Annotated in this window: 53 protein-coding genes, 1 tRNA gene and 1 pseudogene (2 of these 55 cut by a window edge); 31 read left to right on the top strand and 24 right to left on the bottom strand. The window is 37.0% G+C overall.

The annotated features are described in order from the left end of the window. Nucleotides 1-352: the end of a homogentisate 1,2-dioxygenase gene (locus MM213_RS05295; RefSeq protein WP_241410429.1), read on the top strand. It extends 812 nt beyond the left edge of the window; 352 of the gene's 1164 nt are visible here — the last part of the coding sequence; the start codon falls outside the window, past its left edge; its stop codon occupies nt 350-352. Nucleotides 353-789: 437 nt separating this feature from the next. Here MM213_RS05295 and pafA read toward each other — a convergent pair whose 3' ends face one another. Then, nucleotides 790-2415 (bottom strand): alkaline phosphatase PafA, encoded by a 1626-nt coding sequence (gene pafA, locus MM213_RS05290; RefSeq protein ID WP_241410428.1) that lies wholly within the window; start codon nt 2413-2415, stop codon nt 790-792. Between the two features lie 189 nt (nt 2416-2604). On the opposite strand from pafA, the gene MM213_RS05285 reads away from it, so the two are divergent. The 3 genes from MM213_RS05285 (at nt 2605) to MM213_RS05275 (ending at nt 6167) form a co-directional block, all read left to right on the top strand. Next, nucleotides 2605-2976, top strand: a complete 372-nt coding sequence (locus MM213_RS05285; protein ID WP_241410427.1) for a BlaI/MecI/CopY family transcriptional regulator — start codon at nt 2605-2607, stop codon at nt 2974-2976. Continuing rightward, nucleotides 2973-4691 carry a M56 family metallopeptidase gene (locus tag MM213_RS05280; RefSeq protein ID WP_241410426.1) on the top strand — a complete coding sequence of 573 codons (1719 nt, stop codon included), beginning with the start codon at nt 2973-2975 and terminating at the stop codon, nt 4689-4691. The genes MM213_RS05285 and MM213_RS05280 overlap by 4 nt, the downstream gene beginning before the upstream one ends. A 66-nt stretch (nt 4692-4757) precedes the next feature. Then, nucleotides 4758-6167, top strand: coding sequence for an aminopeptidase P N-terminal domain-containing protein (locus tag MM213_RS05275; protein WP_241410425.1), 1410 nt, complete (start codon nt 4758-4760; stop codon nt 6165-6167). Between the two features lie 381 nt (nt 6168-6548). Here the strand turns inward: MM213_RS05275 and MM213_RS05270 are convergent, their stop codons facing one another. Continuing rightward, nucleotides 6549-7154 (bottom strand): carboxypeptidase-like regulatory domain-containing protein, encoded by a 606-nt coding sequence (locus tag MM213_RS05270; protein WP_255806918.1) that lies wholly within the window; start codon nt 7152-7154, stop codon nt 6549-6551. A gap of 173 nt (nt 7155-7327) precedes the next feature. Here MM213_RS05270 and MM213_RS05265 point away from each other — a divergent pair, with 173 nt between their 5' ends. From MM213_RS05265 to MM213_RS05230, 8 genes and pseudogenes are all read left to right on the top strand, one after another. Then, nucleotides 7328-7711, top strand: a complete 384-nt coding sequence (locus MM213_RS05265) for an ArsR/SmtB family transcription factor (protein ID WP_241410424.1) — start codon at nt 7328-7330, stop codon at nt 7709-7711. 6 nt (nt 7712-7717) lie between these two features. After that, nucleotides 7718-8413 (top strand): YjjG family noncanonical pyrimidine nucleotidase, encoded by a 696-nt coding sequence (locus MM213_RS05260; protein ID WP_241410423.1) that lies wholly within the window; start codon nt 7718-7720, stop codon nt 8411-8413. An 84-nt stretch (nt 8414-8497) separates the two neighbouring features. Further along, a complete protein-coding gene (pruA, locus tag MM213_RS05255) occupies nt 8498-10132 on the top strand; it encodes an L-glutamate gamma-semialdehyde dehydrogenase (RefSeq protein WP_241410422.1) in 1635 nt (544 codons plus the stop codon). A gap of 357 nt (nt 10133-10489) precedes the next feature. After that, a complete protein-coding gene (locus tag MM213_RS05250; protein ID WP_241410421.1) occupies nt 10490-11674 on the top strand; it encodes a 6-bladed beta-propeller in 1185 nt (394 codons plus the stop codon). Next, a complete protein-coding gene (locus tag MM213_RS05245; RefSeq protein WP_241410420.1) occupies nt 11671-11841 on the top strand; it encodes a hypothetical protein in 171 nt (56 codons plus the stop codon). Before MM213_RS05250 ends, MM213_RS05245 begins: the two co-directional genes overlap by 4 nt. Nucleotides 11842-11868: 27 nt before the next feature. Further along, a pseudogene (locus MM213_RS05240) lies at nt 11869-12786 on the top strand (DUF4221 family protein); the annotation flags it as partial. A 116-nt stretch (nt 12787-12902) separates the two neighbouring features. Continuing rightward, the gene (locus tag MM213_RS05235; RefSeq protein ID WP_241410418.1) at nt 12903-13949 is read left to right on the top strand and encodes a proline iminopeptidase-family hydrolase; all 1047 of its coding nucleotides are present in this window, start codon (nt 12903-12905) and stop codon (nt 13947-13949) included. A gap of 7 nt (nt 13950-13956) precedes the next feature. Beyond that, nucleotides 13957-14703, top strand: a complete 747-nt coding sequence (locus tag MM213_RS05230) for an NIPSNAP family protein (protein WP_241410417.1) — start codon at nt 13957-13959, stop codon at nt 14701-14703. A 307-nt stretch (nt 14704-15010) separates the two neighbouring features. On the opposite strand, the gene MM213_RS05225 is transcribed toward MM213_RS05230, so the two are convergent. From MM213_RS05225 to MM213_RS05155, 15 genes are all read right to left on the bottom strand, one after another. After that, the gene (locus MM213_RS05225; protein ID WP_241410416.1) at nt 15011-15889 is read right to left on the bottom strand and encodes an alpha/beta hydrolase; all 879 of its coding nucleotides are present in this window, start codon (nt 15887-15889) and stop codon (nt 15011-15013) included. Next, nucleotides 15886-16248 carry a hypothetical protein gene (locus MM213_RS05220; RefSeq protein ID WP_241410415.1) on the bottom strand — a complete coding sequence of 121 codons (363 nt, stop codon included), beginning with the start codon at nt 16246-16248 and terminating at the stop codon, nt 15886-15888. The genes MM213_RS05225 and MM213_RS05220 overlap by 4 nt, the downstream gene beginning before the upstream one ends. A gap of 316 nt (nt 16249-16564) precedes the next feature. Further along, nucleotides 16565-17764: a phosphoglycerate kinase gene (locus MM213_RS05215; RefSeq protein WP_241410414.1), complete on the bottom strand. Its 1200-nt coding sequence runs from the start codon at nt 17762-17764 to the stop codon at nt 16565-16567. 50 nt (nt 17765-17814) lie between these two features. Beyond that, nucleotides 17815-18777: an L-threonylcarbamoyladenylate synthase gene (locus MM213_RS05210; RefSeq protein WP_241410413.1), complete on the bottom strand. Its 963-nt coding sequence runs from the start codon at nt 18775-18777 to the stop codon at nt 17815-17817. Continuing rightward, entirely contained in the window at nt 18777-19487 is a 711-nt protein-coding gene (locus MM213_RS05205) for a tetratricopeptide repeat protein (protein WP_241410412.1), read from the bottom strand. The genes MM213_RS05210 and MM213_RS05205 overlap by 1 nt, the downstream gene beginning before the upstream one ends. A gap of 32 nt (nt 19488-19519) precedes the next feature. Beyond that, nucleotides 19520-19969, bottom strand: coding sequence for an acyl-CoA thioesterase (locus tag MM213_RS05200; protein ID WP_241410411.1), 450 nt, complete (start codon nt 19967-19969; stop codon nt 19520-19522). Nucleotides 19970-19971: 2 nt separating this feature from the next. Further along, nucleotides 19972-20523 (bottom strand): NUDIX hydrolase, encoded by a 552-nt coding sequence (locus MM213_RS05195; RefSeq protein WP_241410410.1) that lies wholly within the window; start codon nt 20521-20523, stop codon nt 19972-19974. Between the two features lie 6 nt (nt 20524-20529). Beyond that, nucleotides 20530-21117 (bottom strand): hypothetical protein, encoded by a 588-nt coding sequence (locus tag MM213_RS05190; RefSeq protein WP_241410409.1) that lies wholly within the window; start codon nt 21115-21117, stop codon nt 20530-20532. Next, nucleotides 21117-23027 carry a RecQ family ATP-dependent DNA helicase gene (locus MM213_RS05185; RefSeq protein ID WP_241410408.1) on the bottom strand — a complete coding sequence of 637 codons (1911 nt, stop codon included), beginning with the start codon at nt 23025-23027 and terminating at the stop codon, nt 21117-21119. The genes MM213_RS05190 and MM213_RS05185 overlap by 1 nt, the downstream gene beginning before the upstream one ends. Before the next feature lie 1263 nt (nt 23028-24290). Continuing rightward, a complete protein-coding gene (locus MM213_RS05180) occupies nt 24291-24668 on the bottom strand; it encodes a GxxExxY protein (protein WP_241410407.1) in 378 nt (125 codons plus the stop codon). A gap of 96 nt (nt 24669-24764) precedes the next feature. Further along, complete coding sequence (locus tag MM213_RS05175; protein ID WP_241410406.1) at nt 24765-25544, bottom strand: enoyl-CoA hydratase/isomerase family protein; 780 nt, start codon at nt 25542-25544, stop codon at nt 24765-24767. 79 nt (nt 25545-25623) lie between these two features. Continuing rightward, nucleotides 25624-27579, bottom strand: a complete 1956-nt coding sequence (locus MM213_RS05170) for a ComEC/Rec2 family competence protein (protein WP_241410405.1) — start codon at nt 27577-27579, stop codon at nt 25624-25626. A 93-nt stretch (nt 27580-27672) separates the two neighbouring features. Continuing rightward, the gene (locus tag MM213_RS05165; protein ID WP_241410404.1) at nt 27673-28221 is read right to left on the bottom strand and encodes a DUF3575 domain-containing protein; all 549 of its coding nucleotides are present in this window, start codon (nt 28219-28221) and stop codon (nt 27673-27675) included. A gap of 41 nt (nt 28222-28262) precedes the next feature. Next, the gene (locus MM213_RS05160) at nt 28263-28700 is read right to left on the bottom strand and encodes a GNAT family N-acetyltransferase (RefSeq protein WP_241410403.1); all 438 of its coding nucleotides are present in this window, start codon (nt 28698-28700) and stop codon (nt 28263-28265) included. Continuing rightward, on the bottom strand, nt 28657-29658 hold the full coding sequence (locus MM213_RS05155) for a PhoH family protein (RefSeq protein WP_241410402.1): 1002 nt from the start codon (nt 29656-29658) through the stop codon (nt 28657-28659). The genes MM213_RS05160 and MM213_RS05155 overlap by 44 nt, the downstream gene beginning before the upstream one ends. Before the next feature lie 102 nt (nt 29659-29760). Here MM213_RS05155 and MM213_RS05150 point away from each other — a divergent pair, with 102 nt between their 5' ends. From MM213_RS05150 to MM213_RS05115, 8 genes are all read left to right on the top strand, one after another. Continuing rightward, on the top strand, nt 29761-30537 hold the full coding sequence (locus tag MM213_RS05150) for an SAM hydrolase/SAM-dependent halogenase family protein (RefSeq protein ID WP_241410401.1): 777 nt from the start codon (nt 29761-29763) through the stop codon (nt 30535-30537). Between the two features lies 1 nt (nt 30538). Further along, the gene (locus MM213_RS05145) at nt 30539-30835 is read left to right on the top strand and encodes a putative quinol monooxygenase (protein WP_241410400.1); all 297 of its coding nucleotides are present in this window, start codon (nt 30539-30541) and stop codon (nt 30833-30835) included. A 69-nt stretch (nt 30836-30904) separates the two neighbouring features. Continuing rightward, nucleotides 30905-30986: transfer RNA gene (locus tag MM213_RS05140), tRNA-Leu, on the top strand. A 361-nt stretch (nt 30987-31347) separates the two neighbouring features. Further along, nucleotides 31348-32544 (top strand): ATP-binding protein, encoded by a 1197-nt coding sequence (locus MM213_RS05135; RefSeq protein ID WP_241410399.1) that lies wholly within the window; start codon nt 31348-31350, stop codon nt 32542-32544. 376 nt (nt 32545-32920) lie between these two features. Beyond that, a complete protein-coding gene (locus tag MM213_RS05130) occupies nt 32921-34342 on the top strand; it encodes a site-specific DNA-methyltransferase (protein ID WP_241410398.1) in 1422 nt (473 codons plus the stop codon). A gap of 36 nt (nt 34343-34378) precedes the next feature. Then, nucleotides 34379-34930, top strand: a complete 552-nt coding sequence (locus MM213_RS05125; protein WP_241410397.1) for a hypothetical protein — start codon at nt 34379-34381, stop codon at nt 34928-34930. Between the two features lie 76 nt (nt 34931-35006). Further along, nucleotides 35007-36095 (top strand): PAS domain-containing sensor histidine kinase, encoded by a 1089-nt coding sequence (locus MM213_RS05120; protein WP_241410396.1) that lies wholly within the window; start codon nt 35007-35009, stop codon nt 36093-36095. A 157-nt stretch (nt 36096-36252) separates the two neighbouring features. Continuing rightward, nucleotides 36253-37680 carry an SLC13 family permease gene (locus MM213_RS05115; protein ID WP_241410395.1) on the top strand — a complete coding sequence of 476 codons (1428 nt, stop codon included), beginning with the start codon at nt 36253-36255 and terminating at the stop codon, nt 37678-37680. Between the two features lie 34 nt (nt 37681-37714). On the opposite strand, the gene MM213_RS05110 is transcribed toward MM213_RS05115, so the two are convergent. The 5 genes from MM213_RS05110 to tilS all read right to left on the bottom strand — a co-directional run bounded on the left by MM213_RS05110 (nt 37715) and on the right by tilS (nt 45266). After that, complete coding sequence (locus MM213_RS05110) at nt 37715-39370, bottom strand: mechanosensitive ion channel family protein (protein ID WP_241410394.1); 1656 nt, start codon at nt 39368-39370, stop codon at nt 37715-37717. A 44-nt stretch (nt 39371-39414) separates the two neighbouring features. Beyond that, on the bottom strand, nt 39415-42138 hold the full coding sequence (locus MM213_RS05105) for a hypothetical protein (protein ID WP_241410393.1): 2724 nt from the start codon (nt 42136-42138) through the stop codon (nt 39415-39417). Between the two features lie 250 nt (nt 42139-42388). Continuing rightward, on the bottom strand, nt 42389-43327 hold the full coding sequence (gene mdh, locus MM213_RS05100) for a malate dehydrogenase (RefSeq protein WP_241410392.1): 939 nt from the start codon (nt 43325-43327) through the stop codon (nt 42389-42391). 142 nt (nt 43328-43469) lie between these two features. Further along, complete coding sequence (locus MM213_RS05095) at nt 43470-43988, bottom strand: Crp/Fnr family transcriptional regulator (protein WP_241410391.1); 519 nt, start codon at nt 43986-43988, stop codon at nt 43470-43472. Between the two features lie 3 nt (nt 43989-43991). Continuing rightward, nucleotides 43992-45266 carry a tRNA lysidine(34) synthetase TilS gene (gene tilS / locus MM213_RS05090; RefSeq protein WP_241410390.1) on the bottom strand — a complete coding sequence of 425 codons (1275 nt, stop codon included), beginning with the start codon at nt 45264-45266 and terminating at the stop codon, nt 43992-43994. A 91-nt stretch (nt 45267-45357) separates the two neighbouring features. On the opposite strand from tilS, the gene MM213_RS05085 reads away from it, so the two are divergent. The 11 genes from MM213_RS05085 to MM213_RS05035 all read left to right on the top strand — a co-directional run bounded on the left by MM213_RS05085 (nt 45358) and on the right by MM213_RS05035 (nt 55870). Continuing rightward, nucleotides 45358-46983, top strand: a complete 1626-nt coding sequence (locus MM213_RS05085; protein ID WP_241410389.1) for an OstA-like protein — start codon at nt 45358-45360, stop codon at nt 46981-46983. A 181-nt stretch (nt 46984-47164) separates the two neighbouring features. Beyond that, the gene (locus MM213_RS05080; protein ID WP_241410388.1) at nt 47165-47875 is read left to right on the top strand and encodes a T9SS type A sorting domain-containing protein; all 711 of its coding nucleotides are present in this window, start codon (nt 47165-47167) and stop codon (nt 47873-47875) included. Between the two features lie 75 nt (nt 47876-47950). Continuing rightward, entirely contained in the window at nt 47951-48889 is a 939-nt protein-coding gene (locus tag MM213_RS05075) for an outer membrane protein assembly factor BamD (protein WP_241410387.1), read from the top strand. Nucleotides 48890-48898: 9 nt separating this feature from the next. Next, nucleotides 48899-49213 carry a DNA-directed RNA polymerase subunit omega gene (locus MM213_RS05070; protein WP_241410386.1) on the top strand — a complete coding sequence of 105 codons (315 nt, stop codon included), beginning with the start codon at nt 48899-48901 and terminating at the stop codon, nt 49211-49213. After that, nucleotides 49213-50421 (top strand): bifunctional phosphopantothenoylcysteine decarboxylase/phosphopantothenate--cysteine ligase CoaBC, encoded by a 1209-nt coding sequence (coaBC, locus tag MM213_RS05065; RefSeq protein WP_241410385.1) that lies wholly within the window; start codon nt 49213-49215, stop codon nt 50419-50421. Before MM213_RS05070 ends, coaBC begins: the two co-directional genes overlap by 1 nt. 180 nt (nt 50422-50601) lie before the next feature. Next, nucleotides 50602-51504 (top strand): type IX secretion system protein PorD, encoded by a 903-nt coding sequence (gene porD / locus MM213_RS05060; RefSeq protein WP_241410384.1) that lies wholly within the window; start codon nt 50602-50604, stop codon nt 51502-51504. A 42-nt stretch (nt 51505-51546) separates the two neighbouring features. Continuing rightward, nucleotides 51547-53199: a DNA repair protein RecN gene (gene recN, locus MM213_RS05055; protein WP_241410383.1), complete on the top strand. Its 1653-nt coding sequence runs from the start codon at nt 51547-51549 to the stop codon at nt 53197-53199. Between the two features lie 113 nt (nt 53200-53312). Further along, on the top strand, nt 53313-54128 hold the full coding sequence (locus MM213_RS05050) for an enoyl-ACP reductase FabI (protein ID WP_241410382.1): 816 nt from the start codon (nt 53313-53315) through the stop codon (nt 54126-54128). Between the two features lie 291 nt (nt 54129-54419). Next, on the top strand, nt 54420-55064 hold the full coding sequence (locus tag MM213_RS05045) for a DUF2911 domain-containing protein (RefSeq protein ID WP_241410381.1): 645 nt from the start codon (nt 54420-54422) through the stop codon (nt 55062-55064). Nucleotides 55065-55358: 294 nt separating this feature from the next. After that, the gene (locus tag MM213_RS05040; RefSeq protein ID WP_241410380.1) at nt 55359-55589 is read left to right on the top strand and encodes a hypothetical protein; all 231 of its coding nucleotides are present in this window, start codon (nt 55359-55361) and stop codon (nt 55587-55589) included. Then, nucleotides 55586-55870, top strand: coding sequence for a type II toxin-antitoxin system RelE/ParE family toxin (locus MM213_RS05035; protein WP_241410379.1), 285 nt, complete (start codon nt 55586-55588; stop codon nt 55868-55870). Before MM213_RS05040 ends, MM213_RS05035 begins: the two co-directional genes overlap by 4 nt. Here MM213_RS05035 and truA read toward each other — a convergent pair. Together truA and MM213_RS05025 are read right to left on the bottom strand one after the other, a co-directional pair. Further along, nucleotides 55867-56649, bottom strand: coding sequence for a tRNA pseudouridine(38-40) synthase TruA (gene truA / locus MM213_RS05030; RefSeq protein ID WP_241410378.1), 783 nt, complete (start codon nt 56647-56649; stop codon nt 55867-55869). The genes MM213_RS05035 and truA overlap by 4 nt on opposite strands. 62 nt (nt 56650-56711) lie before the next feature. Beyond that, nucleotides 56712-57671 carry the 3' portion of a TlpA family protein disulfide reductase gene (locus MM213_RS05025; RefSeq protein WP_241410377.1) on the bottom strand. The gene runs 441 nt beyond the window's last position, so the window shows 960 of its 1401 coding nt (coding positions 442-1401); its start codon lies off the right edge, out of view; the stop codon is at nt 56712-56714.

Genomic DNA, 57671 nt, shown 5'->3' with positions numbered 1-57671 from the left:
TCAGACTTTTCAAGCTTGGGGATTTGTGATTTGTTCATTTGTCCCTCGACTATTTGATTACCATCCGTTGTCAATCCCTGCACCATACAACCATAGTAATATTGATTCCGACGAGATCTTGTATTATGCAGAGGGTGAATTTATGAGTAGAAAAGGAATCGACAGAGGTTCATTTACTTTACACATGGGTGGTTTACCACATGGACCACATCCTGGGACAGTTGAAAAATCGATTGGAGCAAAAGCCACCGAAGAACTTGCTGTGATGCTAGATACATTCAACTCAATGTATGTCACTACCCAAGGCTTGGAATTTGTAGATCCGAATTACCCTATGAGTTGGACGGAGTAATTATTGGATTGGATTATAAAGTAGAGTTATATAAAAAGTAAATAACCTTTGAAAAAGCAGAAGCTCTTTCAAAGGTTTTTTTATTTGGTAAATATTGAAATCAGGTGACAGCATTTTGAATTGATAAAATTTAAAATTCAACCCCGCTCTGGGATGTTGCTGTCTCGTCCTGAAAATAGTTAACACTTTTTTGTTTTAATTAGAGGAGTTCAACCTCCCGAAATTTTCGGGACAGGCACTTCGGGATTGTTGTCTCCTGGATCATCTTTATTCCCCGGGTTACGACCCGGGGTTCCGCCACGGCGGACAAGTATTTAAAGTTCAACCCCATTCGGGGTTGACATATGTGTCTCACATCTATAATCTCTTGTCTCAAATCTCCTTTTTCTTCTCTCCCTTATTCCCCAATTAACTCAACCAACCAATAACTAACTTTCTTATTCCAAAATCTCCAAAATAGGCTGCCCAGTAGCGCCATTTGGAAGACGGGTGCCGAGCATGATGGACAATGTCGGAGCAATATCTGTGACTGTGGCATATCTTGAACTGCTTCCTGGCTTGATATTCCACCCCATAAAGACTATTGGAACATGGGTGTCATAAGTATAGCCAGTCCCATGGGTAGTTCCTTTGTACGAACTGCTCAACCAAGCTGGCTCCAAAATCAGCAACAAATCCCCTGATGCTTTGTGGTTGAAGCCCATCTGAAGAAGTGACTTCTTACCTTGGGTGTATTCCAGTTTCTTCATATCAGTGGCTGTATAAACTTCCTTGATGCCTTCAAACCCTAAAAGAAAATCAGCCAATGCTCTTTGGATTTCTTCAACATCTACTCCTTTTTCCTTAGCCAAGTCTTGATTGATAAAAACCTGCTCATTTGAGAAATTAGAGATCCAGTTTCCTTCACCGAATTTCTCTGAAGTGAATCCTCTCATTTGTGTCAATACAAACCTATTGTTGAAATTTCCAGCTGGTACATTTTCACTTTTCATGTAGTCAACAATGTCTGCTACAGCATGATCTGCTGTCAAAAAAACCAAGTACTCACCTTTTCCATATTCTTTGTCCAAGTACTCGAAAAACTTTTCCAACTCTCTATCCAACCTTAGATAATTATCCTCTAGCTCAACCGAGGTAGGCCCAAATCTATGTCCAATATAATCCGGAGAAGAAAAACTCATAGCCAGTAAGTCAGTTTCTCCATTTTTTCCTAACTTCTCCCCTTCCAAAGCAGCATAAGCCAAATCCAATGTTAGTGAATTGCCATAAGGTGTAGTAGAAATCAAACCATATTCTCCATTATCCTCCATCAATGATTTCAAATCATAAGGAAAGGCTGTATTTTCCTTACCGATAAATGGCCCTTCAAATTCATTGTCATCAGCGATACTTTGCTTGTATGTCTCTATCGGAAACAAAGTCTCCCATTTCCCAGAAAGATACTTTTCGGCCAACTTTTTATCATTGAATGACTTCACCCAAGCAGGCAATTCATTATAGTAATATGATGAAGTCATAAAATTGCCAGTTTTGCTATCAAACCAATAAGCATCCCCCAAATGTCCCGCAGGAAGTGAAGCTCCTCTATCCTTTATTGCTATACCAACTACTTTGGAGCGCTTATTTGTCGAAAATCTCAATTCATCAGAAATTGTCGTGGAAAGCATATTTCTCGGAGAAATCTGTCCGTTGCCCTCTGAGCCGCCAATGGCAGTGACAGTGCTGTCCTCTGCACAATAAATACTTCTCCCAAGACTTCTTACATACCAATTATTTGCAATTACGCCATGCGTAGCTGGTGTGGTTCCTGTGTAAACAGACGCATGTCCAGGTCCTGTGTAAGTAGGAATATAATTGTAATGGGCATTTTTCATCATAAAACCCTCATTCATCAATCTCTTGAATCCCCCTTCAGTATACCTATCTTGAAATTTATAGAAATATTCCTGCCTCATCTGATCAACCACAATCCCAACCACTAGTTTGGGTTTGGATTTTTCCTGTGCAAAAGATGAAAAACTGATCAGCAATGCAAAAAGAGGTAATATGAATATTTTCTTCATTATTTTTTTATTTTTAATTCCGTGCAAATATAAGGATTCCCATTGAAGCCAAAGTAACCATTTTGTTAAATCCACCTCCCTATTTTATCTATGGTAAGTTTCTAAGTTCAAGTACTTTTTTTCAACCTAAAGTTTTGTTTTGAAAAAATCTATTCTATATTTGTAGAACAACCTCTACAAAAACAGAACATGAACCTCTCCAACGCAGAAGAACATTTAATGAATATCATCTGGGAAAAGAAAAAGGCTTTTATGAAAGACATCCTTGAAGCCCATAGTGATCCAAAACCTGCTAGTACCACTGTGGCAACACTACTCAAAAGGTTGAGTGATAAAAAAGCAATCTCTTTTCAGGTTTATGGAAATTCTCGAGAGTACTATCCGCTGATTTCAAAAAGCGATTATTTCTCTGGAAAAGTTAATCTTCTGATCAAGACATTCTTCAATAACTCTCCCGCACAGTTTGCTTCCTTTTTTACCAAAGAAACCGATCTGTCCGAAAAACAACTGGAATCACTGAAATCCATAATCGATGATCAATTAAAATCCAAGAAATCATGATACTCTACTTCATCAAGGTAGCTTTATTAATGACTGTTTTGTTAATAATCTACAAAGTCTTTTTGTCGAAAATCAACACGTTCAAGTTCAACAGGTTTTATTTGTTGCTGAGTTTGATGCTTTCATTGGTAGCTCCATTGATAGTCCTACCTAATTTATTTCCGCAATTCCAAAATGTAAGTCATCAATTTGAAAGGATATTAGAATTTGATGAAAAGGAAAGTTTGCCGATTATGGCAGAAAAGGCTTCTGATCCAAGCAATACTGTACTTCCTGTAGAATCTGATTTTAATTTTGTTGAAAAATCCGAGAGCAAAAATCCACTTCCTTTCAAAAAATCTACTCTAATTTTTGTCTTATACTTAACTGGGATCGCTTTTTTTACTTTTGTTTTTATCACCAAGATTTTGGGGTTTTCGAAATTGATAAGATCCTGCCAACAAGAGAATCAAGGTGATTTCAAATTTGTATTGCTTGATGAAGACACTTTGCCTTTCATTTTTCTCAATTATTTTTTCATCAACAAAGAAATCTATCAAAACAATCAACTTGAAAAAGAAATACTTGAGCATGAATTGACTCATATAAGACAAAAGCACAGCTTGGATATTTTATTTGTAGAGATCCTGAAAATCTTCTTATGGTTTAACCCAGTCGTATGGTTTTATAAAAACGTCATTCAACTCAACCACGAATACCTTGCAGACCAAGCTGTAAATGAAGCTTTCGAAAGCAGAACTGATTATCAATTGCTCTTGATTTCTAAGATTACCCAAAAGTCCGAGTCATTTGCCTTAAGCAGTTCCGTGAATTACTCCATCACTAAGAAAAGATTGCAGATGATGGCTGAAAAAACCCATAACTCTAAATCTATTTTGCTCAAAGGATATGCTATTGCATGTAGTTTTTTGGCCTTAGCGGCATTTAGCTCATCTGTACAGGGTTTTCAAGTCAACCCGATTGTAACTTTTGCCCAATCGCTTGAAAAATATGAAAAACTGATAGAAAACGCATTGGAAGCTGATGATCGATACACTTTAGTGCTAAAAAATCTTGACTTAGAAAATTTGAGTGAGGCTTACAACACGTTGAGTGAGGAAGAAAAGGAAAAGGCAAGTGAATTCCCTTTTCTGGAAGAAGCAGCTTTTGTTAAATTGAAAGAACTTCAAGATAACTCAGAAAAAATCAAAATCACTTTCAAATTCTCAACACCACCTGCCAAAAAAACTATAAGAGAGGAGGTTTGGGAAAATTGGAAAAAAGAAAAGAATTTATCTATAGAAATAGACGACGAATTGGTTGAAGTGAATCTGGATGATTATGCAAAAGAGGATTTTGCACTTCACCAAGTGGTGGAAACTCGGCCAAAAGGAACCCTAAAAAAACCTGAATATCTCTTGAAACTCACTACGCACGATTACTACGAAATCAAACATATACAAGTCAAAAAAGTCCTGAACCATATTATAGCAGAGTATCAAAACGAGGACAAACTTGATATTATGTATTTCATGAAGGGTGTAAATAAGAATGTGAACAATACGAAAGAAAACTTAGAAGAAATCATCTTGGAAGGAATCTTAAGCCACGAGCAAAAAGAATATAAGCCTGGGCCTCACTATCATGAAGGAGTATTTATCCCTGCCTCTTTGACAACTAAAAATGAAAAATGGAAAAGTGTGAACATTTTCAAGGAACAAGAACCTAAATTTTGATCAATGGTTTCCTGATTTTCAGAAATGAAGCGTATATTTCCTTTTCATTTTAGCTACTATAAACAAATGAAAAGAAAACTTCTCAAACTATCATTCATTCTATTTCTCTGTTTTATTATCATTTCACCAAGCTTTGCACAGTCTTGGTTTGATGATGGATTGAGTCCTGATTTTCATCAGGGAAGAAGGGATTTATTAAGAGAAAAGCTGCCTGAGAATGCGGTTGCGGTGTTTTTCAACAATCCTGTCAAAAACAGATCAAACGATACAGATTTTGAATATAGGCCAAATTCGGACTTTTACTACCTCACAGGTTTTAGAGAACCCAATTCGGCTTTGATCGTATTCAAAACTCCCCAACAAATCGATGGACAGGAAGTCAAAGAAATTATTTTTGTCCAAAAAAGAGATCCAAGAACGGAACAGTGGGAAGGTGAGAGATTAGGAATAGAGGGTGTCAAAGAAAAGCTGGGCTTCAATACGGTCTATTTGAATTCTGATTTTCTGAAAAATCCAAGTATTGACTTTTCAGGATTTTCTCAAACCTTGTCTTTCAATCTACCAGAAATGGAAGGTGGCCGACACAATTCTGAACTCAAAAGCATGCTTGAAGCTTTCAAAGCTGTCAATAAAAGCCCCGCAAGACCTTCTGATCAGATCCTCAATCAGATTATGAATCAGATGCGAGCGATCAAGACACCTGAAGAAGTGGCAATTATCAAAAAAGCAGTAGAAATATCGGGGCATGGACATATAGAATCATTTAAATCCATCAAGCCAGGCGTATCTGAAAGAGCTATTCAGGGTGTTCATGAATTTGTCCACAAAGCTATGGGGGCTGAATATGTGGGATATGGTTCTATCGCCGGAGCAGGTAACAACAGTACGATTCTACATTATGTGTACAACAGCGTGAGAGACTTGCAAGAAGGTGTGATGTTGATGGATATTGGTGCAGAATACAGAGGTTATTCTGGAGATATTACACGGACAGTGCCCGTGAAAGGTAAATTCTCTGAGGAAGAAAAAGCTATATATGAAATTGTATTGAATGCATTGGAAGAAAGTACCAAAGCGAGCAAAACAGGTTCTAGCTTTCAGGAGATCGGAGCAATTTCCAAAAAAATCATAGACAAAGGTTTAGCCGATTTGGGTATCATCAAATCAGGTGAAAGACATCCTTATTTCCCACACGGAATAGGTCATCACCTTGGACTTGATGTTCATGATAGAGGTGGATATGGTGCTTTTGAACCTGGAATGGTCTTTACTATCGAGCCAGGAATCTACATTCCAAACGGAGCAGATTGTGATCCAAAGTGGTGGGGCATTGGTGTTCGTATAGAAGATAATATCCTTATCACTGAAAATGGTTATGAAAATTTAAGTGAATTCGTACCAAGGTCAATTTCAGATATCGAAAAAGTCATGCAGGAAGAAGGGATTTTGCAGAAGTTGATGAAGTCTATGGAGTGATTTTATTGTATTAAGTACGATGTACCAAGATGCCTACTTATTAAAACCATCTTGAGTTAGTCATAAAACAAAAACCGCTGAATCTAAATGAATCAGCGGTTTTTGTCATTTATTTTATCTTTGGTATTGTTCAGTAAGACCAATATAGGTTTTACCAAGCATTTCACCCTTCCTTCGACACCATCTTTTCAATCTAAAATCTACAATCTATAATTCCCTTTTCACCCTTCCTATTTGTTACGAAATGTAAATAGCTGACGATTTTCACTTTCAATTTTAAAAGCTCAACCTCCCGATTCTCGGGACAGGCTCTTCGGAGCTGATTGCACCATCTTTTCAATCTAAAATCTACATTTTACAATCTACAATTCCCTCCTTCACCTAGTCTTTCTTCTTCAAATCGCCTCTCTTGATAGATTGAATGAATTGTGACCATGCGAATGGATCAAGCAACCTGAATGGTCTTGGGCCATAGCGGTCTTGGATTTGCATGATTTGTCCTTGCTGGAAACCTCGGAAGTTTTCATTTCCTGAGGCTGGCATATTCTCCGCCCAGCGCAAAAGTGTCTCTGGACTCATATTCCCCCTTGAGTCTACAGACATCGGAGCTTCATAATTCATTGCCAATACGGCATTTTTGAATTCCTCCTCTGTAGGATATGGCATTACTTCTATCTCTGCCAAGGCAATTTCATCCTCTTGCATCGTTACGATCAAACTGATTTTGTCATCAACCATTTCAACCGGTATTGTAAAAGATTGTCTTTTTAGTCCTACGAAAGTAAAGACAACTGAATCCCCTTCCAGTACAGGCATTGAAAAGTACCCAAATCTTCCTGAACTTGTTCCTCTGCCTTTTTTTGGCACGTAGATATTGACACCAGGGACAGCATCTGTACTATCGGCATTTAAAATAATACCCGAGAGCTGAATCACTTTTCTTTCCTTCTGATCTTGCGCTTGTAAATTTTGAAATCCAAGGGCCAAAACAAAGAAAAATACAAAAACGGTTATATATTGGATTTTATGCTTCAATTTTTTTTTAATTTATCTTTTTAATACGGCTTAGAAAAGCCTATGTTTAAACCACGATATAATTATAGGTTATTTTCGGGTCATTTACTCAATATTAAACCCGATTTCTTCGTTAAAAGTTATTAATGAGACTGAAAAACATTAGTTTGAGCTATGGAATGCGCATCTTCAAAGCCCTCTCAGAAGAGCCCAGAGTACGAATAATCCATCTTTTGATCCAAAATAAAGAATTATCAATTTCTGATTTAGAACATATCCTTGATTTTACACAAACCAAGACAAGCAGACATTTGATTTATCTCAAAAATGCAGGCTTGGTGGGTAGTCGGCGAGTTGACCAATGGACTTTTTATTATATTTTGGAAGAAGCAATTGAAATCATTAATCAGATTTTTAAGTTTATACAAAAAGACATCAACTTGATCAAAGATCAAGAGGTCTATGAAATTCTACATTCTAACCGGGAGTTGGCGATCAACAAAATCCAAAACAATCCCTATCGTAAATAATTATTAGTGAAAAAATACCAACATTTATTCTTCGACCTAGACCACACGCTCTGGGACTATGACCGCAATGTGCAAGAGTCCCTAACAGAACTTCACGAAGTGCACAAGCTTACCGAACTTGGAATCATTGATGCGAGTGCATTTATAAAGGCATTTTACAATGTGAATTTCAAACTATGGGCATTATATGATGTAGGTAAGATTGACAGGGACAGCCTTCGTGCTACCCGGTTTAAATTAGTTTTTGAAAATGCTGGAGTAGATCCTATGAGTGTCCCCGAACTTTTAGAGCCAGATTTCATGCATAGAACCTCTTCCAAAAACTATCTCCTTCCATACACAATTGAGATTTTGGATTATCTCAAGCCAAAATACCCCATGCATATCATCACCAATGGGTTCAATGAAAGTCAGGCAAAAAAACTAAACGCGTCAGGACTTACTCCTTACTTTGACTTGATCATTACTTCGGAAACGACAGGACACAAAAAGCCTGATGCAAGGATTTTCCAATATGCCTTGGACAATCTTGGAATAAACAATGAAGGAGCGATAATGATTGGCGACAATCCTAATTCTGATATTTTAGGAGCGATTAATGCTAAAATCGATCAAGTCTATTTCGACCCACATAATAAAGGAATTGAGTTGAAACCGACACATACGATCAAGCACTTGAAGGAATTGGAGGGGTTGCTGTGATATAAAAAGTATCTTAAAAAAGGCATTCCAAGCCATATTGCTTATATTTGTGACATTCAGAAATCATATAAACTCCAAATAAATATGCTTAAAGGTTTTTTCAACGTACCGGCACCCAAAAACGAACCGGTAAAAGCTCACGCTCCGGGATCTCCGGAAAGAATCGAGCTTCAAAAAACACTCAAAGAATTTAGATCCCAAGAAGTAGATGTACCAATGTACATCGGTTCTGAGGAAGTGAGAACGGGCAACAAAAAGCCTATGTCTCCTCCACATGACCATCAACATATTCTTGGTTATTTCCATGAAGGAGATGCTTCTCATGTAGAACAAGCAATCAATGCTGCCCTTGGCGCAAAAGAAGCTTGGGAATCCATGCAATGGGAACAAAGAGCAGCTATTTTCCTCAAAGCTGCTGACCTACTTGCAGGGCCATACCGAGCTAAAATCAATGCTGCCACCATGCTTGGGCAATCCAAAAATGCAATGCAGGCAGAAATCGATGCCGCATGCGAGTTCATTGACTTTTTAAAATTCAATGTACAGTATATGACTGAAATCTATGCTCAACAACCACCTGTTTCGGGTGATGGGGTTTGGAATAGATTGGAACAAAGACCTTTGGAAGGATTTGTATTTGCATTGACACCTTTCAACTTCACTGCTATCGCAGGTAACCTACCTACTTCTGCTGCCATGATGGGCAACACGATTGTTTGGAAGCCCGCATACACACAGATCTATTCTGCCAAAGTATTGATGGATGTATTCAAAGAAGCCGGTGTTCCTGATGGGGTGATCAACTTGATCTATGTCGACGGCCCTACTGCTGGAGAAATCATCTTCAACCACCCTGATTTTGCGGGAATCCATTTTACCGGTTCTACAGGCGTATTCCAACATATCTGGAAAACAATCGGTAGCAATATCTACAAGTACAAATCTTATCCACGAATCGTAGGAGAAACTGGAGGAAAAGATTTTGTAATCGCCCACAAGTCCGCCAACCCTAAAGCTGTGGCAGTAGGACTTTCAAGAGGAGCATTCGAATTCCAAGGACAAAAATGTTCTGCAGCTTCCCGTGCTTACATTCCAAGCAATATTTGGGAAGATGTGAAAAAATATTTGCTTGAGGATCTTGCCGACATGAAAATGGGGCCTACAGAAGATTTTACCAACTTCATCAATGCGGTAATCGACGAGAAATCATTTGATAAAATCAGCAACTATATCACTGAAGCAAAGTCAGCCGAAGGAGTAGAAGTGATCGCAGGAGGTAGTTTTGACAAGTCAAAAGGCTACTTTATCGAACCTACGGTATTGGTAACCAAAGACCCTATGTACACGACTATGCAAGAAGAAATCTTCGGCCCTGTATTGACGATCTATGTATACAATGCTGAGCATTTTGAGACTGCTCTGGAATTGGTAGATCAAACTTCACCATACGCTTTGACTGGCGCTATATTTTCTACTGATAGATATGCGATCGAATTGGCTACCCAAAAATTGAGAAATGCTGCGGGTAACTTCTACATCAATGACAAGCCAACAGGTGCGGTAGTAGGTCAGCAGCCATTTGGAGGAGCGAGAGCTTCTGGAACAAATGACAAAGCCGGATCTATGATCAACTTACTTAGATGGGTTTCTCCAAGAACAATCAAAGAAACTTTCGTATCTCCTGTAGATTACAAATATCCATTCCTTGGGGAAGATTGATTGGAGAAGCGAGAAATTAGATTTGAGAAGCGAGATACAAGACACAAGACCTTACTTCAATTTGAAAAAAAGTAAAGATAAAACAATACCCTAGTATTGAATCCTAAAAATAATAACCCTGAAAGGGTTAAACCTTGAATAACTTGTCCGCCGTGGCGGAGCCCTGGGTCGCAAACCGGGGATTAATGATAATCTGGGAGACACCATCAATGAAAAAAGCACCCCAAGAAGCTCTTCTTGGGGTGCTTTTTTTGACTCAAAAACTTTTTAAATCTTTGATTTTCTTATGAATTGACTTTTAGTTTCTAAACAAAGCCATTATTTTTAGCTTTATCATCAACCATTATAAAAACTAGCATGAAGTACTTTTATCATTTTCTGACATTTTCTTTATTCGGTTTGTTATTTTCCTGTAACTCTTCCACTGAGAAGGATATGGGGTTTCGAGAAATAAAAATTACCGAAACCGATATCATTTCTTTTGATGAAGTAGTCAATGAAATCGAATTTATTCCATTTTTGATTCCAGAAGATTCCCCTTTGAAACTCTCAGCAAATGATCCACACTTGGAAATCGATGATAAAATCTATTTTTCGACAGGTGATTTCAGAGATGCTTCCATTCATGTTTTTGCTCTTAATGGGAAGTATGAACAAACTTTCAAAAAACAAGGTGATGGACCTGAGGAATATCCATATATCAATGGAATTGACTTGATTGACGACAAATTAGCAATTTGGGATCAAAGAGGAACGTTCAAACTTTATAACAAGACAAATTTTGATTTTGAGGGTGTCAAAAAACTAGCTGGCGTTGATATTAATTTCATTCCATTTTATCAATCCTTAGGGGATGGGAAATGGATTTTGGTAGATGATTACAGCGGAGAAGTCGATGAAAATGGTTATTATCCCGTTTTCCAACTTTTAAACGAAAAAACCGAAGAGATCAAACCTCTATCTCCAAAAACCAGAGAAGTCACTGCAAATCTCATCGAAGGACAAATCGCGGAAATGTCTGATAAATCCTATATCTTGAATTTTGGAGCGTCTGACACAGTTTATCATTTCAAAAGTGACAGCATCAAACCTTGGATCAAACTCAATCTTGCAGACAACAATGTGCCTGAAGACTCCAAACTAGATCCAGAATACTTTTTTGAAAACATCTTACTAAATCAAGCAAACAACATTAATGTTGGTACAGCCTTAGCAGCAAATAATGTTGTCCGAATTGCCGTATTCGGTATAAAAAAATCTCAAGAAATCATTCAAGATGATTTGGATTCATTTCCAATTCAACACCTCTATATTCAATACCCAAGTATGGAATTTAAAGTTACTAAGGCATTTGGAGCTTTTGGCGGAAAAGGATATGAAAAAGACGGATTCTTTTATGAAATTCTTTACGCTGATGATATTCAAAATTATATTGAGAGTAATTACTTTGGTAAATACACTGCGCAACTCGAAGCTGCTATAGAGAATCTTGTAGATGAAGAAGATCCCATTTTATTGAAATATAATATCAAGGTGAAATGAGAAAACTGAAGAATTTTACACTGATTTATTTTCTATCAAGTGTTATCCTCGCATGTTCTTCTGAAGAAAATCAAAAATCGGTAACTATTGAAGGTGACTTGTTTGATTATGCTACAGATACTATTTATTTTGAAAAAGATCTGAACACAAAATCTCTTCCGCTGTAATTCACTTACCAAAAAGAAGGCGATAAAGAGTTTCTCTATGGCATGTCAGGCTTCAATCTTTTAAAGTATGAATATCCATCAGGAAAACTGATATCAAATATTACCTTCGAGAAAGAAGGCCCTGATGGGATTGGTGGGTATGTGTCGGGGAATTTGATTACGAAGGATGTCGTGTTTTTTATTTCGAGCCAAAAGGAAATTACACAAGCAGGCCATGATGGCAAAGTCATCAATAGGTACCTTTTGCCAGAAAGCCCTGAAGAGAGGATTGCAACACAGTTTAGTACCAACAGAGGAAACAAAATGAATTGGAATACTGCGAAAGAAAAGTTGATTGTCCCAGACGTGCCAATACTTCTCAAAGAAAAGTCAATGAAATATAAAGATTGGCTTTGGGAGTTTAACCTTAAAGAAAACACAAAAGAAGTAGCTTTACAATTTACCTTCCCGAAGGAATACAATGATTATTTTGACGATCCAGAACTTGGTACTTATTATCATTTATTAATAGAAAAGACCAATAAACATCTAGTAGCCTTTCCTGCTACGGATTCCATTCTGGTTTTTAGTGAAGAAAATTCATCAAAGATTTTTGCCGGAAGCAATTCCCAGTTAGAATTTAAAAAAGGAAAGACAGAAGCCCAAGGTGAATACACAGTATTTTTGCCAAGTGTTGAAACCAGCAGATATCAGTCGATGATGCATGACCCTTATCAAGGTCTAATTTTAAGACATCTTATCATCGAACAAGGCAAAAATGAAAATGGTGTTTTTTCAAAAAATAGCTTTGTGATTTTGGATGAATCTCTTTCCAAAATTGGGGAAGTTAGTTTTTCCAGCAGAATAATCAGCAGTTTGGGATTTTGTACACCAAATGGACTTTATCTCAAAATGATGAATCAGAATTCAGATGATCAAGAAGCATATATAAGGTTTATTTTTTAAACTTCTTTGACCTATTTTACAACTCATTTTTTTCTCGTAGGTTAGAATAATGATTTTGGTTATATTCATTAGATTTTTTATGACATACTATAATTTCAAAACAAACGATTTAAAGCATGAAAAAAACTACCCTCTTCATTATTTTGACAGCTTTTTTATTATTTGGCTGTTCTACTTACCAATCTTCAGATAATAACACTGAGAACGATTACTTAGATTTTTCCAAAAGAGATGATCAATTTGAAGGAGGGATCAAAATGATACCTATCCAAACACCTAAAGGTGAATTTAAAGTTTGGACGAAACGTATTGGAAACAATCCAAAAATCAAGGTTCTTTTACTTCATGGAGGGCCTGGGATGACACATGAACTGTACTCATGTTTTGATGGATACTTTCCGGCTGAAGGCATAGAATACATCTACTATGATCAACTTGGATCCTATTATTCCGATCAGCCTGAAGATCAAGATTTGTGGGCAATAGACAGGTTTGTGGACGAGGTGGAGCAAGTGAGAATCGCTTTGGGGCTCAATGAGGACAACTTTTACCTTTTTGGCCAATCATGGGGCGGAATGCTTGCAATGGAATATGCATTGAAACATCAGGATAAGCTCAAAGGGCTGATTATCTCAAATATGATGTCGAGTTTGGACGAGTATGAAAAGTATGCCAAAGAAGTACTTGGGCCTCAAATGCCTGAAGAAGTATTTCAGGAAATAATGAAGATCGAAGACGAAGAAGATTTTCAAAATCCACGTTATGAAGAATTGTTGATGGAACACCACTACCAGTACCATGTGCTGCGTAAGCCTTTAGCAGAATGGCCTGAAGCCGTTCTTCGAACCCTCAAACATCTTAATCCAAATGTTTATGTTTATATGCAAGGATTTTCTGAGTTTGGCATAACTTCTGGAGCTACGCTAAAAGGTTGGGATAGGAGTGCTGATTTGAATGAGATTGAAGTACCTACTTTGGTGATAGGTGCAGGTCATGACACCATGGACCCAACCCAGATGGAATGGATGTCAAAAGAAGTTAAAAATGGCAAATACTTATTCTGCCCAGACGGCAGTCATCTTTCCCAATACGATGACCAGAAAGTTTTCTTTCAAGGGCTAATTAATTTTATAAAAGAAGTAGATAAAAAAACAACAAACTAAACTCACTATGAACATTTTGAAATCATTATTAATCTTATTTTTAGTATCATTTTCCATTGTAGTATCTGCTCAAGATTCTCGATATTATGAAATGCGAACTTATACAGCACATGAAGGCAAACGTTCTGACCTGATTAGCAGATTTGAAAACCACACACTTAAGCTTTTTGAGAAAAATGGGATTGAAAACATTGCATATTTTATACCATTAGACCCAACTGACTATAAGCTGACTTTTATTATTGCTTATCCAGATAAGGATTCTAGAGAAAAGCTCTGGGAAAAATTCGCCAATGACCCTGAATGGACAAAAGTAAAAACCAGCTCTGAATCCAACGGACCTTTGGTTTCCAACATAGAACAGACCTTTATGGTGAATGCCAATGATCTAAGCCCAGAAATGAGCAAACTCTCCTCAAAAAAGAAAATTTTCGAACTTCGTAAGTATGATTTAGAACCAGGGAAAGTTGATGCGATCAATGCAAGATTTAGAGATTATACTCGTGAAATCTTCCCTCGTTATGGAATGACCAATGTGATGTATTGGTACACAGTAGAGGAAGAAGGCGTAGAGCCAAAACTGATCTATTTGCTAGCACATAAAAGCGAGAAAATGGCTAATTTTGGGAATGCCAAATTTGAGGAAGATGCTGATTGGAAAAAAATCAAAGCAGCCTCAGAAATCAATGGTCCGATTGTAAAAAAAGCAGAAATGAAATACCTGAAGGCATTGTCATTTTCTCCAATGAAATAAAATCAAAAGAGTATCCGCAATTTAAAATTTTATGAGTATCTGCAATGTTGCACGTTACGTAATAAGTAGCTTTGTAAGTTGCTGATACTCGTCAGCAGACAACAGTTCACAGTCAACAGAACCAAGAATCGTTCATCCGACAATCTATTGTTAGGCTATATGCAAGAATGCGGATAGTCATATAAAAATTAAAACCTAAATTAATCGGGTATAAATTGCAGATACTCTTTAACAATTATTTGATTTTGCGTCTGTGTAGTAGAGGACAGTTTTTCACCACCGCACAGTCATCAGGATACCAATGTGATTATACAGAAATTTTTGATGTGAATTTGTTAATTTGATTAATATAAAAGCTACCCCATTCCCCTTCTCCTGAATTGAAGCCAGAGAGACGCTCACCTTCAAAACTGATTACTTCACATTTATTCCTGGTACTATTTCTAAATTTCAAAACATCTTCGGTTGGTGTAATTTCATCTTTACTCGCTGAAAAAATCAATATTGGTAAATTTAAACTTTCAATACTTCTTATATAATCTACATCCTTTTCGGGCTGAATTATTGAAACTCCCTTTTGCTTTTCTATTCTTTCAGTTATCAAAGACACATTAGTAACAAACCCTTCAACAACAAGGAAACTAATTTTATCTTGTAGTTTTTCAATAGCTTTAACAGCAATTATTGACCCCATAGACATTCCCCAAATCCCAATTTTTTTATTAGGGAACTTTTGATAGATAAAATCACCTACCGCAATCAAATCTGTTGCAAACTCTTTGTAATAGAGCATATCTCTTTCGATTGAAAAATCAGAGCTTTTCCCAAAGCCTCTATAATCAAAAGTAACTACTGTGTAACCGTGGCTCACCAGTATCGAAGAATGATAAACAAAATAAGACATATTTCCTGCATCGGGATATGCCAAAATGATCAATTTTCCATTATCATTTTCAACATTTGCAGAATACACCCAAGTATTTATATCAAACCCATCATTTGTCTTAATTCTCAATGATTCATAATTCAAACCCAAAGAATCTGGAGTACGAATATACTCTCTATCTGGATTTATAGCATGCACCTTCACGATTGAACAAAAAAGTACAAAAACCAAAAAAACTTTTACATTATTTAATTTATGAGTAGCCAATCCAGTCAAAATACTATTTTTATAATTTCTCAATCTTCACCTCCATTATCCCTACGGAGGTATTCTTTACCTCCACATTCAATAAATTCAACTTTTTTCTCATCGCCATCTTGACTTTTGGAAAAATAACTGTAGGCACCATCTTCCTCAGGTTCAGACGCTCTAGAAATAGACCACAATTTTGAAGTTCCATCTTCATTGAACACTCTATAAGTAAACACCCCTGTTTTCTTATTCCGCCGCAAATCCTGGTCAATCACATAGGATAATTGGGCACCTGAATCATCTGTTTCAACCAAATACACAGTACATGAACCTCCTATTTCCTCAAACTCCGAACATGATAGAGAAAAAAACAAGACAAATGTAATCACCCAAATAGACTTCTTCATTTTAAATTCTTTTCTACGAATATATCAGGGCTACGAACTATTTCCAACTATTAGTTCAATGAAATAAGTTTTGAATTGAAAACTTCCATTTTAAAAAACATTAAGCATAAAAAAACCGCCATCTTTTCAGAAGGCGGTATGTTTTTTCTGTTTATAATATGACTATCCGCTTTCTTTCACGTAGCCAAACAATAGATTGTTTGCTGAACGATTTGTTCTGTTGACTGTGAACTGTTGTCTGCCGACGAGTGTCCGCTACTTACAAAGCTACTTCATACCCAACGTGCAACATTGCGGATACTCATAATTTAAAATCTTATGGCTCTAAAGCAGCTACTCCTGGAAGTACTTTACCTTCCATGTGCTCCAATAGTGCTCCACCTCCGGTAGATACATAGGATACTTTGTCAGTAAAACCAAACTTATTTACTGCTGCTGCTGAGTCTCCTCCACCTATCAAAGAAAATGCACCTCCTTCTGTAGCTGCAGCAACTGCTTCAGCAATTGCAACTGTACCGTGTACAAAGCTACTCATCTCAAATACACCCATTGGGCCATTCCACAATATGGTTTTTGAATTTTTGACAACTTCGGCAAATTGCTTCCTAGTCTCAGGCCCGATATCCAATCCCATCCATCCGTCAGGAATCTCACCACTTACAGCCATCCCTTGCTCTGCATCATTCGCAAAAGCTTTTGAGATCACTGTATCAACTGGTAAAATCAAATTAACACCTTTTGATTTGGCTTTTTCCATCAGTTCAAGCACGTAATCCAACTTGTCCATTTCACAAAGGGAGTCTCCTATCGATCCCCCTTTTGCTTTGGCAAAAGTATAAGACATTCCGCCTCCGATGATCAAATTATCAACTTTATCCAACAATCTTTCTATAATCAAGATTTTGTCGGTGATTTTTGCACCACCCATAATTGCTGTATATGGTCTTTCTGGATTTTCCATTACCTTATCTGCATTTTCAAGTTCAGATTGAAGTAAATAACCAGATACTTTAGTATCAAAAAACTTCGCTATAACTGCAGTGGAAGCATGTGCTCTGTGAGCGGTACCGAATGCATCATTCACATATACATCTCCAAGGTCAGCAAGTTTTTTGGCAAAAACCTCATCCCCTTTTTCTTCTTCTTTATAAAATCTAAGATTCTCCAGCAGTAGAATTTCTCCTGGCTGAAGTCCCTCTGCCAATTGCACAGCTTCCTGTCCAATACAATCTGGTGCAAACTTCACTTTCGTTCCTGAAAGTTTCTGAAGTTCATTCACCACATGCTTCAAGGAAAATTTGTCAGTAGGTCCATCCTTTGGTCTTCCAAGGTGAGACATCAAGATCACTGAACCACCATCTTTCAATATTTTTTCAATTGTAGGAATTGCTGCGCTGATTCTTGTGCCGTCAGACACATTCAAGTGCTCATCCAAAGGGACGTTGAAATCAACTCTTACCAGTGCTTTCTTTCCAGAAAAGTCAAGGTTATCTACGTTTTTAATTCTTTTGTTCATGATTTATAGTGTTTATTAGGTTCAATTATTATTGATAGTCAATCAAATAATCACTTTGCGGCTGCTCTTCTCAAGCGATCATTGATAGCTTTTCCAAGTCCTTCCTCTGGCATTAGCTCTGCTAAAATTACAGAAACATCCATGCTATCCAAAATCCTCATAGACGCAAATAGATTTTTTGCAGCTTCGTGCAAATCTGCTTGGGGACTGAGTACGACTATTTTTTTACAATCAAGCTCTTCAAAGGAATCTCTAAAGCTCATTACAGCAAAATCAATTCCCTTATCGGTATATTCTTCAATTAGTTTTGGCAAATCCCCCAAAACAAATGGTTTTGTAGGAGAATAGTGACTTTGTAGCAATCCAGGTGCTTTTGGATTACTGGAGGAATGGGAAACTTGATGGATTTCCCCCACTTTTTCTTCTATCAATCTCAAATCAATTCCGCCCAGCCTATAAACAGTAACCTTCCCATTTTCCATCCCAACGATAGTACTTTCCAAGCCGACTTCACAAGACCCTCCATCAAGTATATAGCTTATTTTTTGGCCAAGCTGATCATTCACATGACTGGCTTTGGTTGGGCTAATATACCCAAAAGGATTTGCACTAGGGGCTGCAAGTGGAAAATCTAATTCAGTTAGCAATTCCTTTGTCAAAGGATGGGAAGGAATTCGCACTGCTACAGTATCCAAGCCACTTGTAACCAAATCAGGTACATTAGATTTTCTTGGAAGTAAAAGTGTCAATGGACCTGGCCAGAAGCTATTAGCAAGGATTTTTAGATCTTCAGGAATTTCTTTTACAAAATCCAAAACTCTTTCTATGTCCGAAGTGTGCAAAATCAACGGATCAAAACTGGGTCTATTTTTGGTATCGAAAATTTTCGAAACAGCATCTGCATTCAGCGCATTCCCAGCCAAGCCATAGACTGTCTCAGTTGGAATCCCAACCAATTCACCAGCTTCTAGGATTTGCTTTGCTTTCGAAATATCTTTTCCTATTTCAGCCATTAATCTTGACAAAAATCATCTACCCAAGTTTTCGCATCACCATAACCCAAACTAAGAGCCATTTTGAGGTTGGCACATCCATCTTCTTTTTGACTGAGAGCGCTTAGTTGCGTCACACCCAAAAGGTAATAGGCTGCTCCATTTTCTCCATCAATATTGATGGAATAAACCAATGACTCCATTCCACCCAAAGGATCACTATTTCCAAGTTGTGCTTTGGCTTTGTTGAAATGAACAAGTGCTTGATTGGGATTTACTTGAAGTGCCATGTCAAAATCCATGATCGCATCTTCATATTCTTCCAATGCCAACAAAGCCAATCCTCTGTTGTAATAAATATCTGTTTGTTCAGGATCCAAACCATTTGCGAAATTATAATCTCTGACAGCTTCTTTGAAAGCTTTCTTTTCGAGATAAGCATTCCCTCTATTAAAAAATGGTTTGTAAGAAGTGGAGTCTATATTAATTGAGTTGGTGAATGACACCACTGCCTCATCAAAATTCCCGTTTTGGAATAATGCCACTCCTTTTGCATTATGAGCGGATGTATTGGAATCATTTTTCTCAATCACTCTATCAAAGTACCCTATTGCTTTGGAATACTCTGATTTTTCGAGGGATTTCACTCCTTCATCAAATAATTCTTGCTCTGATGCTCCACAAGCTGTCATCATGGCGATTGCTACAATACAAAAGAAAATTTTTCTCACGTCTTTTTAATTTTGCATGCAAAGATAAGGATTTATCCTGCGACAGATGATCTATTTTTCATTTTTGATGCGTATTCTTCGGGGAGCGGCATAGGCTTCATGGTTTTCATATCTACAGCAACCATAATCGTACTCGCTTTGGCAAAAATTTTATCTTCGCCCTTTGGGTTTTTGCCCAAAATAACCTGCTCCAATGTGAATGAAGTATTGCCTATTCTTGTACACTTGATATACACAGAAGGTGAATCATGCACATGGATTGGAGTGAAAAAATCAATATTGACATTTGCTACTACAGTCCCGATAGCCATAATATCCCAATCACAAACTTTGTGAAGGTACTCTGCTCTTGCATGTTCAAAATAATTGAAGTAGATCCCATTGTTTACATGCAAATAGCCATCAATGTCAGAAAACCTCACTTGAATAGGGACAAAAAAAGAAAAGGAGGATTTCACCACTTCGATTGAGATTTTTTCCATAGTTAAATTGCGTATTCAGATCGACTTGTTTTTTCTAACATCCTTAAGATTGATGGATTGAACCCAACCATATCCTCTACAGAATCAAAGGGAATCCAGGCTAGATCAGTACTTTCATTGCTAATTGTCAATGGCTCATTTAGTTCTGCTTCGATCAAGTATCTTACATCATAATGAAAATGCTCAGGGATGTCTCCTTTATGGGGAATAACATGTTTGTCAATATCAAAAATGCCATTTCCTACCAATCTCAAAGAGGTTAAGCCACTTTCTTCTCTTGCCTCCTGCATCGAAACTTCCAGAAGATTTTCTACCCCATCAGCATGTCCTCCCAATTGAAGCCATCTATTGAGTTTTTTATGAAGTGTCAAAAGTGTGTGGGTTCTTCTTTTATTTACAATCCAGGCAGAACCTGTAAAATGTCCTTCAAGCCTTGACCTCAAAAAGGCATTTTCGTCATAAGTCAACTCAATAAATTCATCTACAAAAGCAGATTCTTCTTCAAAAGGTGTTCTATAATTTTCGAGACTTTGTCTCAATATTTTTCTATCCATGAGATATTAATTTTCAAATAAATCATCCATAAATTGCTCAAAAGGCCTTGCTTTTAAGTACAAATGATCTGAATATACTGTGACTAAAACTTTTAGATAGCTAGGCTTTTCATCCACACTTATCTTCTCAATGCTTACATTTCCATAGAGTTGATCTATCTTTTTGGACAAATCAACATTGCTCAATGGAGGCTTGAAATATTGCTTTTCAGTAGTCCTGACTACTTCATTTACCTCTTCTATCTTTCTGTCTAAGCTTATTTTTTGATAACCCAAATCTAACATTCGCTGCCCAAATGCAAAGAAAAGTTGTGAAAAACTTTTCTGATCAAATGTGCTATCATAAGAAACGGCGAAGCCATTTGCGTATGGCGAGTTCAAAATATGAACCTCTGGATTTGCATTCATCCCTGAAGTTTTGAAGTGATAATTCTTCTGGATTAGGTTCATCAAGGATTTACCCTCTTCCGAAGCAATCCAGTTAGCTGTAAATTCTTCGGCATCTGGAGATTGTGTGAAGTTCTCTTTATGTTTTACGGGTGTTTTTTTGTTGGGAAATAATTTCCCGAAAATATCATCAATGAATGAAGCCATTATCTTTTCAATTTGTAAGTACCGTCGGGCTCAGAGACAATCTCTCCCTCATCTTCCATACTTCTCAATACTTTTAGTGTATCTTGATCGTCTTTGAGCCCTGACGTAACTGGTAGAGTCTGTAGGGAAAACGTTTTTCCATTACTTAAAGTTTGAATGATTTTTGATCTTAGCTTCAAATCCTTTGTTTCAGCTTGTTTTTTTTGATTAATACAGACATCACAAATACCACAATAATGATCACTTTCTTCTCCAAAATACTGTGAAATCTGATTTGCCCTACAGAGATTGTCATTTTCAATATAAGCAACCATCGACCCTGCTTTGGAGATTGCATTTTGCCTTCTTTCAGCTATCCTTTTGGTATCCAAGGGCAATTTCCCAGCATCATATCGGGGAGTCAAGAAAGTCACTTGGGGCTTTTCTTTTCTTTTATGGTATGCCAAGACTCCAAACTGATCCAACAATTCCAACTGCTTGATCAAATCCCCCTCTTCCATCCCCAAATTCTTGGAAAGTTTTGGCTCTTGTATTTTGATATAATCCATAAAAAGCTCACCTCCATATGTTCTAAGTAGCGCTTTGATTAATGGATCTAGTTTAGCATTTGCGATCTGAAACTCGTACAACTTGCTTTGATTTACCAAAAAATGTATGGTAGAAGGTGAGAAAAAGCTTTCATTTAGTTCCACCAAGCCTTCTTCTTGAAGTACTTTCATGGAGTTGTATGTCAGTAATACATCAAGTCTGTATGTTGCACAAAAATCTGTCAAATCAAAATCATAGCTAACGAACAAGCTACTTCCAACGGCTATCCTGTATTGATTGGCGAGAGATTGATAGACTTTCTTAAGGTAATCGATGGGCGGATAAGCTAATTCGGCACGCTCTGTAAGCTTTTGGATATCTTGGTCATTTGTAAGTAAGACTCCGTAAGCTTTGAGCTCATCCCTACCTGCCCTGCCTGCCTCTTGGTAATAATTTTCCAAATTTTCGGGCAAGTCCAAATGAATCACCAATCTTACGTCGGGCTTATCTATTCCCATCCCAAAAGCATTGGTTGCGACCATGACGCGTATTTTATTTGATCTCCATTCTTGCTGACGTAATTCCCTTGTGGCAGAATCCAATCCTGCATGATAAAAAGTAGCAGAAACACCAAGCTGATAAAGTTCTTTGGCTATCTCTTTCGTACCTTTTCTATTTCTTGAATAAATAATCGCTGAACCCGGCACTTTGTTGAGGATCTGAATGGCTTTTTCAATCTTATTCTCAACCATTCGCACAGAATAGCTTAAGTTTTTTCTGGAAAATGATTTCACAAAGACATTTGGATTCTTTAGCTCCAATTTTTCTATGATATCATCTTTTACTTTCAGAGTTGCAGAGGCAGTCAAGGCCATACAGGGTACTGCCGGGTGAAACTCTCTAATCTTTGCTATTTCCAAATACGGAGGTCTAAAATCATAACCCCATTGAGAAATACAATGTGCTTCATCAATTGCAATCAGGTTCACATTCATTCTTTTGAACCGCTCTAAAAAAAGCTCTGTCTGAAGCCGTTCAGGCGAAACATAGAGAAATTTGTAATTACCATAAACACAATTGTCAAGAATTGTATCAATTTCTCTCTTTCTCATCCCAGAATACACCGCTGCTGCTAGAATTCCTCTTTTCCTAAGGTTATCGACTTGATCTTTCATCAATGCAACCAAGGGACTTACTACCAAACAAATCCCTTCTTGAGCCAATGCTGGCACTTGAAAACAGATAGACTTCCCTCCTCCAGTAGGTAACAATGCGACACAATCTTTCCCCTCCATCGCCGAAAGGACGATATCCAATTGGGACGGACGAAAATCCGCATACCCAAAGAATTTTTGGAGAACTTGTATCGCTTTGGTTTTCATATTGCTTGATTTTTCAACATCTGTGGGAGAATATTTTAGCCCGCTGATGTACGCTGATTTTTTTATTCCCCTTTATTCTTCAACCCTTCTGCGGTAATCTGCGAGATCTGCGGGAAAATTTTATTGCCCACTGATCACGCTATTGAGCGCTGATTTTTTTTATACCCTTTATACTTCAACCCTTCTGAGGTAATCTACGAAATCTACGGGAAAATATTTAGCTCGCTGATCACACTGATGTATGCTGATTTTTTTTATACCCTTTATACTTCAACCCTTCTGAGGTAATCTGCGAAATCTACGGGAAAATATTTAGCTCGCTGACCACACTGATGTACGCTGACTTTTTTATACCCTTTTATTCGTGAACCCTTCTGCGGTAATCTGCGAGATCTGCGGGAAAATATTTAGCTCGCTGATCACACTGATGTACGCTGATTTTTTTATACCCCTTTATTCTTCAACCCTTCTGCGGTAATCTGCGAAATCTACGGGAAAATTTTATTGCCCACTGATCACGCTGATGTGCGCTGATTTTTTTATTCCCCTTTATTCTTCAACCCTTCTGCGGTAATCTGCGAGATCTGCGGGAAAATATTTAGCTCGCTGACCACACTGATGTATGCTGATTTTTTTTATACCCTTTATACTTCAACCCTTCTGAGGTAATCTGCGAAATCTGAGGGGAAATATTTAGCTCGCTGATCACGCTATTGAGAGCTGATTTTTTTTATACCCTTTTATTCGTGAACCCTTCTGCGGTATTCTGCGAGATCTGCGGGAAAATATTTAGCTCGCTGACCACACTGATGTACGCTGACTTTTTTTATACCCTTTATACTTCAACCCTTCTGAGGTAATCTGCGAGAACTGTGGGAGAATATTTAGCTCGCTGACCACACTGATGTACGCTGACTTTTTTATACCCTTTTATTCGTAAACCCTTCTGAGGTAATCTACGAAATCTACGGGAGATTTTAATTGCCCACTGATCACGCTATTGAGCGCTGATTTTTTTTATACCCCTTTATACATCAACCCTTCTGCGGCAATCTGCGAGATCTGCGGGAAAATATTTAGCTCGCTGACCACACTGATGTACGCTGACTTTTTTATACCCTTTTATTCGTGAACCCTTCTGCGGTAATCTGCGAGATCTGAGGGAAAATATTTAGCTCGCTGACCAAACTGATGTACACTGATTTTTTTATACCCTTTTATTCGTGAACCCTTCTGCGGTAATTTGCTAAATCTGCGGGAGAATCAAAGCCCATTCACTTTTCTAAATATACCATCATTGATTCTTGCTACGTTGAAATTCACTAGAATGCCAAGTTTTTTCTCAGTAATCTTCAAGTAGGTTAGAATCTGCTTATGGTGAACATCAGCAAGATTCCCAACTGATTTGACTTCAATTATCACTTTATCTTCGACTAACAAATCAATTCTAAACCCCAAATCCAATTTCACAGCTTTGTAATGAACAGGCACTGGAACTTCACGCTTAACTAATAAACCCTGCGCCATCAATTCACATTCTAATGCAGCAACATAAACCGACTCTAAAAGCCCTGGTCCCAGCCCATTGTACACATCATAAATAGCTCCTCTGACTATATATGAAACATCATTTTCATTCATATGTAAAAATCTAAATTAATTCTTTCATTAAAATTGATCCTCTTTACAAAGGAAAAAAACCATCAAATTGTCAGAATAGAAAGCTCCAACAAAAACTCACCAACTAAGTGATTCTTTGTTTAGAAAAGCAGCAATTCCTTTTTTACAATCCAAAGAATTTCTTGCTTTGGCATTCATGGAAGCAGCGTACTCCAGTCCTTCTTCCAAAGATTTCTCTTGAACTCTCCCGATCATTTCTTTTGTCAATCCCATTGCTGTTCCCGAATTTTGGGTTGCCAACTTCTGCGCATAATCAAAAACTTTTTTACCTAAATTAGACTCTTCTACAATCCAATTGATCAAACCTAAATCCTTGGCCTCTTCTGCCGAAACAGGATCAGCATCGAGGAGCAACTGTTTTGCTTTCCCCTCTCCTATTTTTCTCAGAAGAAAAACTTTTACAATCGCAGGTATAAAGCCTATTTTCACTTCTGTGTAACCAAATTTCGCATGGGGAACAGAGAATACAAAATCACAAACTGTTGCCAAACCACATCCTCCAGCCAATGCATGACCTTGGACTTGCCCAATAATTATTTTTCTGCAAGTATATATTTGGTAAAAGAGGTCTTTTAACCTTCTGCTATCCTCAAGATTTTCGTCGTAAGTATTGCTCTGCATATCTTGCAATGATTCTAAGTCTGCTCCTGAGCAAAACACCTTCCCCATTGCCTTGATGACTATTATTTTGACATTATCATTATTAGTAAAATCAGTCAAAATTGATTTCATCGCTTCGACCATTTCCTCATTTAGCGCATTTCTTTTTTCAGGTCGGTTGAGGACGAGATAGCCGATTCTCTCCTGAACAAAACTATAAACGGGTTCCTTTACCATGTTTTGATTGGGTCTTTGTTAATTGATTGATTATTCATCCTTACGGAAAGATAAAGGAGAAGATTCGGTTAACAAAAGCTTATTCTTTAAATCTCAATTTATAGGCTGTTTCACCAATCCTTAAACTGTCTTGTTCATTCGCAGATTCCCATTGACCATTTACAAACTTTTGTACTACAAATAATTGGGTGTTTGTAATAAAATACTTTGATTTTGAGATTTTAAAGTACTCTTTTTGATCAGGCAAAGGCACTAGCCACTCGCTGTCGTTTTCAAACCATACCATAGGGAGACTCTCATTCACTTCGTTCGCTTTTCTATTTGGCAATACTTTATATTCCAAATCAGCAACATCAAGTTCGTGATCAAAAAAATAGAGCCCTTTGTAATCAATAGCCAATCCAGATTTTGTACTGTAGATGATTAAGCTTGAATCGGGTTTTACAATTACCGTTAAGATGCCAAAGGCTCCATACACTAACAATACAAATAGAGTGATGTATAGATAATTTTTTTGGGGCTTGATACAAATCAATAAGACTAATGTCAAAATCACCCAATATATGATCATGAAATCAACTTTGAGAAAAATCTGGTCAATTTTGGAATATGGGAAATCCTGAATCTTAAAAATCAAAAGATTGACCAAACAAATCAGCTTCTCAGTCACCCAAGCTAAAGGTTCAGCAAGTAATTTGATTTCAGAAAAAAGCATAAAAGGAACTCCAAAAGCCATAATTAAAAAAGCCCCTGGAATCACAATAAGATTTGAAAGAATAAAGTAAGTTGGGAATACATGAAAATAGTAAGCGGAAATCGGGAAAGTCATGAACTGGGCAGCTATTCCCACAGTACTGATTTGCCATAAATAATCCATAATTTTAGATTTGGGGACCCAAAGCTTTACCAAAATCGGCTGGATCAACAGGATCCCTGTCAATGCCAAGTAAGACAGCTGAAATCCTACTGCATAAATCAAAAACGGATCATACAATAGTAAAATCAGAGCTGAAAGCGCTATTGCATTAAAAATGGATGGGTTTCTTGACTTCATCTGCGCCAATGCCATCAAGGAAAACATAGTCGCTGCCCGCATTACAGACGGAGACATCCCAGTCAATAAAGCATAAGCCCAAATGAGAAGAATAATAATAGAAAGATATATTACCCGCTTCCATATTTTTAGCCTATAGGGTTTTATAAAAAGAAAAAAGAATCCATAGATAATCCCCACGTGCAATCCAGAAACAGCCAAAACATGCATCGCACCTGCGGTGACATAAGCTTCATTGATTTCTTTATCAAGGTTTTTTTTCTGACCAAGAAGCAAAGCTTTCGCTACTTGATTGGCATGTGGGTCTATGATTAGACTATCCATAGTAGCCATGATTCTCGATCGCAACCCCAAGAAAAAATCCTCAACAGGTTGCACAGAAACATTTCCAACTTTCAGGAATTTCTCACCAATAAAATGACTGTGAGCAAGCTGCTGTCTCAACATGAATTTTTGATAATTGAACTCACTGGGATTTTTTGGACCAGATATAAGTTGAGGCATGCCTGAAATGATCATCAAATCACCGGGTATAATTATTTGGTCACTTTTGTGATAAATTATCACTTCCCCAGACAGGTTTAATTTTTGACCTAGCGAATCCATTATAGAAATGACCTTCACGCGGTTTGCTATTGAATTTGGTTTTGGATCATCATTTGCCAAAGCGACAGCTAAGTAAAACTTGCCTTGGCCCTCGAAATGAATTAGATGGTTCTTTTGATTTTTGATGTCCTTAAGACTTGTGAAAATAATCCCACATAATATCAGTTGCATATATGCTAGCAATGGGATTGCGGTTCTGTAAGAATAAGATTTGTTTGACTTATTCTTTATGACCAAAAAAATATAAATCAAATAGATAGCAGACAAAACTCCGATCATCCAAACAATTGGCAGAAACCCTGTAATGGGATAAAGCAACACTCCAAAGACAAAAAAGAAGGAGTATCTTAAAAATGGGAACTCGCTAAATATCATAACCAAGAAAAGTTTGATTAATTCTAGCGAATAAAACAAAAAAGGAGCTAAATATAGCTCCTCTAAATGTTTAAAAACGTTTAATTTTTTATTTTAGAATCTGTAACCTACAGAAAACCCAGCTTTAAATTCCACGGCTGCAAATCGATCATTTACTTCTTTGCTAAATCCTCGTGCTATAGAAGCATAAGGACCGAAAGCGAACTTGTCATTAAACACCCACTTGTATCCTGCACCAAGCCCGATAAGAAAACTATTCATGTCAACAATATTTGTAACGTTGTTTTCAATTTCTGTAAAATCTCCAAATCTATACTTAGCGAAGGGAGATATGTAAAGCTTTCCATTCTCGTCACCAACAAAATAAAAATTGTAAGATGCTAAAATTGAAGTTGCACTAAAATCCTTATTGTCATTTGTGCCAACATAGGCGAATCTATCATTGAAGTGAATTTCTACTCCAATAGATTGGTCCTTTTCTATGAAATGTTCATATCCTATTTCTACCGAACCAAGAAGAATTGTATTGAGGAAATTTAGTTTGATCTCACCTGTGCTGTGTTCTTTTTCCATCACTGACTGCGCTGAAAGAGAGGTAGCGAAAAGAAAAAAAGCGAATACTGTTAGTAATATTTTATTCATGACTTTTAAAATTTGTTTAATCAATAAAAACTGTCGTAAAATTATAAATACTTTTCCATTTGGTAATGCAATATGTTACATTCCTCAAACATCTCGCCAACTTTTTCAAATCCAAACTTTGCATAAAGCGGAATCGCCGTAAGTTGGGCATGCATATAGAGCAACTTGCCTTTTGCAGAGTCAGTTGAAGCAATATCATCAATAACAGCCTGTACGAGAGCTTGTCCAACTCCTTTCCCTCTCATTGATTTCAATACTGCAAAACGCTCTAGCTTTATTCCATTTTTGGTGAATCTCCACCTAGCTGTGCCAGCTGCATGATCATCTATGGTTGCGAAGAAATGCGTAGATGTTTCTTCAAACTCATCATACTCCTCACGAGGATCCACTTGCTGTTCGACGACAAAAACTTCCTCACGAATCTTGAAAATTTTATCAAGCTGCTCCTTCGTCTTTACTTTTTCTACTTTTATACTCATCTCTTTTCTGCAATTTGTCAGCTTCATCCTGCTCGTAAGCTTCAATGATTGCCTTGACTAATTTATGTCTGATTACATCTTTTCCGCTAAGATTGACGATCCCTATGCCTTTTACATCTTTGAGGACATGTAGCGATTCACTTAAGCCAGATTTCTGTCTTTTCGGAAGATCAACTTGAGTTTGATCACCAGTGATAATGACCTTTGAATTAGGCCCCATCCTCGTCAAAAACATCTTTATTTGTTCACTTGTAGTGTTTTGTGCTTCATCTAACAAGACAAACGCATCGTGTAGAGTTCTCCCTCTCATATAAGCCAAAGGGGCAATTTCAATCACTCTGGTTTCCTGATAAAATTTCAATTTTTCGGAAGGAACCATGTCACTTAACGCATCATAAATTGGTCTTAAATATGGATCCAGTTTTTCCTGCAAATCACCAGGCAAAAATCCTAGATTCTCACCTGCTTCCACTGCTGGACGGGTAATGATGATTCTTTTCACCTCTCTATTTTTCAGAGCACGTACTGCCAAAGCTACAGCTATGTACGTTTTTCCAGTACCAGCTGGACCTAGAGCAAATACCAAATCATTTTTTGAAGCCGATTCTACCAACTTCCTCTGATTTGCAGATTTCGGCTTGACGACCAAACCTTTATTACCATAAACAATCACATCATTCCTTTGGTTTTCGTCAAAGGGTACTCCCTCGAGCGTAATGTATTCTTTTACATGTTCAGGTGTAATGTTTCCGAATCGGTTGAAATGCTGAAGAAGCATATTGATGACATCATTGATCCTCAAAATCTCAGGTGCACGTCCTTGAATCCTGATTTCATTGCCTCTCGAAACAATCTTGCTTTGTGGAAAAGCCGCGGCAATCTGTCGGATATTTTCGTTTTCAGAACCCAAAAAGTCCAGTAACGAAATATTTTCTAAAGTAATTACTTTTTCTACCAATCTATTGAATTTGATTTAGATGTTTGTTTATGGTGTAAGGATAAAATTCCTACTTTTGTTCATACTTGTTACAAAAATATAAATTTTAATCGACTTGCTTATATGGCACTGATAACATTCATTTCAGATTTTGGAGACGGCGACTATTATGTTCCCGCAGTGAAGGCGAAAATGTTATCCATCAATCCCCAACTGAACATCATTGATATTTCTCACAAGATAGACACCTATGATATCGCCCATGCAGCATTTGTATTGAGAGCTGTCTATAAGGATTTTCCTAAAGGAACAGTTCATCTAGTTGCCCTAAATGGAACGAGTAATATGACAGATGGTTTTATAGGAATCAAACTTGAAGAGCATATTTTTATCGGCCCAAACAATGGAGTATTAAGTCTTTTGGCTGATTATGATCCAGGCATCATCGTTCAGTTTGCAGATATCCATCTCAAAGATAGTACATTCCCTGCAAAAGACATCCTGGCACCAATTGCCGCCAAAGTAGCTTCTGGTGCTGCCATCCATGATTTTGGAGGGCCTTTGATGCAGATGAAAAAAATGATGTCCCGACAATTCAAAGCAACAAGAAAACAGATCGTCGGCCATGTCGTGAGGGTGGACAATTATGGGAACTTGATCACAAATATCAAAAAAGAAGCTTTTGAAAAACTGAATCCTGGGAGGTTTGTGATAGAGTTTAGCCGAGAAGGATTGACTAAAATCAACAAATCCTACGACAATGTCGAACCTGGAGATTGTTTTGCCTTTTTCAACAGCTTGGACCTCTTGGAGATTGGTATTAATCATGGTCATGGTTCAGATTTGTTGGGGTTGAGGTTAGATAGCCCTATTTACATCAATTTTGAAACTGAGGAATAGGATGCTGAAGCGAATTGTAAGAATGACTTTCCAGGAAAATAAGGTGGAAGAGTTTCTAGAGAATTTCAATCGAAATAAGGAAAAGATCAGAAATTTTCCAGGTTGTCATCATTTGGAGCTATGGCAAGATGAAAATTTTAAAAATATTTTCATGACGTACAGTTTTTGGGAAGACGAAAAAGCGTTGAATCAATACCGTGATTCTGAACTATTTAAATCTGTATGGAGCGTCACAAAGCCACTTTTCTCAGAAAAACCAAGTGCATTTAGTGCAAAAAAAATCATAGAACTGCCCTAAGAGGCTTGCACAGAAAAAAAATAGTATTCATATTTGCATCCCGTTCAGCAAGGAACGGAGAGTTTACCTGCCCAGATGGCGGAATTGGTAGACGCGTTGGTCTCAAACACCAATGCCGCAAGGCGTGCCGGTTCGACTCCGGCTCTGGGTACAAAAAACCCCTTTAGAAGCAATTCTGAAGGGGTTTTTCTCTTTTTGGACAAATCCTTTTGTTATTTTTCAGCCAAAGCCTGTATTAATATCCAATTAAAGGATCAGAACTACAAATCATCAACTCTTCACCAAACTCATTTTTGCCATCGCTGAATTTTTTATTGTCTTCATTTATTACTGAAAATCTTATGAATTGATTTTTAGATTAAAAACTTTAAACAAACATTCTAATTATCCTCGACATAAAACCTATTTAAACTTTCAAATTACATAATTTTAATTATTTTTTTATGTAATTCGAAAGTCAAACTTTCAAATTACATACTTTTTTATTATTTTCATCCAAATTGAAGTTTATCATGATACAAAGAGATCTTGAAAGTAAGTTGAATCATGGTTTAGGATCCATGCCCGTAGCCGTAATTCTTGGCCCAAGGCAGGTGGGAAAAACTACCTTAGCGCTAGAACTATCACGGGCAGTGATAGGTAAACCTATCCATTACTTAGATTTGGAATTGGATTCCGATCTGGCAAAGTTGGACGATGCGGAAAGCTATTTAAGAAGATTTGAAAATCAACTTCTGATAATAGATGAGGTACAGAGGAAACCTGAACTCTTTAAGACACTCAGAGGACTGATAGATATTCGAAAAAGAGCAGGTGAAAAAGCTGGGCATTTTCTTCTTCTTGGTTCTGCATCAAAAGACCTCTTGCAACAATCCTCTGAAACCTTGGCTGGTAGGATCAGGTACTTAGAACTCACTCCCTTTACGGCTTGGGAATTGTATGAGGATGACTCTCTAGGATTCAATTTTGAAAAATTGTGGTTTAGAGGAGGCTTTCCAGATAGTTATTTGGCAAAAAATGACAAGGATAGTTGGGACTGGCGCTATGATTTTATCGGCACTTATGTTGAAAAAGACATCCCTTTATTTGGCCCACAAGTACCTGCTGCGAGAATGAAGAGGTTTTGGATGATGCTGGCACATTATCACGGCCAGCAAGCGGTACTTAGCGAAATAGGAAAAAGTCTCGAAGTGAGCCATACTACCATCAGAACATATCTTGATACTTTGCAGGACTTTTTTATGGTTCGTCAGCTACAACCTTGGTCAGGAAATACAAAAAAAAGACTGGTCAAATCTCCAAAAGTCTATATCCGTGATTCAGGACTGTTACACAATTTATTGAATATTTCGAGTTTTGATCAGCTTCTAGGTCATCCGTTGGTTGGTTCCAGTTGGGAAGGTTTTGTGATAGAAAACACGCTCAACTCCCTGCCTTCTACCTGGAAGCCTTCCTATTACCGCTCAAGCAATCAAAATGAAATTGATTTGGTACTGGAAGGACCGGATGATGCAGTCTGGGCTATTGAAATCAAAAAATCCCTTGCACCAAGTATCAGTTCGGGATTCCATAGAGCAGCTGAAGACATAAAAGCCACCAAGAAATTTGTAGTCTATTCTGGTTCGGATCAATTCCCTATAAAAGGTAATACAGAAATGATTGGGTTAATTGCTTTTTTAAAAATAATACAAAACTTATCCATTCAATAAAGCAAATTTGAAAACACAAGGCTAAATCAATTTACATTTTGACCAAAGTGTTAAGCAAAATAATTGATGAAAATTAGCCTGATTTAAACAGAATCTAATCTTATGTATTTCCATTTTATGATTACAAGCTTTTTTGCCATAAGCATTGATTTCATAGTTGACTGTTCGCTTATTTTATTATCAATTAATATCAGATCTAGGCTAAATCAGGTTTTTCTATCATTACTGGCAAAGTTCTGTTTATTCATGTTCCATTTTTCATAATTTTAAACTAAATTTTAAAATTCCTCTTTTTTCAATTCCATAAATATTTAAATAGACACTATCATTGACTATGACCGAATACACTTTTGAGACTATTGACAAACTCCTTGACATGCTTAAAAAAAAGCATCCCAAAGCTTTTTTTAATGATGAACTTGATCTAAAAAAACTAGATGAAATTCTACAAAATGAAAATCAAATAAAGTCAGGATTACAATGGCTGGGGAAGGAAGCCTCCAAAAACCAAGCTCTTTCCAAATCAAATTTCAAACTTACCCCAAACCCTGAAAAATCCATTGAATTCAATTCTTCTGAAAACATTTTTATTGAAGGTGATAACCTAGATGCGCTAAAGCTGCTTCAAGAGGATTTCACCGAAAGAATCAAGGCTATCTATATAGATCCACCATATAACACGGGATCAGAAAGCTTTGTCTATACTGATAAATTTTCCAGTGCCAAATCAAGTCAAAAACCAGAAAACCACTTCGAATCAATCCATTCCAATTGGCTATCGATGATCTATCCAAGATTGATCTTGGGAAGAAAGCTCCTAAGAAATGATGGACTGATCTTCGTAAGCATTGATGATCATGAGCTTGCAAACCTGAAGCTTTTGATGGATGAAGTGTTTGGAGAAGAAAATTATATTGAGATTTTTTCTTGGGTGAAATCCGAAACCCCGGCCAATCTTTCCCGAAAGAGCAAAAAAGTAGTAGAATATGTCCTTTGCTATCAAAAATTGAAAGATAAAAGCAAGTTCAAAGGAATAAAGAAAACAAGTCCAAGCAGCAATGGATTACTCAATCAAAGCAACGCAATCAACATTTTGACTTTCCCAAAAAACAAAGTTACCACAAGAATCCCTGATGGGAAAATCCCAAAAGGCAACTACGGTACTGATAAGTATACAATCGAATTATTGGAAGATACAGAAGTTAAAGCTGGTTTTTTCATTAAAAAAGTAACCCTCAAAGCAAAATTCAAATGGACACAGCCAAAGCTGGATGAAGAGATCAAAAAAGGAACTTTCATACAAATTCCCACAATCAAACTTAGTCCATCTTACGAAAAACTTTCCTATGATGAAGAAGTCCCTCCTAACCTGATCAATCACAAGGTAGGTGTGGACACCAATGAAACTGCGAGTAAGGAATTGCAGGCAATGCTGGGAGCAAAAGTTTTTGACTTTCCCAAACCTCCTAGTTTGATCAAGTATCTTTTGGGTTTTTCGGATGATTCTGAGGGAATATTCTTGGACTTCTTTGCTGGCTCTGGTGCTACAGCACAGGCTGTATTGGAGATGAACGAAAAAGATTTGGGAAAAAGAAAATATATCTGTGTACAACTGCCAGAAACTATCAAACATAACACGGAAGCATACAGAAATGGCTTTAGAAAAATATCCGAAATCACACACAAAAGATTAAGTCTTTTACACAAAAAACATAAAAATTCCCTTCCAAAAATTGATTCTGGATTTAAGTATTTTGAATTGAAGGAGCTTGAAAACCAAGGGACCTTCGTGTTTTAACAAAATCATTCTTTAACTATTTAAACTTAACTTTTTATGATTATCACAAATTTTGATTTTGAACTCATTGAAAAAAAGGCTAGAAAAAAAGCCTCAGAAATGATAAAAAATGGGCTTTATTCCCGATTTGGGTTGAGTGCAGGTGAAAGATTTAGCAAGGCTTTTCTTGGCTGCCTTGGTGAGCTTGCTTTTGCCCATTGGCTAGAACAAATGTCTGTCAAATACGAAATTGACACGAAGAGATTCGATAATAGGAATTCGGACGAATTTGATTTTCTGATCAATGGAAAAAAAATCGATGTGAAAGTTGCTTTGAAGTCAACAAGCAATCCCCCGAATGACAATTGGACTTATGGTTATCCACAGGAACAAAAACCTCAAAACAAAGATTTTGTCGTGATAGGCTGGATAGACAAAATCCGTCAAGAAGTTGGCTTCTATGGCTGGCTCTCTGGTCATCAAATTAGCAAATCTCCAATAGTCCTAAAGAATAGCTTCAAAGGCTATAGTTACAAAACACCAAACCATGAATTTCGGTGGGGATTGATGAATAAGAATTTTGAAAATTTACTTTTCAACTTAGAATAAAAAAATGCAAAGCCCTAAAATAAGATGTATGTTTGCATGTGTTACCAATAATCTGTAGTTAATAATTACCAAAACTATGATTAGAAAAGACCTAAACCCCGAAATTCTTAAAAAACTAGACTATTTTTTCGAAATTTCTCCCGATTTATTTTGTATAGCTGGTTATGATGGATTTTTCAAAAAAATAAACCCAGCTGTCAGCAAGCTTTTGGGATATGATGAAGAGACACTGTTTAACACACCGATCAACGATTTTGTACATCCCGAAGATCAAGAAATAACTGCAAAAGCTAGAAAAGAACTAATCAAAAGTAAGCCACTTTTAAATTTTGAAAATCGATACCTTACTAAAAATGGGGAGGTCGTGTGGCTTTCATGGACTTCTATGTTTTTGGAAAAAGACAGGTTGGTCTTTGCCATTGCAAAGGACATCACGTACAAGAAAAAGCTGGAGGCAGAAAGAAATCAATTGCTCTCCAATCTTATCATGATCAATAAAGAAATGGAAAATTTGACATATAGAACCACACATGATTTGAGGTCTCCCGTCAATAATTTCATGGCTATTTTGAATTTAATAGACAAGTCAAAAATCAATGATCAAGAAAATCTTGAATTACTAGGGTTTCTTGAAGAATCGACAGAAAATTTAAAAAGCAAACTTGACAGTTATGTTGATTTGTTAAGTAAAAAAGGCTCTAATGAATTCAATCTAGAGCCTGTGAATTTCGAAGATGTTTTGAAGGAAGTAAAAAGCTCTATACAGTCATTAATAAAATCCTCTTCTACGACCATTGACGCTGACTTTTCCCCAATAGAAACAGTGATGTTCAATAGAGAGTACATGGTAAGTGTCTTTTTGAATCTGATAACTAATTCCATTCGCTACGCACAACCAGGCCACCCCCCTATCATTCAAATACGAATCCAAAAAATAAATAACACCCCTATACTAACTGTAGAGGATAATGGGATAGGATTTGATATGAACAAAGTGAAAGATAAGATTTTCGGTCTCAATCAAAAATTTCATTTTCATGAAGAAAGCAAAGGAATAGGCTTATATTTAATATACAATCAAATTAAAAAACTCCATGGTAATATCGAAGTAGAAAGTGAAGTCAATAAAGGGACAAAATTCACCATCACATTTATGCCAGCTTGACCTGTTAAATCTAAACTTGTATTTCTTACTCAAGACTAAATCTTAAACATTCGATCACTTAACTTTATGTTGTTATTACTTTGATGTTTTAGCAGTATATAGTTTTTGACGCATTCAATTGCAATTTCCATTCTTAGTAAAAATTGATAAAACCACTATGGATTATAATGATTCTCGACAAGCTGCCATAAGACTTTATCGCAAACTGAATCTAGGCTGGATTTTCAACACCTCTACTTTCACAGGAAACTTTATTCTAGCTCTAGTAATTGGCTATTTTTTCAATAAACTCGGGTATGCTGACGATGCCAACTATGTGTTTTTCCTATCAATTTTGGCTATAGGACTTTGGATTACCGAAGCTATTCCACCATTTGCTGTTGGTATATTCATTATTGCAGGACTACTTTTAGGTTTTGGAACGGATTTTATCCTTGAAGATCATAGGACACCGGTAGAGATGTACCTAGGCACATGGACTAGTAATGTGATTTGGTTGCTTTTGGGTGGTTTTTTCCTTGCTGAAGCGATGTCCCAAGTAGGTCTTGACAAGTCGCTTTTTCGATTTACTTTAAAAAAATTCGGAAGCAAACCCGACCGATTGTTGATGGGATTGATGTTTACTACCGCTATCGGAAGTATGGTCATGTCAAATACAGCTACTACTGCCATGATGATCTCTTCTGTCCTTCCCTTGGCTAATCTGATGGGCAAAAGCTCCACTTATACGAAAGCACTTTTGGTAGGTATTCCTGCGGCTGCTACTTTGGGTGGAATGGGAACGATCATCGGAAGTACACCAAATGCTATTGCAGTTGGTGCATTGCAGGAGAAAGGTATAAATATAACATTTATAGAATGGATGATTTTTGGGCTTCCTACAGCTCTATTAGCTACATACATATTCTGGAAATTCCTTTCAAAATCACTCAAAATCAAAGACATCAATTTGGACTTGGAAAAACTTACACAAACTGACACCAAAGTCAAAGGGTTCAAAAAGAATGCAGTTCTATTTACATTGATTGTCACCATCATTGCTTGGCTAACTGAGCCAATTCACCACATCCCTATAGCTGCCACGTCTGCTATTCCGATCGTACTTCTCACACTATTTCAAATCATTGTTGCAGAAGATGTGAGAAGGTTACCTTGGGACACATTGATGCTTGTCGCGGGTGGATTGGCACTTGGAATAGCCATGGTCGATGTGGGATTGACTGATATTATCATGGAGAAAATCGAGAAATTACCCATTCCAATGTTTGGTGTGGGAATTGTATTTGCAATTATTGCCGTCTTGATTTCCAACATCATGAGCAATACAGCAGCAGCAGCAATCTTGGTACCTTTAGGATTGGCTCTTCCTGGGATTTGGGGATTTGCTACGCCTTTGATTGTAGCGATGAGCTGTTCTTGTGCGCTTTTGCTTCCAGTATCTACACCTTCCAATGCCATTGCTTATTCTACAGGAATGATAGAGCAAAAGAACTTTCGAAGCGGGGGCTTATTGATGATTGTTCTTGGCCCCATCCTCGCTTTTGTGTCGGTGATGATCTATAGCTTGATCTTTGGAAATGTTTAGATTAAAGTAGAAATTGACAAACAAATGCTTTTGATCAATCCTTTTTATTCAATTCCTTTGAAACAAACTCTTGCAATTTGGCTTGATAAGATTTCGCATCAGGACTATATTCAGGAACAAGTGTTTTCTTCTCAGGAAAGCTCTCCATGTGCAAAGTCTGCGTAGGAAATGCAAAACGTACATCTAATTGATTAGCCAACGAGACGATAGAAATCAGCAACTCATGTCTCGATCTCAATTCCTCGGTCCAGTTTGGCACTTCGAAAAAGACGTAAAACATAATATCCTGACTATAAGCAGAAAGGTTGTTGAAATAGATGTTGTAATAATCTTTTCTGGTATCAGGATGTGATTCCACTATTTTTCTCAAACCCTGAACAAAAGCCTCTACCAAATGAGGTGGAGTATCATAAGTAATGGTCAGAGTAGTGTAAAATCTTCTATATTGCCTTAGTCCGTGGTTGTCTATAGTTGCATCAGCGATTTTTCCATTGGGAATATACATGACTGAATTCCTGAATGTCCTGATTCTCGTAGATCTAAAACCTACCTCCTCGACAGTCCCATCCACATCTCCACTCGTGATCCAATCTCCAACCTGAAAAGGCTTATCGATAAAAATCATAATCGACCCAAAGAAATTCTTTATCGTATCTTGAGCAGCTAGGGCAAATGCCAAACCACCAATAGAAAGTCCTGTCAAAAAGGGAACAATATCAACTTGCAGGCCTTCTTTCAACACATACAGTGTACCCACTATCACCACAAATGCCTTGAGTGTCTTCCTCAATAATGGTACTAGCTGGTCATCTAGAGTGGATTCTGTCTTTTCTGCCAGCTTGGCAAAATACATAGAAACGATATCGACAATTTTATAAAAGACAATCGTGACTACAAAAGGCTTGGCTGCATTGAGCAATAAGAGGATCCAAGACACGATTTCGATTGGAAGTTGAAGAATCCTGATAAATATCGTGGTAAGGATGATGATCAAATAGATACTTATGACCTTTGCAACTGGCAAAAGGTAGGTCTCGCCCACATAGCCGTATCCAAATTTCTCCAACGCATAGAGCAATCCCTTATCCAAAACCAATGTGATGACTTTATGCGAAAGGAATAAAAGCAAAATCAAGATAAATAACCCTGCCAACTGCCAAAAATGAAGCCCCAAATAAACTTCATTCCCAAGTTTTGGAAGTGTGTTCAATAGCTTATCAGTGCCGTAAGGATAGGTTTCTTTATGAAGACTTTGGATTTGATCTACAGTAAATGCACTGAATTTCCATTCTTCATTTTGCTTTTCAAGATACACGCCAGGCAAAATCCTAGTATCAAAAAAATATCTTGACTGATTATTGTGTAGAGAGTCTATGTAATTTGGATCATTTGGGATCTCGTTAATCCTCACATACACACCGTTTCCATCAAAAATCTGCTTTAGTTGTATTGCAAGTCTTTTTGATTCTTCTAATGATTGACCTGTAGTCCTCAATACTTCCGAGGCTGTTTCTGGGTCATAGTTATCTTCCCGAAGATTATAAAAAAATGTAAGCGTAGCGGAATAAGGAGAGTTGAGACTGTGAAGCTCCGCTGGGTCAACTGGTATGTGGTTTTCATCCAATATTACCTGAGCAGAAAGTGTGGAAAAGAATGTGAATGAAAGTAATAAGATTAAAGTAAAGCGCATTTTTGTAAACATTTCGATTTATTTCAGCCACAAAGGTACGAAACCTAAATTGGCAACCTGTATTCTACAAATTCATTTTCTGAAATAGCATAGATCCTGTATTCATTTTGGCTACTTGAATACTTCACTTCAATCTGGTTTTTGGTACTTATAGGAAGTGTATTCAACAGCTCGCCATTGAGACTAAAAAGGTAAGTAAATTGCTGGGTTGGGTCAATTACTACAAAAATATTCTTGTCGGAACCAAAGGAAAAAAACTGAAATTCTAATTCCTCAGACAGAATATTATAAGAAAACAACTCCTCATATTCTGCATTCATGATTGAAATTTTATTGAATTCATGAACTACAAAAACAAATCTATCTTCTTTCTGATCTTTGATCAAATAAAACTGACTCTCCCTATCTGGCCTCATCAATTGATTGCGATATCCCATTTCCCCTTTGAAGTTGACATTGACTACCTCTCCGTCTTCTGTAACCGTGACCAACCTACTCGAAGAAGCACTACCTCTCTGAATAATGATATAATCAGAGCGTACGGAGCCCCCTATCTTTATTGGTGAATCAAGTACTTTCTCGCCTCTTCTATTGAAAAAATAAAGATCACCTTGTTCATTCAAAGCCAACATCATGTCTCCTGCACCTGCTATTCTATGATGAGCAGGTTTAACTACTAAATTGGAAGAGATCACCTGTGGATTCCAACCATCTAATGCATCCCCATTTTTGTTGATTAAATACAACTCAGCCTGATCTGTACCGACAAAGAGCCTATAATCTTTATTGTTATCATAATCAACCAAATTCAAATGTGTAATATTTCGCCCTGGAATCTCAAGAGGATAACCTGGCAATACACCTCCAAGTCTGTCAATGATATATATCATTTTTTGAGTTGCGAAAAGTAACTGTAACTTTCCGTTTTTATAAAAATCAATTTGGAAAATGTCAGAAGTGATTACCCCATCCAATGCTTGTGAAAACACAATCTCTCCCTCTCCCGTGAGTAAATGAACGAGATTATTTTCATCTTGGACTACAAACTCAGAGCTTCGATCATTAAAATTCTGGATAGATTTTGGTCCATAAATCAAATTATCACGAAACCTCACAACTTTGTTTTCAGTCAGCACCACACCACTAACCGACTTTATTGGCCTCAAAGAATAGGAGAAATCAATATCTGTTTTATGTAGATCTTCATTTTCCAAAACACCAATAGACAATATATCAAGAGATTTTAGCTGAGGAGCATATTTCTGCAGAAATACTTTCCAATTTGGTGAACTCACATTCTCCAAACTACTCCAAATTCGTGGCACATTAACCACAAAATCAAACCCAGATGCGTTATTCAAAGTACTGGCAATTCGCTTCTGCTGCAGACTTTTTCCCCAAGTATTGTCAGCCGCTATATCATCAAGAAAAACCCTGAGTGATTTCACACTATTGGCAAACACAAGCATCCCATTAAATCCTGTAATATATGTCTCTGAAAAACCCCTGAATTTTCCATCAAACAAATGTGCGGGAAAATCTTCTGTGGCAACGACAAATATTTCCTTCCCTTGATAAATATCCAGCAAATCCGAGGGAAACTCTTCGTTTCCAACACCCGCATTAAAGTTTTTCAAAAGACTAAGCTGAGAATCAAGATCAGAGGTTTGGATAAGGATGATCCTATCTTCTTCTTGGTTCACTGGAGTTTCAAAAATCATAAATGTAAGATCCCCCGTCAGTCTCTTCAAAAAATCCTTTTGGATAAGATTTTTCTCAATTTCTCCAGAGACTGTGGATTTCGGCTGAAAATCTTCATTGATAAATGCTGATAGTTGCGCAGCGTTTTGCAAATTATACCTAAACAATACCGACGTACGATTAGGTATGAAATTAGAAACTTCTTTTACACCTCTATTTCCTTTCGTAAAGTCAATTTTTTGACCTTTTTGAAAAAAAGTAGCCCCTCTCAAAGAAATTTTCCCTTCAGAAAAATTCAGTTCAAAGTTACCAGAAAGTCCGTTTGTTGCAAATTGCTTGATTAAATTCAAATCCTCTTTTCTACTAACCACTGTAGCCATTTTGGATAGACCAGAACTTGTCAGCCTAAACACTCCCAGACCTTTTGACGATGGCAACTCCTCAAACAACACCTTATTTGAAGATTTGAAATTTGGTTCGCTAGAATTTTGATGAAGTCTTATTGCCTCCTCAACAAGAAAAGAAGTATAACTCGCCACAATGATATTACCTATCTTCGCATAGGTTAGATTCCTTTCCAAATTCACATTTTGCAACTCATAAACTGGTATTTGGCTGTAATTTCTTTTTGTAATTTGCGATAAATCAGGAAGATTTTTTTCTAAAGAAGAGATAAAATCCTGATCTGACCTATTTTTAAATGATATGGTGAACAAAAAATCAAACTCGTCTTTTCCTACAGCGTGCAATGAAACCACAAATTGATTCCCCTTTAAAGAACGATCTAGATTACCCGATCTTCCTACAAGACTATCTAAGGAGACTAGTTGGTTTTCAGCATTATTGACAGAAGGCAACTCTGTCAACCTATTCCAAATCGGTTGACTTACCAATTGATTCCAAGCCAAAACTGGCTCTTGTGTCTCAAATACAAAAATCGCATCCGGTGAAACTATTTCAAGTGCGTTTTTTTCACCTTTCCAATATGAACTATGGTAGAAAAAGTATCCTCCAACCAAAAAGGAGACTACCAATAAAGAAACTAAGATTTGCTTTACTATTCGCACTGATTCGGTGTTTTTTTTTTATATAATCGTTATCAAAAGCTAATTGAAGCTTACTTTGACCAAGAGGCATATTTTATTCAGAAATAAATACGTAAGCTTATTCAAAAAGAACTAAAGAGGTCTCAAAATATTTTTAAAATTAGAGTATCAACCTTAGAAATTGCTGGCGGCAATTAAATTTCAATTCTTTATAAAACCTAAAAATCCCGATCAATAAACCGGGATTTTTAAGATAAATTACTTTAAATTACTATTTGCTTGACAATTTGTCCAAGACGCTCATCACTTCTTTGACATGTCCTCTAGAAACTTCAAGAAGTTCTTTTTCTTCAGCATTTAGATCCAATTCGATTACTTTTTCTACACCGTTCTTTCCTAAGATTACAGGTACTCCCAAGTAACAATCGTCGATACCATATTCACCTTCCAATTTGATACAAACTGGGAATACTCTTCTTTGGTTTTTCAAAATCGCTTCTACCATCTGAGCAGCAGCAGATCCTGGTGCATACCAAGCTGAAGTACCCATCAATTTCACCAATTCACCACCACCGAATTTTGTTCTCTCGATGATCGCATCCAAAGTGTCTTTGGCGATCAATTCTGTAACAGGGATACCAGCAACAGTAGTGTATCTTGGAAGAGGAACCATCGTGTCACCATGTCCACCCATAAGGATCGCTTGGATTTCTTTTGGAGAAATGTTCAACTCTTCAGCGATAAATGCTCTGTATCTAGCAGTATCCAAGATTCCAGCCATACCGATCACCTTCGCTCTTGGAAGCTTGGAAGTGATATGCGCTTGATAAGTCATTACATCCAATGGATTGGAAACTACGATAATGATTGCATTTGGTGAGAATTTGATAACGTTCTCAGTTACTGATTTTACGATTCCTGCATTGGTTTCGATCAAATCATCCCTTGTCATTCCTGGTTTTCTTGGAAGACCCGAAGTGATCACAACTACATCAGAATCAGCTGTTTTAGAATAATCATTGGTACTTCCGACAGTTCTGCTGTCATACTGATTGATTGGAGCTTTTTGCCAGATATCCAAAGCCTTGCCTTCAGCCACACCTTCTTTGATGTCCACTAATACAATTTCTTCGGCAATCTCTCTGTATGCCAATACGTCAGCACAAGTTGCCCCTACGTTACCAGCTCCAACTACGGTTACTTTAGCCATGATTTATATGTTTTTTATTAAGTTTTAATGATTTATTCAAAAGTCCCGCTAAGTTATTAAACAATGACTGTTAATGAAAAAATAAACCATAACTTATCTAAATAATTTTGGTAAACAAGCATACATGAGAAATCCCCAATGCTCATTCTTCAAACATTTGTGCCAAATTGAAAAATCCAAACGAACTCTGATAGGATCTAAATAATTTCTGATTGTTTTGGTTATAAAACTCAGCCAAAGAAGTCATCATTTTAGCTTTGATCTTTGGGTTAGCTTCAAAAATCTCTTGGACAGAAAAGTGCGGGATAACCATGATTTCAGCTTCTTCCGAATCCACAATTGCTGTGTAGATCCTTTTTGCATTTTCCATCAGGGAGTTTTCTCCAAAAGCCCCACCTTTGCCTACTTCCAGAATAGTTTCAAAACTATCCATAATATCAATAGTCAAGCGAACATTCCCTCTTCTCAAAATATAAAGCGCCTGACTCGGGTCGTTTCTAAAAAAAACCACTTCATCTTTTACATACTTTCTATTGTGGATAGTAGGTAGAAACTTTGCCATCTCGGAGTTTTTCAGACGTTCAAAAAATTTGACTTCTGACAAAAACTCGAAAACGGCTAGCTCTGAGGCAGTAAATGTCTTGGAGAATGGATTGATCATGACTTATCTTTTTTTGAAATATAATACTTTTTTGGTGTTGACATCAAATTTGAAGTTCTCACTCACTCTGAGTCCTATTACCCAAACTATCTCCCCTTTCGAACATAGTACCGAAACTGATTTCTTTTTGATAATAGGAACTTTCAGGTCAATCAAAAGGTCAGACACTTTCTTTTCATTTTTCATGCCAAGTGGAACAAACCTGTCCCCCAATTCCCAATTTCTAATAGTAAGCGGAAATTCCAGCTTATCAAAATCCAGCATGGCATTTTCAGGATTTTTATCTACATCAAATGGCATCTCTAATTGCAAAATATCATATTTCGAAAATTGGGTTTTCATGGAAATTGAAGTCGCCTCCAGAGTCAATTCATTTTGTTCAAAATTATTCTCTCCCAAAATGACCATATCCCGATCTACATTGACCATGTATTTCCCAGCATAGAAAATTTTGCCAGAACCCCCACTCGAAATTGCCCCTATTATGTCCACTACATCTGAATAGCCAAAACCAAAATCGCGAAGCCAATAATAAACCATGGAATTTTTCCCCGGAAGGGAATTCAACGCCGAAACCTTCAAATATTGAAACTCTCCCTCTTCTGTAATGTGTTCCGATTTCCAAGTCATAAACAAGTGAAAGAAAGCTTTTCCGGTATCTTTCAGCCTTTGGAAACTATCATCAAGGGTCGTCAATGCATCAGGAAAACCTTGAAGTATATTTGGAATGACATCATTTCTCAAGAAATTTCTCTTATAGACATTCTTTTGGTTGCTGCTATCTATCCTCCAATGAAGCTTATGATCCACCATGTACGTTTCGATCTCATTTCTCTTGAATGGCAACATTGGTCTTATCAGGTAATCCCGCTTTTCTGCCATTCCGTACACACCTTCTATTCCTGTCCCGCGAAGCAGATTGAGTAAGATCGTTTCCAATTGATCTTCAAAATGATGTGCTACAATTACTCCTGCATATTGGTCTTCCTTTACCAATTTGGCAAACCATTCGTAACGGAGATCTCTCGCTACCATTTGGATTGATTTCCCCTGGATTTCAAAATCTTCAGGGTTTGCTTTGTTGATAAAAAGTGAAACATCCCAAAATTTCGCCATTTCCCTAACGAACAATTCGTCGCCATCGCTTTCCTCATTTCTAAGTCCATAATTGAAATGTGCCAAAGAAAACTTCACTCCCGCAGCATGCAGCAAATGCCCCAAGCAGACGCTATCAACCCCACCACTGATGGCTAATAAATAGTGTTCATTTAAATCCAAAAGATTTTTTGTCCGTATATGTTGGATAAATCGATCAACCATAACCCAAAAATACCATTTTTGCTTAATTTTGTAGCCGAATACTAATCAAATGATCAAAAACAGCGCTTTTCTTTTCTTCTTTATTTTCACATTCTCACATTTCTCTATAGCTCAGGAAGATACCATGTTGGAAATCCAAAAAGCCGACAGACTTATTGGTAGCTCAGGATTCCAGCGATTATTGGGAAATGCTGTTATGAGACACCAGAATTCTCTGATTTATTGCGATTCCGCATATTTTTACGAAGAAGAGAATATGGCTAAGCTTTTTGGAAATGTCCGAATAGTCGATCAAAAAGATCCAGTCACGACCACAAGCAGATATGCTGAGTACGATGGAAATACCAGAATCGCAAAATTGAGGAACAAAGTGGTTTTCAAGAATGAATCAACCACTCTCTACACAGATTTCTTGGATTACAACCGAGAAACTGGCGTTGCAAATTATTTCAACGATGGGAAAGTTGTAGACAGCACCAATGTACTCACAAGTCTCAATGGAGTGTATGAAACAACAATAGAAAAAATTACATTTACTGAAAACGTCGTCTTAGTAAATCCAGATTATACACTCAAGACAAATTTCCTTATCTACCTTACAATTCCTAAAACCGCAGAAACAGTAGGTCTTACCAATATTGTCTCTGCTGAAGGAAACAAACTCAACGCACAACGAGGAAGTTACTACGACACTGAAAACAAACTGTTTAGATTTTATGATGGTGAAGTAGAGACAGAAACATCCTTGGTCTATGCCCAAAATTTATTTTATGACGAAAACCAACAGTATTATGAAGGCCGGGGTGATGTAAGTGTGTATAACAAAGAAAGGGATATTGAGATATTTGGTGAAGAAGGGAAATATTGGGAAGACAGAAAATACAGTAAGGTCTATGGAAATGCATTGGTCCAGAAATACTTCGAGGCCGATACCATGTTCATGATTTCTGACACCTTAATATCCCAGGATAGTGAACTGGAAACAGAACGCTTTTTACAAGCCTTTTACAATGTGAGAATGATCAAATCTGAACTTGCTGGCAGGGCTGATTCACTGACATATATTTACTCAGACTCCACGATCCACCTTTACCAAGATCCAGTGATCTGGAATAATAAAAGTCAGATTACAGCTGACAGTATCAGCATTTTGATAGCCAATGAAGAATTGGATAGAGTTTACCTCAATCATAAAGCCTTCAATGTGACCAAAGATACCTTAGGTAATTTCAACCAATTGAAAGGAAGAAAAATGATTGGGACATTTGAAGAAGGCGAGATCAAAAGATTGGATGTCAATGGAAATGGAGAATCCCTCTACTTTAACCTTCTTAATGACAGCACACTAAGAGGGGTAAATAAGAATATTTGTGCCAATATCATCATGTTTTTTCAAGAAGGGAATGTCAATAAGATCAACTATCTGATAAAACCCGAGGGGAAATTTACACCACCCCATTTACTGAAGGAAGAAGACAAAAAATTAGATGGGCTAGTTTGGAGAGAGGAAGAGAAACCTGACATGGAAACAATCTATGCTTGGAGAAAACCTAAAAGTAGAAAAAGGTTTGAAGAAAATCTTTTTAATATTCCTGAATTAATTATTCCGATACCCACAGATGAAGAAATACAGAAATCCATTGATAAAAGAATGAAATCAGCTAATAATCAATAGATTCTGTTGTAATTTACCTTAAGGAAAAAGTAAAACGTCATTTTTTGAAAAAAATTTCATTTAGCTTAACAAAATTTAACCCATAAACCTTTCGAAGCTGAAACCATTTAGGTAATTTTATAGTATTATAACATGACTGCTTACCAAATATTTATATCGCTTATTGATTTAAAAAATCTACATGAAATCCTTTTTACTGATATGCGCATGCTTAATCTTGCTGCTTCCAATAAGTTTGGATGCGCAGGTTCGTGTTTTGTCAGAAAATATTGAGTTTGTAGGTAAAATTGGTGATTCCCAAAGGAAGTCATTAATCATTCAAAATGACAGCGATCAATCAAAGGAATATAATTTGAAATTTTTGAGAGGAAACATCGGGACATCCCAAAAAGTCAAACTGTGCATAGGTGACGTTTGCTTTGACCCAAAGAAAGATATTTCAAAGGTCAGGCTAAAGTTAAAACCTAATGAAATATTTACAGATCTTTATTTAGAATTCGACTATGGTATAGTTGAAACTAGAGGAAATTTCGAGTTTCATTTTGTCAACCCAGAGAATAATCGTGATCTATTTGTGATAGATGCCATTTATAATGTCACTAATCCTAATAGAGAGGGAAGTGATGTAGATCACAAAGACATCTCCATCGGAAGTGTCTATCCAAATCCGAGCAATAGAATTGCGCAATTAGATTACAGTTTTAAGAACTCAAGAGCCACTGCAAAAATCAGTGTAAACAGTTTTATCGGCAATCCAGTAGCCGAATACAGGCTTGATCCAAGACAAAAAACATTAGTAATGAATGTAGAAGGCCTCAGACCTGGGGTCTATTTATACACTTTAGTGGTGGACAACAAAAATATAATCACCAAAAAATTCGTTGTCGAATAGAAAGCCATTTCACTTAGCAGTTCATACTAAGTTTGATACAAAGTAATATTCCATTATATTTGCACTCTGAAAATTATGAAAAAATCCCTTAGCTATATTTTACCTTTCCTAATACTAATACTACTATCCTCTTGTGGCAAGTTTTACAAGCTGGAAAAAAGTACAAATTGGGAAGAATTATATAATGCAGCAAACACTTACTACGAGTCTGGAGAGTATAATAAATCAATCATTCTTTATGACAAAGTACTACCGGTAATTCGGGGAAGTGAAAGAGCAGAAACTGCAGATTTCAATTATGCATATGCTCATTTTAGGACAAAAAGATATATTGAAGCTGCTGGATATTTCAATACTTTCTATCAGACATATAATAGAAGCCCGATGGCGGAAGAAGCGATGTTTATGAATGCTTATTCGCTATACTTGGACTCCCCAGATTACAATTTAGATCAAAAAAGCAGTAAAGATGCTGTCAATGCAATCCAGCTTTTTATCAATAAATTCCCAGAGTCAGACTCTTATGAAAGAGCAATGGCAATGATTGATGATTTGCAGAAAAGATTCGAGGAGAAAGCGTATCAAGAATCAACAATGTATCTAAGGTTAACTGAAGGTCTATACCCAGGTGATTTTTATAAAGCATGCATCATAAACTTCCAAAATTTCGCAAAAAACTATCCTGACAGCAAGTATAACGAAGAACTAGCATATAGACTGGTAGAAGTATCTGCAGCGTATAGTGAGAGGAGTGTTTTTGATAAAAAAGAAGATCGTTTGAAACAAGCTTTGGCTTTTGCCGAACAATTCAAAAGAAAATATCCAAACAGTAAATACTTAGGTAAAGTTGATGTAGCGGTATTAAAAACCACTAAAGAGTATGACAACCATTTGGTCTTGAAAAAAGATTACGAGGAAAGATTGGCCAAAGCCAAGCTTGAGGAGCAACAGAGAGTTGTCTCCCCCGAAGGTGAGTCTGTTATCACAATCCCAATTACAGAAAACAATAATTAATAAATAAACATGGCAGTTAATCCATCTATCATTACTAGAGATTTAGACAAAATCGCAGCGCCAACTGGCAATCTTTATGAGTCTATACATGTTATTGGTCAGAGAGCAAAGCAGATTTCTTCTACAATGAAGGAAGAGTTGAATAGTAAACTTTCCGAGTTTGCCTCTACAGTTGATAATCTTGAAGAAGTATTTGAAAACAAAGAACAAATCGAAATATCAAAGTTCTATGAGAGAATGCCTAAGCCATCAACATTGGCAATGGAAGAATTCGTAGAAGGTAAAATCTACTCTCGTCATCCAGACCTTGATATAGAAGAATAATGAATTTAAATGGTAAACGGATCCTATTGGGTATAACAGGCAGTATTGCTGCTTACAAAAGTGCTCATTTGACTCGTTTATTGATAAAAGAAGGGGCAGAGGTACAAGTCATCATGAGTACCTCTGCTCTTGATTTTATCACCCCATTGACTTTAGCTACCCTTTCCAAAAACCCTGTACACTACAAATTTCACTCTGAAAATGATGGTGTTTGGACTAATCACGTGGAATTGGGACTTTGGGCAGATTTATTTTTAATAGCCCCTATTTCCGCTAATACACTTGCCAAATTCGCAAACGGTATTTGTGACAATTTACTTACAGCCACTTACCTCTCAGCCCGTTGCCCAGTCATGATCGCTCCAGCTATGGATTTAGACATGTACCAACATCCTTCTGTTAGAGCCAATTTAAAGTCATTAATTAGTTTTGGAAACATTATCCTTGATGCTGAGGACGGTGAGTTAGCAAGTGGACTATCTGGCCAAGGTCGATTGATGGAACCTGAGCATATTCTGGAAAGAGTTATTTCCCATTTTTCAGGTACAAAACTTTTTCAAGGCAAAAAAATCCTAATCACCTCTGGCCCAACACAGGAAGCAATAGACCCTGTACGCTTTATAAGCAACCATTCTAGTGGTAAAATGGGAGCTGCGCTAGCCAACTCTTTTGCAGATCAAGGCGCAGATGTATTGGTCATCCTCGGCCATGGTGCCGTAAAACCCCAAGGTAGCAATATCCAAATCATAGAAGTAAAAAGCGCTTTGGAAATGTATGAAGTTGTCAAAGAGCATCATCATAAAATGGATATTTGTGTTTTTGCCGCAGCTGTAGCTGACTATGCTCCGAAAAATGTCGCAAAAGAAAAAATCAAAAAAGCTGAAGAGGGAATGACCATAGCGCTAGTCAAAAATATAGATATCGCCGGGACTTTAGGCCAAGAAAAAAAACCACATCAGATCCATGTCGGTTTTGCGCTGGAAACAGAAAATGAAGCTTTCCATGCAAAAGAGAAATTGATGAAGAAAAACTTTGACTTGATTGTATTAAACTCCATGAAAGAAGCTGGAGCTGGATTTCAATTGGATACAAACAAAGTTACTTTATTTTCGAAAAATGGAAATGAACTTACTTCCGAAATTTTGCCCAAAGCTCAAATTGCCCAGTTGATATTACAGGAAATTAAAAAACTTCCTGTAGAAATTTAGTCCGAAGATTTTCAGCATCATTATCATTAGTGGAATTCATATGATTTAAATCCGTGAATAATCATGAATTATCAAGATTCAACTAGTTAGAGATCTCTATGGTAAAAGATATACATAATGACTTTTGTCAAAGAATCATGTATATGTAAAACATATTTTTATCGTTAACTTTATATCAATATGAGAAAAATTATTTCACTTACACTTCTTTACCTTTTGCCTTTTTTTGGAATTTCCCAAGAATTGAATTTTCAAGTAATTATCAATTCTGATAGGGCAAGAACTCAAGAAAAGGATGTTTTTGAAGATATGAAATCTACATTTGAACAATTTCTAAATAGCAGAAATTGGACGAATGATGAATTCCGACCACTAGAAAGAATCAAAGGGAGCATGTTGATCACGATAAATGACATGCCTCAGGTTGGTTTTTACAATGCTACTGTTCAAGTACAGGTAGTACGACCAATATATGGCACCAATTACGAAAGTATGATTTTCAACTTTATTGATAGAAATTGGACATTTGAATTTCTACAAAACCAACCTTTGGAATTCAATCGCTTTTCTTACCTCAACAACATCAGTTCACTCCTAGCATACTATGCATATATGGCACTGGGAACTGACTATGATAGTTTTACCTTACGTGGAGGAGACCCTTATTTCGAAATCGCCAACGCTATCGTCAACAATGCCCAGCAATCCAACCGTCCTGGGTGGAACCAGAGTACAAACGAAAGAAGGAATCGCTATTGGTTGATCAATGACATTTACACTTCCTCCGTATTTGCTCAAATCAGGGAAGCAAACTATCTATACCACCGCAAAGGAATGGATCTTCTGAACAAAGACCCAGAGGAAGCATTCAAAAATATGCTAGAAGCCATCAAAAAATTGGAAGAGGCAAATACAGCACAGCCTAACAGCATTTTTACTATCTCCTTTATCGATGCAAAAGGAGATGAAATAAGCAAAATATTCAAAAAAGCACCACTGGAAATTCGAACAGAGGCAGTAGAATTATTGTTGAAAGTAGATCCAACAAATTCCAGAAAATACAATGACCTGCTGAGAGGTTAAGATCATTTTGTTAGATTTGCATTCTTAAAACACACCAAATTCATGCTCAAAACCCTTAGCATCGCAAATTACGCTTTGATTCAATCACTAGAAATGGAGCCGTGCGCTTCCCTGAATATGATCACAGGTGAGACAGGTGCCGGTAAATCTATTATGCTTGGAGCAGTGGGGCTTCTTCTCGGAAATAGGGCTGATACGAAAGCACTTTTTGATGAAGAAAAAAAATGCATCGTTGAGGGTGTTTTTGATATAAAAAATTACCACCTCAAAGGTTTTTTCGAAGAAGAAGATTTGGATTTCGAAGAGGTCTGTATCATCCGTAGGGAAATTAGCCCAAATGGAAAATCCCGGGCATTTATCAATGATTCACCAGTCAGATTAGAAATCCTCAAAGAATTGGGGAAATCCCTGATGGATGTCCATTCTCAGCATGACACACTCCAGCTGGGTGAAGGCGAGTATCAGTTGGATTTGATCGATGCATTTACCAAATCACAAAGTGAACTTAATGCATATTCCAGTGCATTCCAAGACTATCAGAAAGCTAAGAAATCTTATGAAAAACTTGCTGAACAAGCCCTAGACTTGAAAAAGGAAGCTGACTTCAATCAATTTCAGCTTCAAGAACTCAGCTCACTTTCACTCAAAGAAGGAGAGCAGGAAGAACTTGAAAGCGATCAAGAGATTCTCGAAAATGCCGAGGAAATAAAGAGCAAGATCCAAGAAATCCTCGTTCAACTCCAAGATGAGCAATTTGGAGGATTGAACATCCTTGGACAAGCAAATACTGGAATTCAGCAATTAGGAAGGTTTGCCCATAAGTATGAATCTTTCAAAGAACGCTTTCAAAGTGTCTTGATCGAACTGAAAGACATTGCTGAAAGTCTTGAAGATGAAGATAGCAAAGTAGAGGTTGATTTTGAGAAATTGGAAACGACAAGGGAGCGCTTGAGCAAAATCTATCAGCTACAACAAAAACATGGCTTGGAATCGGTAGAAGATTTGATGGCTTTGGAAAAGGAATTGGCTGAAAAAGCTTTTCAAATCGAAAACCTCGACGAGCAGTTGGAGGATTTGAAGATTGAAATGAATACAGCTTACAAAGCTTTGATAGAGAAAGGTGAGCTCCTAAGCAAAAAGAGGAAAGCTGGTTTTCAGGCCTTCTCAAAAGAACTTATTTCACTTTTGGTACAACTTGGAATGGAAAATGCCCAAGTTGAGTTTTCTCATCAAACAATCTCACCAAGCAAAAGAGGAATTGATCAATTAGACCTGCTCTTTTCGGCTAATAAAGGAGTAAAACCACAAGCCCTGAAGCAAGTGGCTTCAGGAGGTGAATTTTCAAGATTGATCTTTGCCATTAAGTATATCATGGCAGACAAGATGGCCTTGCCAACCTTGATTTTTGATGAAATAGATACAGGAGTATCGGGTGAAGTTGCTTTGCAAATGGTCAGAATGATGCAGGAAATTGCAAAAAACCATCAAGTTATCTGTATCAGTCATTTGCCACAAGTAGCTGCAAAAGGAGATCAACATTATTTTGTCTACAAAGACAACAGCACAGAAAGAACGATTTCGAAAATCCGCTTACTGGAAAGCAATGACAGAATCACAGAAATCGCAAAAATGATTGCTGGATCCAACCCTTCCGAAAGCGCGTACGAAAGTGCACGGGAGTTGCTCAAAAATTAATTATAAGGGCTACTGATCAGTCTCTGGGCATCTATTCAGCTACATCACATCGATCGTCTCGATTTTTTCCGTATTTTTACCCCTTCAAATTTGAACTAATAAACGAAAATATTATGCCTGAGAATCTACTAAAAGGAAAAGTCGGTATCATCACCGGTGCATTGGATGAGAATTCAATTGCTTGGAAGACAGCTATCAAAGCCCATGAACAAGGAGCAAAATTCGTATTGACAAACGCGCCTATCGCCATGAGAATGGGAGCGATCAATGAATTGGCTCAGGAATGTGGAACGATTGTGATTCCTGCAGATGCTACTTCTTTGGAAGATATTGAAAAACTTTATACTGAGGCAAAGGAATATTTAGGTGGGAATTTTGACTTTTTGCTCCACTCTATTGGTATGTCACCAAACATCAGAAAAGGCAGGTCTTATGGTGACCTAAACTATGATTGGGCTAACAAATCTTATGATGTTTCCGCTATTTCTTTCCACAAGATGATGCAAGTATCTGAGAAAATGGATGTGATGAACGAATGGGGATCCATTATGGGTCTTTCTTACATCGCAGCACAGAGAGTGTATCCTTTCTACACAGATATGGCAGATGCCAAGGCACTTTTGGAAAGTATCGCAAGAGGATACGGCTACAGATATGGTAAATTGAAAAAAGTAAGAGTCAATACTATTTCTCAGTCACCTACCAAAACTACAGCGGGAACTGGCATCGGAGGTTTTGATACTTTCTACAACTTCGCAGACAAGATGTCTCCACTAGGGAATGCATCAGCAGAAGCTTGTGCTGACTATATTATCACCATGTTCTCAGACTTCACCAGATACGTGACCATGCAGAACCTATTCCACGATGGAGGATACTCTACAACAGGAATTTCTGAGGAATTGATGGAAGGGTTGACGGGAGAGTGAGGTAGAAGATTGTTGTAAGGTTTAAAAGTTACAAAATTGTAAAGTTGGCTTGCGCAAGATTGGGAGAGTTTGTCCGAGATAACTGAATTGGAAAAACTTGTTCAATGTGGTGGACAGGAATTTATAAATAGAGAAATTTATTAAAGAAGCCTTGCCTTTCCTGTTTTGAGTTAAATCTTTCGTTTAGATTTCTGATTTACTACGTATTTCTAATATATCGCCGAACCTGCCTGCCGCAGGTAGGGGCATATTTCTACCATATATCGTAAAGCATATATCATTTAAAGTAACATGAAAAATACGTTATTAGCATTGTTATCTGCCACCTTGTTATTCTCTTGTGGTGGTGAAAATAAGCAAGAAAACATCGAAGTTCCTGTCGAAGCAGGATCGGAAGAGCTTTCGAATTTGGAAAAAGAACATTTGCTCGAAAGGGCAAGCTATGCTGACAGTGTGAATGCTGGCTTGGCAGAAGATACCTTCAAAGGAAGTGCAAGAAGAGAAGCATCTGGTTCTTTTGGTGACGCTATAGTTACAGTCAATTATGGTTCTCCTGGAAAAAGAGGCCGTGTGATCTGGAATGGGTTGGTTTCTTATGATCAAGTATGGGTCAGTGGTTCGCACTGGGCCACAGCAGTGACATTTTCAGAAGATGTAGTAATCAATGAAGTCGAAGTTGCCGCAGGAATGTATGGATTCTTTACCATACCAGGCAGAGAAGAATGGACCTTAATATTAAACAAAAATTATGACCAACACCTTGCTGATGCTTACGAGGAATCAGAAGATGTAGTTAGAGTAAATGTAAAGCCAGTCGAACTTGATCAAGAAGTACAGAGATTGACTTATGGGGTAGAAAAAGTTTCAGATACTGAAGGAGCAATCTCCCTCAGTTGGGATCAAATTAAAGTTAGCATGCCATTCATTATCAAATAAATCAGAAAGCTGTCCGAAAGGGCAGCTTTTTTTTGAATCATCTAAATCAATTGGATTCAGAACTGGGGGGCGTAGCCCATATATCTTTGTAGAAAAATTGAATTCAGGTGAAACAGGGAGTGTACCCCTGTAATCTATTCATTGCTAAAGAATTATTATTTGATTGACCAAAAAGATGTCAGGGCTACGCATCTTCAATGATTTAAATTACATTCGCTTTTCTACGAAGATCACAAGGCGGAAGCCCCTTTTTAGTAGCTTTTCTTATTTGGAGAAATAATTGTAAATTTAAACATGGATAAATTACTGAAATATACACTTATAGAAAAAATCATGTCAACTGATAATGAACAAGTTTTAAGTCAGATTAGAGACCTACTTTTTAAAGATGAAGAAGATTTTTGGTACTCTTTAGATGATGAAACCAAAACCTCCATTAAACGAGGAGTAAATGATTACGAACAAGGAAAGGTAAGACCCCATAATGTAGTCATGGAACAACTTAAAGCAAAATATAAAAAATGAATTACAAAGTAGTCTGGACAGAGGAAGCAGAAATTAGCTTATCAGAAGTTATTGATTACTTAGACAAAAAGTGGTATCAAAAACAAGTTCTAACTTTTTTAGAAAAATTAAATACAACAGTTTCAATTTTAAGAGAAACACCCTTGATTTATCCAGAATTCGGCCCGTTAAAAGTTCGACGAGCTTTAATTAACAAACAGACAAGTCTATTTTTAAAAATTGAAAAAGAAGATATAATAATACTCAGTGTAAGAGACAATAAAAGAAGTCCAAGATTTTAAGATCCAAACTCCACATCATGCAATACTAATCCATTGGCAGGAACTTTTCCACTCAATGGACTTGTCTCTTGGCTTTTTAAGGCTTCTTCAATATCCCCTTTGTTAATAATTCCTTTTCCTATTTCCAGTAAACTCCCCATTATCAGTCTGACTTGATGCATCAGAAAACCTTTTCCTTTCACCCGATAGCAATATCTCTTTAGCTGTGTTCCATCCGTCAAAATCAGTTTGTCTTCTAATATCTCTGATTCAAAAATCTGTCTGCGGTAGTTATCAGATTGCTTTTGCTTCGCACAGAATCTTCGGAAATCATGCTCCCCAACAAAAATATCAGCAGCAGCTTTCATCGAATCAATATCGAATTCCCCTGAAAAGTATGTCAAATTCCCTGCTGCAAAAGGGTGAAACTTCTCACCTGTTGAAAAGTAGAATCGATATTCTTTCGCAATAACATCTTGGATGATATTGAAATCTAAGGAAACTCGCTTTCCTTCCAAAAGCCTGATGTCATCAGGTAAGTTTTCATTGACTTGGTGGATAAATAAGGCCAGTTCGATATCTGCGGTATTGAACAATTCAAAAGCTCCTCGATGACAGGAAACACCTGAGTCTGTTCTACCTGCACTTAGAATAGTAAAATCTTCATGACCCAAAACATACCTAACCACCTTTTCCAATTTCCCTTGGATCGTTTTCAAACCAGGCTGCTTCTGCCAGCCGTGAAAGCGAAGGCCCAGGTATTGGATATAAAAAAGGTAAGTGAAGGGTTTGTTTTGCATGGAGATTGATTTGACATCGAAAATACGGAAACCAAAAGTTTAAAATCTGAGTAATTGAAGATTTATTCTTTATGCTCACTTATAAATCTCTCAAGTACTTCTTTTTTATCTGGTTTTGGAGCATTAGGATGAATAAAATTACCTTCCTTATCAAAAATAAGATAGCGCGGGATAGAATGTAATTGTATGCCTTTTAGAAAAACTGATTCTTCCCTATTTGTAATCAGAAAGCTCTGATTTGGAATATTGATATCATACTTTTGAACGGCGTCCTTCCATAAGTTTTGATTTTCATCTATGGATAAATAAAGGACTTCTAAGTCATTGTGTTTTTCATTTAGGGCAAGTGACGCTGGAAATGACCGAATACACGGAATACACCAAGCAGCCCAAAAATCAATGTAAAGATATTTACCGCTTTTTTGAGCGAGTAAATCTGCAAATTCGAAAATATTACCGAATTCATCTTCCAATAGGATATCACGTATCAATGAATTTGTTGACCGAGTATTATATTCCAAAATCGAAAACCATGAAGACTTAACATCATCTCTATATTGAGCAATTAATTGCTCACTTTCTTCAAAAGAAAGTCGGAATATCTGCCTTTCTAAATACTTGAATAGCAAAATCTTTCCAAATTGACCCTTAAACAAATTCTCCACATCCACGTTTTCATCTGAAAAACCATCTAATCTATCGAGAACCAAATCCGCAAATTCCATTTGATATAGGTTGCTGTAATCAGAAATTTCCAAAATTACATTAGACAGATCAGTCAAAGAAAGTGAATCTTTTTTTGGATCGAACAAGGCGAGTTTATTTCGTTCAAATTCAGTTTTGTTCATGAAATAGTCTGCTGCTTTTTCCGGAATAGCCTCAAGCTGAAGCAAAGAATCCAACCATGCTTTTTCCAATGAAAGTTTATCAAGTGCCTTCGATTTGGTAGCATTCAAATCTCTCCTGAAGTCAACCATTGGATTTCCTTTACTCATATTCCAGATCAAATAGAAATCTTGATA

It is taken from the genome of Belliella alkalica (genome assembly GCF_022549785.1).
GTDB classification, from domain to species: Bacteria; Bacteroidota; Bacteroidia; order Cytophagales; family Cyclobacteriaceae; genus Belliella; species Belliella alkalica.
Note: the sequence above shows the minus strand (reverse complement) of the source record. Positions and strands in the feature narration are given on the sequence as shown.

What these genes read in the sequence shown, in the direction of transcription:
- pafA (WP_241410428.1), bottom strand. Translation starts at nt 2,415, where the DNA reads ATGAAGAAAATATTCATATTACCTCTTTTTGCATTGCTGATCAGTTTT.
- MM213_RS05285 (WP_241410427.1), top strand. Translation starts at nt 2,605, where the DNA reads ATGAACCTCTCCAACGCAGAAGAACATTTAATGAATATCATCTGGGAA.
- MM213_RS05280 (WP_241410426.1), top strand. Translation starts at nt 2,973, where the DNA reads ATGATACTCTACTTCATCAAGGTAGCTTTATTAATGACTGTTTTGTTA.
- MM213_RS05275 (WP_241410425.1), top strand. Translation starts at nt 4,758, where the DNA reads ATGAAAAGAAAACTTCTCAAACTATCATTCATTCTATTTCTCTGTTTT.
- MM213_RS05265 (WP_241410424.1), top strand. Translation starts at nt 7,328, where the DNA reads ATGAGACTGAAAAACATTAGTTTGAGCTATGGAATGCGCATCTTCAAA.
- pruA (WP_241410422.1), top strand. Translation starts at nt 8,498, where the DNA reads ATGCTTAAAGGTTTTTTCAACGTACCGGCACCCAAAAACGAACCGGTA.
- MM213_RS05250 (WP_241410421.1), top strand. Translation starts at nt 10,490, where the DNA reads ATGAAGTACTTTTATCATTTTCTGACATTTTCTTTATTCGGTTTGTTA.
- MM213_RS05245 (WP_241410420.1), top strand. Translation starts at nt 11,671, where the DNA reads ATGAGAAAACTGAAGAATTTTACACTGATTTATTTTCTATCAAGTGTT.
- MM213_RS05235 (WP_241410418.1), top strand. Translation starts at nt 12,903, where the DNA reads ATGAAAAAAACTACCCTCTTCATTATTTTGACAGCTTTTTTATTATTT.
- MM213_RS05230 (WP_241410417.1), top strand. Translation starts at nt 13,957, where the DNA reads ATGAACATTTTGAAATCATTATTAATCTTATTTTTAGTATCATTTTCC.
- MM213_RS05220 (WP_241410415.1), bottom strand. Translation starts at nt 16,248, where the DNA reads ATGAAGAAGTCTATTTGGGTGATTACATTTGTCTTGTTTTTTTCTCTA.
- MM213_RS05215 (WP_241410414.1), bottom strand. Translation starts at nt 17,764, where the DNA reads ATGAACAAAAGAATTAAAAACGTAGATAACCTTGACTTTTCTGGAAAG.
- MM213_RS05210 (WP_241410413.1), bottom strand. Translation starts at nt 18,777, where the DNA reads ATGGCTGAAATAGGAAAAGATATTTCGAAAGCAAAGCAAATCCTAGAA.
- MM213_RS05200 (WP_241410411.1), bottom strand. Translation starts at nt 19,969, where the DNA reads ATGGAAAAAATCTCAATCGAAGTGGTGAAATCCTCCTTTTCTTTTTTT.
- MM213_RS05195 (WP_241410410.1), bottom strand. Translation starts at nt 20,523, where the DNA reads ATGGATAGAAAAATATTGAGACAAAGTCTCGAAAATTATAGAACACCT.
- MM213_RS05190 (WP_241410409.1), bottom strand. Translation starts at nt 21,117, where the DNA reads ATGGCTTCATTCATTGATGATATTTTCGGGAAATTATTTCCCAACAAA.
- MM213_RS05185 (WP_241410408.1), bottom strand. Translation starts at nt 23,027, where the DNA reads ATGAAAACCAAAGCGATACAAGTTCTCCAAAAATTCTTTGGGTATGCG.
- MM213_RS05180 (WP_241410407.1), bottom strand. Translation starts at nt 24,668, where the DNA reads ATGAATGAAAATGATGTTTCATATATAGTCAGAGGAGCTATTTATGAT.
- MM213_RS05175 (WP_241410406.1), bottom strand. Translation starts at nt 25,544, where the DNA reads ATGGTAAAGGAACCCGTTTATAGTTTTGTTCAGGAGAGAATCGGCTAT.
- MM213_RS05170 (WP_241410405.1), bottom strand. Translation starts at nt 27,579, where the DNA reads ATGATATTTAGCGAGTTCCCATTTTTAAGATACTCCTTCTTTTTTGTC.
- MM213_RS05165 (WP_241410404.1), bottom strand. Translation starts at nt 28,221, where the DNA reads ATGAATAAAATATTACTAACAGTATTCGCTTTTTTTCTTTTCGCTACC.
- MM213_RS05160 (WP_241410403.1), bottom strand. Translation starts at nt 28,700, where the DNA reads ATGAGTATAAAAGTAGAAAAAGTAAAGACGAAGGAGCAGCTTGATAAA.
- MM213_RS05150 (WP_241410401.1), top strand. Translation starts at nt 29,761, where the DNA reads ATGGCACTGATAACATTCATTTCAGATTTTGGAGACGGCGACTATTAT.
- MM213_RS05145 (WP_241410400.1), top strand. Translation starts at nt 30,539, where the DNA reads ATGCTGAAGCGAATTGTAAGAATGACTTTCCAGGAAAATAAGGTGGAA.
- MM213_RS05135 (WP_241410399.1), top strand. Translation starts at nt 31,348, where the DNA reads ATGATACAAAGAGATCTTGAAAGTAAGTTGAATCATGGTTTAGGATCC.
- MM213_RS05130 (WP_241410398.1), top strand. Translation starts at nt 32,921, where the DNA reads ATGCTTAAAAAAAAGCATCCCAAAGCTTTTTTTAATGATGAACTTGAT.
- MM213_RS05125 (WP_241410397.1), top strand. Translation starts at nt 34,379, where the DNA reads ATGATTATCACAAATTTTGATTTTGAACTCATTGAAAAAAAGGCTAGA.
- MM213_RS05120 (WP_241410396.1), top strand. Translation starts at nt 35,007, where the DNA reads ATGATTAGAAAAGACCTAAACCCCGAAATTCTTAAAAAACTAGACTAT.
- MM213_RS05115 (WP_241410395.1), top strand. Translation starts at nt 36,253, where the DNA reads ATGGATTATAATGATTCTCGACAAGCTGCCATAAGACTTTATCGCAAA.
- MM213_RS05110 (WP_241410394.1), bottom strand. Translation starts at nt 39,370, where the DNA reads ATGCGCTTTACTTTAATCTTATTACTTTCATTCACATTCTTTTCCACA.
- mdh (WP_241410392.1), bottom strand. Translation starts at nt 43,327, where the DNA reads ATGGCTAAAGTAACCGTAGTTGGAGCTGGTAACGTAGGGGCAACTTGT.
- MM213_RS05095 (WP_241410391.1), bottom strand. Translation starts at nt 43,988, where the DNA reads ATGATCAATCCATTCTCCAAGACATTTACTGCCTCAGAGCTAGCCGTT.
- MM213_RS05085 (WP_241410389.1), top strand. Translation starts at nt 45,358, where the DNA reads ATGATCAAAAACAGCGCTTTTCTTTTCTTCTTTATTTTCACATTCTCA.
- MM213_RS05080 (WP_241410388.1), top strand. Translation starts at nt 47,165, where the DNA reads ATGAAATCCTTTTTACTGATATGCGCATGCTTAATCTTGCTGCTTCCA.
- MM213_RS05075 (WP_241410387.1), top strand. Translation starts at nt 47,951, where the DNA reads ATGAAAAAATCCCTTAGCTATATTTTACCTTTCCTAATACTAATACTA.
- MM213_RS05070 (WP_241410386.1), top strand. Translation starts at nt 48,899, where the DNA reads ATGGCAGTTAATCCATCTATCATTACTAGAGATTTAGACAAAATCGCA.
- coaBC (WP_241410385.1), top strand. Translation starts at nt 49,213, where the DNA reads ATGAATTTAAATGGTAAACGGATCCTATTGGGTATAACAGGCAGTATT.
- porD (WP_241410384.1), top strand. Translation starts at nt 50,602, where the DNA reads ATGAGAAAAATTATTTCACTTACACTTCTTTACCTTTTGCCTTTTTTT.
- recN (WP_241410383.1), top strand. Translation starts at nt 51,547, where the DNA reads ATGCTCAAAACCCTTAGCATCGCAAATTACGCTTTGATTCAATCACTA.
- MM213_RS05050 (WP_241410382.1), top strand. Translation starts at nt 53,313, where the DNA reads ATGCCTGAGAATCTACTAAAAGGAAAAGTCGGTATCATCACCGGTGCA.
- MM213_RS05045 (WP_241410381.1), top strand. Translation starts at nt 54,420, where the DNA reads ATGAAAAATACGTTATTAGCATTGTTATCTGCCACCTTGTTATTCTCT.
- MM213_RS05040 (WP_241410380.1), top strand. Translation starts at nt 55,359, where the DNA reads ATGGATAAATTACTGAAATATACACTTATAGAAAAAATCATGTCAACT.
- MM213_RS05035 (WP_241410379.1), top strand. Translation starts at nt 55,586, where the DNA reads ATGAATTACAAAGTAGTCTGGACAGAGGAAGCAGAAATTAGCTTATCA.
- truA (WP_241410378.1), bottom strand. Translation starts at nt 56,649, where the DNA reads ATGCAAAACAAACCCTTCACTTACCTTTTTTATATCCAATACCTGGGC.